The 54715-nt window shown below is 59.8% G+C and carries 62 protein-coding genes and 1 tRNA gene (2 of these 63 only partly in view); 23 read left to right on the top strand and 40 right to left on the bottom strand.

Annotated elements, in window-relative coordinates; all coding sequences use genetic code 11:
* Both J2Y90_RS12935 and J2Y90_RS12930 read left to right on the top strand, forming a co-directional pair.
* Positions 1–255, top strand: partial view of a hypothetical protein gene (locus J2Y90_RS12935; RefSeq protein ID WP_253500198.1) — the final stretch only. It extends 291 nt beyond the left edge of the window; the window shows 255 of its 546 coding nt (coding positions 292–546); the start codon falls outside the window, past its left edge; its stop codon occupies positions 253–255.
* Positions 252–452 (top strand): hypothetical protein, encoded by a 201-nt coding sequence (locus tag J2Y90_RS12930; protein ID WP_253500195.1) that lies wholly within the window; start codon positions 252–254, stop codon positions 450–452. The genes J2Y90_RS12935 and J2Y90_RS12930 overlap by 4 nt, the downstream gene beginning before the upstream one ends.
* A gap of 43 nt (positions 453–495) precedes the next feature.
* Here the strand turns inward: J2Y90_RS12930 and J2Y90_RS12925 are convergent, their stop codons facing one another.
* Both J2Y90_RS12925 and cysK read right to left on the bottom strand, forming a co-directional pair.
* Complete coding sequence (locus J2Y90_RS12925) at positions 496–1434, bottom strand: aspartyl/asparaginyl beta-hydroxylase domain-containing protein (RefSeq protein ID WP_253500192.1); 939 nt, start codon at positions 1432–1434, stop codon at positions 496–498.
* Positions 1435–1618: 184 nt separating this feature from the next.
* On the bottom strand, positions 1619–2593 hold the full coding sequence (gene cysK, locus J2Y90_RS12920) for a cysteine synthase A (RefSeq protein ID WP_064362519.1): 975 nt from the start codon (positions 2591–2593) through the stop codon (positions 1619–1621).
* Positions 2594–2730: 137 nt separating this feature from the next.
* On the opposite strand from cysK, the gene J2Y90_RS12915 reads away from it, so the two are divergent.
* Positions 2731–3807, top strand: coding sequence for a DUF748 domain-containing protein (locus J2Y90_RS12915; protein ID WP_042607443.1), 1077 nt, complete (start codon positions 2731–2733; stop codon positions 3805–3807).
* Here the strand turns inward: J2Y90_RS12915 and J2Y90_RS12910 are convergent.
* Complete coding sequence (locus J2Y90_RS12910; RefSeq protein ID WP_253500189.1) at positions 3804–4301, bottom strand: helix-turn-helix domain-containing protein; 498 nt, start codon at positions 4299–4301, stop codon at positions 3804–3806. The genes J2Y90_RS12915 and J2Y90_RS12910 overlap by 4 nt on opposite strands.
* A 226-nt stretch (positions 4302–4527) precedes the next feature.
* Between J2Y90_RS12910 and J2Y90_RS12905 the strand changes: the two genes are divergently transcribed.
* Together J2Y90_RS12905 and J2Y90_RS12900 are read left to right on the top strand one after the other, a co-directional pair.
* Entirely contained in the window at positions 4528–5373 is an 846-nt protein-coding gene (locus J2Y90_RS12905; protein ID WP_007911294.1) for an AAA family ATPase, read from the top strand.
* A gap of 12 nt (positions 5374–5385) precedes the next feature.
* Entirely contained in the window at positions 5386–6564 is a 1179-nt protein-coding gene (locus J2Y90_RS12900; protein WP_007956512.1) for a vWA domain-containing protein, read from the top strand.
* An 88-nt stretch (positions 6565–6652) separates the two neighbouring features.
* Here the strand turns inward: J2Y90_RS12900 and J2Y90_RS12895 are convergent, their stop codons facing one another.
* The 4 genes from J2Y90_RS12895 to J2Y90_RS12880 form a co-directional block, all read right to left on the bottom strand.
* Positions 6653–7576 carry a biotin-dependent carboxyltransferase family protein gene (locus tag J2Y90_RS12895; RefSeq protein WP_253500186.1) on the bottom strand — a complete coding sequence of 308 codons (924 nt, stop codon included), beginning with the start codon at positions 7574–7576 and terminating at the stop codon, positions 6653–6655.
* Positions 7573–8277 (bottom strand): 5-oxoprolinase subunit PxpB, encoded by a 705-nt coding sequence (gene pxpB, locus J2Y90_RS12890; RefSeq protein ID WP_253500182.1) that lies wholly within the window; start codon positions 8275–8277, stop codon positions 7573–7575. Before pxpB ends, J2Y90_RS12895 begins: the two co-directional genes overlap by 4 nt.
* Positions 8274–9026 carry a 5-oxoprolinase subunit PxpA gene (locus tag J2Y90_RS12885; RefSeq protein ID WP_253500179.1) on the bottom strand — a complete coding sequence of 251 codons (753 nt, stop codon included), beginning with the start codon at positions 9024–9026 and terminating at the stop codon, positions 8274–8276. The genes pxpB and J2Y90_RS12885 overlap by 4 nt, the downstream gene beginning before the upstream one ends.
* A 62-nt stretch (positions 9027–9088) precedes the next feature.
* Entirely contained in the window at positions 9089–10375 is a 1287-nt protein-coding gene (locus J2Y90_RS12880) for an MFS transporter (RefSeq protein WP_253500176.1), read from the bottom strand.
* A 159-nt stretch (positions 10376–10534) separates the two neighbouring features.
* Between J2Y90_RS12880 and J2Y90_RS12875 the strand changes: the two genes are divergently transcribed.
* Entirely contained in the window at positions 10535–11449 is a 915-nt protein-coding gene (locus J2Y90_RS12875; protein ID WP_253500173.1) for a LysR family transcriptional regulator, read from the top strand.
* Positions 11450–11569: 120 nt separating this feature from the next.
* Here the strand turns inward: J2Y90_RS12875 and J2Y90_RS12870 are convergent, their stop codons facing one another.
* From J2Y90_RS12870 to J2Y90_RS12860, 3 genes are read right to left on the bottom strand one after another with little or no spacing between them, the layout of a single operon-like run.
* Complete coding sequence (locus J2Y90_RS12870; RefSeq protein WP_016771223.1) at positions 11570–12112, bottom strand: DUF2937 family protein; 543 nt, start codon at positions 12110–12112, stop codon at positions 11570–11572.
* 12 nt (positions 12113–12124) lie between these two features.
* The gene (locus tag J2Y90_RS12865) at positions 12125–12901 is read right to left on the bottom strand and encodes a class II glutamine amidotransferase (protein ID WP_024012022.1); all 777 of its coding nucleotides are present in this window, start codon (positions 12899–12901) and stop codon (positions 12125–12127) included.
* A 15-nt stretch (positions 12902–12916) separates the two neighbouring features.
* Positions 12917–13414, bottom strand: a complete 498-nt coding sequence (locus tag J2Y90_RS12860; RefSeq protein WP_253500170.1) for an MFS transporter — start codon at positions 13412–13414, stop codon at positions 12917–12919.
* A gap of 236 nt (positions 13415–13650) precedes the next feature.
* Between J2Y90_RS12860 and J2Y90_RS12855 the strand changes: the two genes are divergently transcribed.
* Entirely contained in the window at positions 13651–15705 is a 2055-nt protein-coding gene (locus J2Y90_RS12855) for a S9 family peptidase (RefSeq protein ID WP_253500167.1), read from the top strand.
* A 203-nt stretch (positions 15706–15908) separates the two neighbouring features.
* Positions 15909–16382: a cyclic nucleotide-binding domain-containing protein gene (locus J2Y90_RS12850; protein WP_253500164.1), complete on the top strand. Its 474-nt coding sequence runs from the start codon at positions 15909–15911 to the stop codon at positions 16380–16382.
* On the opposite strand, the gene J2Y90_RS12845 is transcribed toward J2Y90_RS12850, so the two are convergent.
* Entirely contained in the window at positions 16379–16663 is a 285-nt protein-coding gene (locus J2Y90_RS12845) for a hypothetical protein (protein ID WP_253500161.1), read from the bottom strand. The two genes, J2Y90_RS12850 and J2Y90_RS12845, sit on opposite strands and share 4 nt — an antisense overlap.
* An 80-nt stretch (positions 16664–16743) precedes the next feature.
* Here J2Y90_RS12845 and J2Y90_RS12840 point away from each other — a divergent pair, with 80 nt between their 5' ends.
* The 4 genes from J2Y90_RS12840 to J2Y90_RS12825 all read left to right on the top strand — a co-directional run bounded on the left by J2Y90_RS12840 (position 16744) and on the right by J2Y90_RS12825 (position 18911).
* Entirely contained in the window at positions 16744–17430 is a 687-nt protein-coding gene (locus J2Y90_RS12840) for a spermidine synthase (RefSeq protein ID WP_042607430.1), read from the top strand.
* A gap of 48 nt (positions 17431–17478) precedes the next feature.
* Complete coding sequence (locus tag J2Y90_RS12835) at positions 17479–17850, top strand: YajD family HNH nuclease (RefSeq protein WP_003222612.1); 372 nt, start codon at positions 17479–17481, stop codon at positions 17848–17850.
* A 131-nt stretch (positions 17851–17981) separates the two neighbouring features.
* Positions 17982–18452, top strand: coding sequence for an RNA methyltransferase (locus J2Y90_RS12830; RefSeq protein ID WP_007911337.1), 471 nt, complete (start codon positions 17982–17984; stop codon positions 18450–18452).
* Positions 18453–18533: 81 nt separating this feature from the next.
* Positions 18534–18911: a YgaP family membrane protein gene (locus tag J2Y90_RS12825; protein WP_133335271.1), complete on the top strand. Its 378-nt coding sequence runs from the start codon at positions 18534–18536 to the stop codon at positions 18909–18911.
* Between the two features lie 118 nt (positions 18912–19029).
* Here J2Y90_RS12825 and J2Y90_RS12820 read toward each other — a convergent pair whose 3' ends face one another.
* On the bottom strand, positions 19030–19479 hold the full coding sequence (locus J2Y90_RS12820) for a YcgN family cysteine cluster protein (RefSeq protein WP_253500158.1): 450 nt from the start codon (positions 19477–19479) through the stop codon (positions 19030–19032).
* Between the two features lie 165 nt (positions 19480–19644).
* Between J2Y90_RS12820 and J2Y90_RS12815 the strand changes: the two genes are divergently transcribed.
* Positions 19645–20238 (top strand): nitroreductase family protein, encoded by a 594-nt coding sequence (locus J2Y90_RS12815; RefSeq protein WP_253500155.1) that lies wholly within the window; start codon positions 19645–19647, stop codon positions 20236–20238.
* 92 nt (positions 20239–20330) lie between these two features.
* Here the strand turns inward: J2Y90_RS12815 and J2Y90_RS12810 are convergent, their stop codons facing one another.
* The 4 genes from J2Y90_RS12810 to J2Y90_RS12795 all read right to left on the bottom strand — a co-directional run bounded on the left by J2Y90_RS12810 (position 20331) and on the right by J2Y90_RS12795 (position 24605).
* On the bottom strand, positions 20331–21263 hold the full coding sequence (locus J2Y90_RS12810; protein WP_253500152.1) for a D-2-hydroxyacid dehydrogenase: 933 nt from the start codon (positions 21261–21263) through the stop codon (positions 20331–20333).
* Positions 21264–21368: 105 nt separating this feature from the next.
* Positions 21369–21662, bottom strand: a complete 294-nt coding sequence (locus J2Y90_RS12805) for a YcgL domain-containing protein (RefSeq protein ID WP_253500149.1) — start codon at positions 21660–21662, stop codon at positions 21369–21371.
* On the bottom strand, positions 21659–22792 hold the full coding sequence (gene rnd, locus J2Y90_RS12800) for a ribonuclease D (protein WP_253500146.1): 1134 nt from the start codon (positions 22790–22792) through the stop codon (positions 21659–21661). The genes J2Y90_RS12805 and rnd overlap by 4 nt, the downstream gene beginning before the upstream one ends.
* A 163-nt stretch (positions 22793–22955) precedes the next feature.
* Positions 22956–24605 carry a phosphoethanolamine transferase gene (locus J2Y90_RS12795; RefSeq protein WP_253500143.1) on the bottom strand — a complete coding sequence of 550 codons (1650 nt, stop codon included), beginning with the start codon at positions 24603–24605 and terminating at the stop codon, positions 22956–22958.
* Positions 24606–25008: 403 nt separating this feature from the next.
* Between J2Y90_RS12795 and J2Y90_RS12790 the strand changes: the two genes are divergently transcribed.
* Entirely contained in the window at positions 25009–26181 is a 1173-nt protein-coding gene (locus J2Y90_RS12790) for a cyanate transporter (protein WP_253500139.1), read from the top strand.
* 176 nt (positions 26182–26357) lie between these two features.
* Positions 26358–27293, top strand: coding sequence for a LysR family transcriptional regulator (locus J2Y90_RS12785; RefSeq protein ID WP_253500137.1), 936 nt, complete (start codon positions 26358–26360; stop codon positions 27291–27293).
* Between the two features lie 3 nt (positions 27294–27296).
* On the opposite strand, the gene J2Y90_RS12780 is transcribed toward J2Y90_RS12785, so the two are convergent.
* The 6 genes from J2Y90_RS12780 to J2Y90_RS12755 all read right to left on the bottom strand — a co-directional run bounded on the left by J2Y90_RS12780 (position 27297) and on the right by J2Y90_RS12755 (position 32979).
* Positions 27297–27662, bottom strand: coding sequence for a 5-carboxymethyl-2-hydroxymuconate Delta-isomerase (locus J2Y90_RS12780; protein WP_253500135.1), 366 nt, complete (start codon positions 27660–27662; stop codon positions 27297–27299).
* Between the two features lie 153 nt (positions 27663–27815).
* Positions 27816–28745, bottom strand: coding sequence for a LysR substrate-binding domain-containing protein (locus J2Y90_RS12775; protein ID WP_064362559.1), 930 nt, complete (start codon positions 28743–28745; stop codon positions 27816–27818).
* A gap of 78 nt (positions 28746–28823) precedes the next feature.
* The gene (locus J2Y90_RS12770; protein WP_253500133.1) at positions 28824–30920 is read right to left on the bottom strand and encodes a DUF6311 domain-containing protein; all 2097 of its coding nucleotides are present in this window, start codon (positions 30918–30920) and stop codon (positions 28824–28826) included.
* Complete coding sequence (locus J2Y90_RS12765; RefSeq protein WP_253500131.1) at positions 30917–31303, bottom strand: GtrA family protein; 387 nt, start codon at positions 31301–31303, stop codon at positions 30917–30919. The genes J2Y90_RS12770 and J2Y90_RS12765 overlap by 4 nt, the downstream gene beginning before the upstream one ends.
* The gene (locus J2Y90_RS12760) at positions 31300–32010 is read right to left on the bottom strand and encodes a class I SAM-dependent methyltransferase (protein ID WP_253500129.1); all 711 of its coding nucleotides are present in this window, start codon (positions 32008–32010) and stop codon (positions 31300–31302) included. The genes J2Y90_RS12765 and J2Y90_RS12760 overlap by 4 nt, the downstream gene beginning before the upstream one ends.
* A gap of 3 nt (positions 32011–32013) precedes the next feature.
* The gene (locus tag J2Y90_RS12755; protein WP_253500127.1) at positions 32014–32979 is read right to left on the bottom strand and encodes a glycosyltransferase family 2 protein; all 966 of its coding nucleotides are present in this window, start codon (positions 32977–32979) and stop codon (positions 32014–32016) included.
* A 273-nt stretch (positions 32980–33252) separates the two neighbouring features.
* Between J2Y90_RS12755 and J2Y90_RS12750 the strand changes: the two genes are divergently transcribed.
* Positions 33253–33444, top strand: a complete 192-nt coding sequence (locus J2Y90_RS12750; RefSeq protein WP_253500124.1) for a YegP family protein — start codon at positions 33253–33255, stop codon at positions 33442–33444.
* A gap of 98 nt (positions 33445–33542) precedes the next feature.
* The gene (locus J2Y90_RS12745; protein WP_253500121.1) at positions 33543–34127 is read left to right on the top strand and encodes a DUF4142 domain-containing protein; all 585 of its coding nucleotides are present in this window, start codon (positions 33543–33545) and stop codon (positions 34125–34127) included.
* Positions 34128–34143: 16 nt separating this feature from the next.
* Here the strand turns inward: J2Y90_RS12745 and J2Y90_RS12740 are convergent, their stop codons facing one another.
* Together J2Y90_RS12740 and J2Y90_RS12735 are read right to left on the bottom strand one after the other, a co-directional pair.
* Positions 34144–35121, bottom strand: coding sequence for an SDR family oxidoreductase (locus J2Y90_RS12740; RefSeq protein ID WP_253500118.1), 978 nt, complete (start codon positions 35119–35121; stop codon positions 34144–34146).
* 19 nt (positions 35122–35140) lie between these two features.
* Positions 35141–35371, bottom strand: a complete 231-nt coding sequence (locus J2Y90_RS12735) for a hypothetical protein (protein ID WP_253500115.1) — start codon at positions 35369–35371, stop codon at positions 35141–35143.
* A gap of 118 nt (positions 35372–35489) precedes the next feature.
* On the opposite strand from J2Y90_RS12735, the gene J2Y90_RS12730 reads away from it, so the two are divergent.
* Positions 35490–36479, top strand: coding sequence for a ribonuclease Z (locus tag J2Y90_RS12730; protein ID WP_253500112.1), 990 nt, complete (start codon positions 35490–35492; stop codon positions 36477–36479).
* Between the two features lie 50 nt (positions 36480–36529).
* Here J2Y90_RS12730 and J2Y90_RS12725 read toward each other — a convergent pair whose 3' ends face one another.
* The 8 genes from J2Y90_RS12725 to dapA form a co-directional block, all read right to left on the bottom strand.
* Positions 36530–37039: a ferritin-like domain-containing protein gene (locus J2Y90_RS12725; RefSeq protein WP_253500109.1), complete on the bottom strand. Its 510-nt coding sequence runs from the start codon at positions 37037–37039 to the stop codon at positions 36530–36532.
* 77 nt (positions 37040–37116) lie between these two features.
* On the bottom strand, positions 37117–38001 hold the full coding sequence (locus J2Y90_RS12720) for a manganese catalase family protein (protein WP_253500106.1): 885 nt from the start codon (positions 37999–38001) through the stop codon (positions 37117–37119).
* Between the two features lie 242 nt (positions 38002–38243).
* Positions 38244–39599, bottom strand: a complete 1356-nt coding sequence (gene chrA / locus J2Y90_RS12715; RefSeq protein WP_253500097.1) for a chromate efflux transporter — start codon at positions 39597–39599, stop codon at positions 38244–38246.
* Positions 39600–39718: 119 nt separating this feature from the next.
* A tRNA-Ser gene (locus J2Y90_RS12710) sits at positions 39719–39808 on the bottom strand.
* A gap of 84 nt (positions 39809–39892) precedes the next feature.
* Positions 39893–40606, bottom strand: a complete 714-nt coding sequence (gene purC / locus J2Y90_RS12705; protein ID WP_016771262.1) for a phosphoribosylaminoimidazolesuccinocarboxamide synthase — start codon at positions 40604–40606, stop codon at positions 39893–39895.
* A gap of 28 nt (positions 40607–40634) precedes the next feature.
* On the bottom strand, positions 40635–41396 hold the full coding sequence (locus J2Y90_RS12700) for an MBL fold metallo-hydrolase (RefSeq protein ID WP_024012002.1): 762 nt from the start codon (positions 41394–41396) through the stop codon (positions 40635–40637).
* Positions 41397–41402: 6 nt separating this feature from the next.
* A complete protein-coding gene (gene bamC, locus J2Y90_RS12695; protein WP_253500095.1) occupies positions 41403–42518 on the bottom strand; it encodes an outer membrane protein assembly factor BamC in 1116 nt (371 codons plus the stop codon).
* Between the two features lie 17 nt (positions 42519–42535).
* Complete coding sequence (dapA, locus tag J2Y90_RS12690) at positions 42536–43414, bottom strand: 4-hydroxy-tetrahydrodipicolinate synthase (protein ID WP_253500093.1); 879 nt, start codon at positions 43412–43414, stop codon at positions 42536–42538.
* Between the two features lie 327 nt (positions 43415–43741).
* On the opposite strand from dapA, the gene J2Y90_RS12685 reads away from it, so the two are divergent.
* Entirely contained in the window at positions 43742–44302 is a 561-nt protein-coding gene (locus tag J2Y90_RS12685) for a glycine cleavage system protein R (RefSeq protein ID WP_042607411.1), read from the top strand.
* A 10-nt stretch (positions 44303–44312) separates the two neighbouring features.
* Positions 44313–44786 carry a peroxiredoxin gene (locus J2Y90_RS12680; RefSeq protein WP_041478861.1) on the top strand — a complete coding sequence of 158 codons (474 nt, stop codon included), beginning with the start codon at positions 44313–44315 and terminating at the stop codon, positions 44784–44786.
* Between the two features lie 121 nt (positions 44787–44907).
* Here the strand turns inward: J2Y90_RS12680 and J2Y90_RS12675 are convergent, their stop codons facing one another.
* Positions 44908–45978 (bottom strand): AI-2E family transporter, encoded by a 1071-nt coding sequence (locus tag J2Y90_RS12675; protein WP_041478862.1) that lies wholly within the window; start codon positions 45976–45978, stop codon positions 44908–44910.
* 31 nt (positions 45979–46009) lie between these two features.
* Positions 46010–46249 (bottom strand): sulfurtransferase TusA family protein, encoded by a 240-nt coding sequence (locus J2Y90_RS12670; RefSeq protein ID WP_253500091.1) that lies wholly within the window; start codon positions 46247–46249, stop codon positions 46010–46012.
* Between the two features lie 97 nt (positions 46250–46346).
* On the opposite strand from J2Y90_RS12670, the gene J2Y90_RS12665 reads away from it, so the two are divergent.
* The gene (locus tag J2Y90_RS12665) at positions 46347–47780 is read left to right on the top strand and encodes a M48 family metalloprotease (protein WP_253500089.1); all 1434 of its coding nucleotides are present in this window, start codon (positions 46347–46349) and stop codon (positions 47778–47780) included.
* A gap of 79 nt (positions 47781–47859) precedes the next feature.
* Here the strand turns inward: J2Y90_RS12665 and J2Y90_RS12660 are convergent, their stop codons facing one another.
* The 4 genes from J2Y90_RS12660 to rpoE form a co-directional block, all read right to left on the bottom strand.
* Positions 47860–49293 (bottom strand): DegQ family serine endoprotease, encoded by a 1434-nt coding sequence (locus J2Y90_RS12660; protein ID WP_301291653.1) that lies wholly within the window; start codon positions 49291–49293, stop codon positions 47860–47862.
* 208 nt (positions 49294–49501) lie between these two features.
* On the bottom strand, positions 49502–50467 hold the full coding sequence (locus tag J2Y90_RS12655) for a MucB/RseB C-terminal domain-containing protein (RefSeq protein ID WP_253500087.1): 966 nt from the start codon (positions 50465–50467) through the stop codon (positions 49502–49504).
* An 8-nt stretch (positions 50468–50475) separates the two neighbouring features.
* Entirely contained in the window at positions 50476–51063 is a 588-nt protein-coding gene (locus J2Y90_RS12650) for a sigma-E factor negative regulatory protein (RefSeq protein ID WP_253500085.1), read from the bottom strand.
* 30 nt (positions 51064–51093) lie between these two features.
* Positions 51094–51675, bottom strand: coding sequence for an RNA polymerase sigma factor RpoE (rpoE, locus tag J2Y90_RS12645; RefSeq protein ID WP_003172477.1), 582 nt, complete (start codon positions 51673–51675; stop codon positions 51094–51096).
* A 556-nt stretch (positions 51676–52231) separates the two neighbouring features.
* Here rpoE and nadB point away from each other — a divergent pair.
* On the top strand, positions 52232–53848 hold the full coding sequence (nadB, locus tag J2Y90_RS12640; RefSeq protein WP_253500082.1) for an L-aspartate oxidase: 1617 nt from the start codon (positions 52232–52234) through the stop codon (positions 53846–53848).
* On the opposite strand, the gene J2Y90_RS12635 is transcribed toward nadB, so the two are convergent.
* Positions 53817–54269: a protein YgfX gene (locus J2Y90_RS12635; protein WP_253500079.1), complete on the bottom strand. Its 453-nt coding sequence runs from the start codon at positions 54267–54269 to the stop codon at positions 53817–53819. The genes nadB and J2Y90_RS12635 overlap by 32 nt on opposite strands.
* Positions 54253–54507, bottom strand: a complete 255-nt coding sequence (locus J2Y90_RS12630; RefSeq protein WP_042608140.1) for a succinate dehydrogenase assembly factor 2 — start codon at positions 54505–54507, stop codon at positions 54253–54255. Before J2Y90_RS12630 ends, J2Y90_RS12635 begins: the two co-directional genes overlap by 17 nt.
* Positions 54508–54657: 150 nt before the next feature.
* Between J2Y90_RS12630 and ygfZ the strand changes: the two genes are divergently transcribed.
* A protein-coding gene (ygfZ, locus tag J2Y90_RS12625) for a CAF17-like 4Fe-4S cluster assembly/insertion protein YgfZ (RefSeq protein WP_253500076.1) crosses the window boundary here: on the top strand, positions 54658–54715 show its beginning. The gene runs 884 nt beyond the window's last position; the window shows 58 of its 942 coding nt (coding positions 1–58); the start codon lies at positions 54658–54660; its stop codon lies off the right edge, out of view.

Here is a 54715-nt window from a genome sequence, read left to right as displayed (position 1 = left end):
GCGAACCCGAACAATAGTCGACGAAGATTACGAGTTGTGAGATTGGAAGGGCGCCCTGGCGGAACACATCCTTTGAAAAATCGGATAGGACTACTAGCGATGATGGTAATTGAGCAATACGCGCATTTCGTTGGCTGCGAAGTTATCGAAATACAAGAGCCGCTGGACGGTGCGATACCCGTTTATCAGAAGCTGGGTTTCAGCTACGACATCGAAGGCCGCCTTGTCAAAACCTTGGAGAATCCAGTACTGTGAAAGCCAATCAATTACTGATCAAACCGGGAGGCGACATGAAAAAAGCGAAACAGAGACCTCCCGAAGCACTGGTCAGATCGCTGAAAACCAAAAGACTGGCTGATCAAGAATTGACCGCTAATCAACGGCGTCTGTTGCAACTGCTGATCACCGGTATCGAAGATGAGCCCTCGGTGCTGGCCGCTGGCCGATTGTGAAAAAACCGCTCCTGAGGAGCGGTTTTTTATTTCTGAGCCAGCCTCAACCAAACAACCAATACCCCAGCAACGTCAGCACCAGCACCGCCAGCACCGGGCGCATGACGCGGTAGGCCTTGGGATGCCGGCGCTTCCACTGTTTGACCACGCCGCTGAAACGGTCGCTGAAGTTCTTGCTCCAGGCATAAGCCTGGTTGATGCCGCCGACGCGTTCATCATCAAGGTTCTGCGGCGCAGTGGCGCGCCCGAGCCAGCCGCTGATGAAGCGGTTGAGGCGGGTCATCAGGCGGTTGCTCAGCGGGCGTTCAATGTCACAGAACAGAATGACGCGAGTCTGATCGGTTTCATTCTTGACCCAGTGCACGTAGGTCTCGTCGAACATCACGTCATCGCCATCGCGCCAGGCATACACCTGCCCATCGACGAAGATCCGGCAGTCGTCGGAATTGGGTGTCGACAGGCCGAGGTGATAACGCAGGGAGCCGGCAAACGGGTCACGATGCGGATTGAGGTGACTGCCGCCCGGCAGCAGCGCGAACATCGCGCCCTTGACGTTGGGAATGGCACTGACCAGCGCCACGGTTTTCGGGCACAGGGCTTCGGCCGATGGCAGCGGTTTGTCGTACCACTTCAGATAGAAGCGCTTCCAGCCCTTCTTGAAGAACGAGCCAAAACCGGCGTCGTTGTTCTTTTCGGCGGCGCGAATATAGCCCTCGTCAAACAGATGCATCGCTTCGTCGCGGATGGTTTCCCAGTTGTCGCGCAGAACATCCAGTTCCGGAAACTTGCTGCGATCCAGATACGGTCTGGACGGCACTGCGGAGAAAAGGTACATCAAGGCGTTGTACGGGGCGAACAGCGCCGAGTGGTTGACGAACTGGCGCAATACCGGCAAACGCGCCTTGCCGCGCAAATGCACATAGAGCGTGCTGCCCAGAAACAGCAACAGCACAAACGCCTTGGCGGCAAACGAAACGGTCATCAACGACTCCTTGAATAAAGACAACGCTGCGCAATGCCCTTTTCCCGGCATGGCAGCCGGCCATGATAAACACTACCGGCTCCGGGAAAAACCCGCCTGATACAAGATTCAGTGTTATGCATCGCGCAACAAAGCCTTTATTAACATGCAGCGCCTGAACCTCGGCTGACCTGAATCAACAGGATTACTGCTGGTTCTCCTGCTCGGTGAACAGGTCACTGAACAACATGCTCGACAGATAACGCTCACCCGAATCCGGCAGCACCACGACGATGGTTTTGCCCTGCATCTCCGGAGTTTCCGCCAGGCGCACAGCCACCGCCATCGCAGCGCCGCAGGATATGCCGCACAAAATTCCCTCTTCCTGCATCAGACGCAAGGCCATGGCCTTCGATTCTTCGTCGGTTACTTGCTCGACACGATCGACCATCGACAGATCAAGGTTCTTCGGCACAAAACCGGCGCCAATACCCTGAATCTTGTGTGGACTAGGCTTGATCTCGTCACCGGCCAGGGCCTGGGTGATGACCGGCGAAGATGCAGGCTCCACAGCCACCGACAGAATCGGTTTGCCGGCGGTGTTCTTGATATACCGCGAGACACCGGTAATGGTTCCACCGGTACCGACGCCCGCCACCAGTACATCCACGGCGCCGTCGGTGTCGTTCCAGATTTCCGGGCCGGTGGTCTTTTCGTGAATCGCCGGGTTGGCCGGGTTATCGAATTGCGCCGGCATGAAATATTTGTCGGCATCACTGGCGACGATTTCCGCGGCTTTCTCGATGGCGCCCTTCATGCCCTTGGCCGGCTCGGTCAACACCAGTTCCGCCCCCAGGGCTTTCAGGACCTTACGGCGCTCGATGCTCATCGACGCCGGCATGGTCAGCATCAGTTTATAGCCACGCGCAGCAGCGACGAACGCCAGGCCGATGCCGGTGTTACCGGAGGTGGGCTCGACAATGGTCATGCCGGGCTTGAGTTTACCGCTGCTTTCGGCGTCCCAGATCATGTTGGCGCCAATCCGGCACTTGACCGAGTAACCGGGGTTGCGCCCCTCGATCTTGGCCAGGATCGTGACGCCGCGCGGCGCGATGCGGTTGATCTGGACCAGCGGCGTATTGCCGATGGAATGGGCGTTGTCAGCGTAAATACGGCTCATGGCTGGGTCCTTATGCAGCGTTGAATTCGCCTTTCAAGGTAAGCCTGTTGCCGATCACAGTCCAGTCGGGTCGAACGTCTGCAACCGCGCGCAGTCAATCGCATTGAACCAAGGAACACTCTTCAAGGAACAATGTCATGAAACGTCGTTACAGCTGGCCGCTCTGGACCCTGGCGGGTGTCGTGGTGCTGCTGGTCGCCCTGCATTTCGCCCTGCCCTATCTGGTTCGCGACTACCTCAATGACAAGCTCGCGGACATGGGCGATTACCGTGGCCAGATCACCGATGTCGACCTCGCGCTGTGGCGCGGCGCCTACAAAATCAATGGTCTGAAAATCGTCAAGGTCGACGGCAAGGTACCGGTGCCGTTCGTCGATGCGCCGTTGATCGACCTGTCGGTGAGCTGGCACTCGCTGTGGTACGACCATGCCGTGGTCGCCCAGGTGCAATTCCTCAATCCGGAAATCAATTTCGTCGACGGTGGCCCCAACAAACAGAACTCGCAGACCGGTCAGGGCACCGACTGGCGAGAACAACTCGGCAAGCTGCTGCCGATCACCCTCGATGAGGTGCAGATCAACGACGGCCGTATCACGTTCCGCAACTTCAATTCCAAGCCGCCGGTAAACATGAATGCCAGCAACGTCAACGCCAGCATCTATAACCTGACCAACGTGGTCGACAAGGAAGGCAAACGCGACGCCCGCTTCGAAGGCAAGGCGCTCCTGCTGGGCCACGCGCCACTGGAAACCACCGCCACCTTCGATCCGCTGAGCAACTTCGAAGACTTCGAATTCCGCCTGCGTGCCCGCGACATCGAGCTCAAACGCATGAACGACTTCGCCTCGGCCTACGGCAAATTCGACTTCAACGCTGGTCACGGCGATGTGGTCATCGAAGCCAAGGCAGAAAAAGCCCGGCTCACCGGCTACATCAAACCTCTGCTGCGCGATGTCGATGTTTTCAATTGGCAGCAGGACGTCGAAAACAAAAACAAAGGCCTGTTCCGCTCGGTCTGGGAAGCACTGGTCGGCGGCACCGAGACCGTTCTGAAAAACCAGAACAAAAACCAGTTCGCCACCCGGGTCCAACTCAGTGGCAATGTGCACCAGCAGAACGTCAACGCGTTCGAGGCGTTTTTGCAGATTTTGCGCAACGGGTTTATCCAGGCCTTCAATGCGCGGTATGAAAGGCCGAAGCCGGATGAGGGTTAAGTTTTGCGGTTGACGACATATCTACCAGTGTCTTCGGCCGCGATCGATGAGCGCTGTTGCAGCGAATCCCAGCCCAGACAGGCCAACGCCAAAGAACGTGGCACTGCCTCACGCCCATTGCTGTAACGGCTGATGCTCCGAACGCTCACACCCAGCGCCTCGGCCGCCTCACTGAGAGAAAGTCCCGTACGGGCGCGCCAGTCGATAAAAATGCGTGTGTTCTCGTCCTGGGCATTTTGCGCCAGCGCATCCATGTACAAGGTGTCTGCGCCAATCTGTATGTCGGGCTCTAGCCATTCGACTATCCAGCCATCGTCGCCAACTACGGCAGTCGCAAAGACTTCGCGATCAAGCAGTGGCCGCAGACCTGGATAAGTATGAATATCCACCCCCAAATCAACTGTCAGTTCCTGACCATTGATAAATGTCAGCGCCAACCTGAAATCCGACAGGACCTGCGCAGATCGCAGACGCGGCCGTTTCATGGGTAACATCGATTTTCTGCCTTTTTATCAACCAAGTAAGAAAGGCTATCGCCAAATCGGCGATACAAGAATACTGGCCATCCGCCGAGACTGAGTCAACATGTGACGCTCCATTCAGAGACTGAATAAGCCGTCTGCGTTCACAGTCGACCGGCGTGCGCGTTATAGTCGGGGCATCCGATTATTCGCCCCCGCCCTGCCCGTAAGGTCGGCGTTACCGTTCGAGGATTTGCAGATGAAGTTCGAAGGCACCCAGGCCTACGTCGCCACCGATGACCTGAAGCTGGCGGTCAACGCCGCCATCACCCTGGAGCGGCCGCTGCTGGTCAAGGGTGAACCGGGCACCGGCAAGACCATGCTCGCCGAGCAACTGGCCGAGTCGTTCGGTGCCAAGCTGATCACCTGGCACATCAAATCCACCACCAAGGCCCATCAGGGGCTGTACGAGTACGACGCAGTCAGCCGTCTGCGCGACTCGCAGCTGGGCAATGAAAAAGTTCACGACGTGCGCAATTACCTGAAGAAAGGCAAGCTCTGGGAAGCGTTCGAGTCCGAGGAGCGGGTGATTCTGCTGATCGACGAAATCGACAAGGCTGACATCGAGTTCCCTAACGACTTGCTGCAAGAACTCGACAAGATGGAGTTCTACGTTTACGAGATCGACGAGACCATCAAGGCCAAGAAGCGCCCGATCATCATCATTACCTCCAACAACGAGAAAGAGCTGCCGGACGCCTTTCTGCGCCGTTGCTTCTTCCACTACATCGCCTTTCCTGATCGCACCACCCTGCAGAAAATCGTCGACGTGCATTACCCGGACATCAAGAAGGATCTGGTCAGCGAAGCGCTCGACGTGTTCTTTGACGTGCGCAAGGTACCGGGTCTGAAGAAGAAGCCATCGACGTCGGAACTGGTCGACTGGCTGAAACTGCTGATGGCCGACAACATCGGCGAAGCGGTGCTGCGCGAGCGCGATCCGACCAAAGCCATTCCGCCGCTGGCAGGCGCACTGGTGAAAAACGAACAGGACGTGCAACTGCTTGAGCGCCTGGCGTTCATGAGCCGTCGCGGCACCCGCTAAGAGGCTGCTGCCATGCTGCTCAACCTGTTCAATGAAATGCGTGCAGCCAAGGTGCCGGTGTCGGTGCGTGAGCTGCTCGACCTGATCAACGCGCTGAAACAGCGCGTGACCTTCGCCGACATGGACGAGTTCTATTACTTGTCACGGGCGATTCTGGTGAAGGACGAACGCCATTTCGACAAGTTCGACCGGGCGTTCGGCGCTTACTTCAATGGCCTGGAGAAACTCGACGACCACTTGCAGGCGCTGATTCCCGAAGACTGGCTGCGCAAGGAGTTCGAGCGCTCGCTGACTGACGAAGAACGCGCGCAGATCCAGTCCCTTGGCGGGCTGGACAAGCTCATCGAAGAATTCAAGAAGCGTCTGGAAGAACAGAAGGAACGTCACGCCGGCGGCAACAAATGGATCGGCACCGGCGGCACCAGCCCGTTCGGCTCCGGCGGTTTCAACCCGGAAGGCATCCGCGTTGGCGATGCCGGCAAGCGTCAGGGCAAGGCAGTCAAGGTCTGGGATCAGCGCGAGTACAAGAACCTCGACGATTCGGTGGAACTGGGCACGCGCAACATCAAGGTCGCCCTGCGTCGTCTGCGCAAGTTTGCGCGACAAGGTGCGGCGGAAGAGCTCGACATCGACGGTACCATCGACCACACCGCCAAGGACGCCGGCCTGCTGAATATCCAGATGCGCCCGGAACGGCGCAACACGGTGAAGCTGCTGCTGTTGTTCGACATCGGCGGTTCGATGGACGCGCACGTAAAGATCTGTGAGGAGTTGTTCTCGGCCTGCAAGACCGAGTTCAAGCATCTGGAATATTTCTACTTCCACAACTTCATTTATGAATCGGTGTGGAAGAACAACATGCGCCGCACTTCCGAGCGCACCTCGACCCAGGATCTGTTGCACAAATACGGCGCCGACTACAAGGTGATCTTCATCGGTGACGCCGCCATGGCGCCGTACGAAATCACCCAGGCCGGCGGCAGTGTCGAGCACTGGAACGAAGAACCGGGCTACGTGTGGATGCAGCGTTTCATGGAGAAGTACAAAAAGCTCATCTGGATCAACCCGTACCCGAAGGACACCTGGGGCTATACCTCGTCGACCAATATCGTGCGCGATCTGATCGAGGATCAAATGTATCCGCTGACGTTGCGCGGGCTTGAGGAAGGGATGCGGTTTCTTTCCAAATAATCGTTAACCCGACGAACGCCTTCGCGAGCAGGCTCGCTCCCACATTGGAATGCTTTTACCTGTGGGAGCGAGCCTGCTCGCGAAGCTTTTAGCGATCTTTAAAGCGCTGCAAATACTCGATGTGCTCGCGGTGTGCGATGTCCTGCACCACCGGCCTTAACCTCACCTTCGCCCCCGGCAGGCACTGCGCCAGCCGCGCCAGTGCCAGCGGCGTCAACGCGCCCAGGCGCGGATACCCGCCAATCGTCTGGCGATCATTGAGCAACACAATCGGCTGTCCGTCCGGTGGCACTTGCACCGCACCGAGCGGAATCCCTTCGGAAATCATCGGCGCGCCCTGATATTGCAACGCTGTGCCCAGCAGGCAGATGCCCATGCGGTCGGCGCGGCTGTCGATTGTCCAGGGGCTGTTGAAGACATCAAACAGACTTTGCCCGCTGAACAGGCCGATCTGTGCGCCGAGTACCAGATCCAGAGGTGTGTCCATTCTGAGATCCGGACGCAGCGCCAAAGGCACTTCACGTACCGTCAGCGCTTCCCCGGAAGAACAGAGCACCGTGCCTTTGGCGAGCGCAAGGCCCATCCCGTCGAGACCGCCCAATTGTTCGCGTACCACCGTGGCACTGCTGCCCAGCACCTTCGGCGCAGTAAACCCACCGGGAGTCGCCAGATAGGCCCGGGCGCCGAGCAAAGGCTGGGTGAAGCGCAGTGTTCGCCCTTTCGCCAATCTGAAACTGCACCACGGCGCCTGCGGTTGCCCATCGATTTGCGCGCCGAGATCTGCCCCGGCCAGCGCCAGCAGGCAATCCTCTTCAGCCACCACGGCAAACCCGCCGAGCGTAATTTCAACCACCACTGCATCCAGCTCATTGCCAAGCAGCCAATTGGCCCAGCTCATGGAACACCAATCCGCCGCGCCGCCCTGGGTAACGCCCAGGTGTCGCACACCGAAGCGCCCGGCATCCTGCAACAGGCACAGCGGTGTGCTGGCTTCGATCGTCAGTCGACTCATGCCTGCGCCTCCAGTGGCGTGTCGTCGCCGCCCAGACGAATGAATTCGCCGTGGTCGACCGCTTCGAAGCGCACCGTGTCGCCAGGCTGCATCAGGCTGTAGCCGTCGCGATGACGATCGAACAGTTTCGCCGGGGTGCGGCCGATCAGGTTCCAGCCTCCGGGTGAAACTACCGGATAAGCCGCCGTCTGCCGCTCGGCGATACCGACGCTGCCGGCGGCGACTTTTTTGCGCGGTGTGCTCAAGCGCGGCGTGGCGAGCATTTCTTCGACCAGGCCCATGAAGGCAAAGCCCGGCGCAAAGCCAAGGGCGAACACTTGATATTCCCGCGCACTGTGCCGACGAATCACCTCGTCCACCGCGAGGCCGCTACGTTCGGCCAACAGGCTCAGTTCCGGGCCGACACTCAAGTCGTACCAGACCGGCAAGACGTGACACTGCCCACCGCTTCGCGCATTTGGCGACAGATCGACCAGCGCTTCGGCGATCAATTCGCGCGCCTGAGCCGGAGTCAGCAGCGTCAGATCGTAATGCACCATCAGCGTGGTATAGGACGGCACCAGGTCGATCAGTTGTGCGCCGAACGCCGCGCGCAAGTGCTCAGTGGCGGCGAGCAGCCACGGCATGTTGGCTTCGGCGATTTCATCGAACAGACGCAGCATCAGGCAATCGAGCGCCACCACTTCTATCCGTGGATTCATGACGCACTCGACTGCTGCAAGGCGTGGCGAATGCGCTGCACGGCGGCCACGGAACTGGCGTTGTCGCCGTGTACGCACAACGTGTTGGCGCGCAGGACCAAGGCGCTGCCATCGCTGGCGGTGAGCTCGCCGCCGGCGGCGATGGTCAGTGCTTGCTCGATGATCTTTTCGGCATCGTGATGCACCGCGCCCGGCAGCTGCCGTGAGACCAGCCGGCCAGCGCTGTCGTAGGCGCGATCGGCGAAAGCTTCGAACCACAGGGTCACGCCGTATTCATCACCGATCTGCTGCGCTGCGACGTTGTCACGGGTTGCCATCAACATCAGCGGCAGGCTGCGGTCATACGCGGCCACGGCCTGCACCACCGCGCGTAACTGCGCCGAGTTGGCCATCATGTCGTTGTACATCGCGCCGTGGGGTTTGACGTAGCTCACGCGTCCGCCCTGCGCCTTGCAGATGCCGTCGAGGGCACCGATCTGGTAATGCAGGATGTCTTGCAGCTCTTGCGCGGAATAGGCCATGGAACGTCGGCCGAATCCGACCAGATCCTGATAAGCCGGGTGCGCACCGATCTGCACGCCGTGCTCAAGGGCCAACGCCACGGTCTGGCGCATGATGCTCGGGTCGCCAGCATGGAAACCGCAGGCCACGTTGGCGCAATCGATGAAGGGCATGACCTCGGCGTCCAGACCCATGGTCCAGTTGCCGAAGCTTTCGCCAATGTCGCAATTCAATAGCAGGCGGCTCACGGTGAACACTCCTGTAGCTGCTGGTCTTCTTATCTGTAGGACATTGCTGCGCAGGTTATCAGTTACTGCGCGTCGAGTTGCTTGCCACGGGTTTCCGGCAGACTCAGCGCCGCCAGGATCACTACCCCGTAAGACACCGCCGCGAAGGCACCAATACCCATGCTCAATGGCACTTTCTGGCTGAGCAGGCCGATCAACAGCGGGAACAACGCCGCCAGCGCGCGGCCGATGTTGTAGCAGAAACCCTGGCCCGAGCCGCGGATCCGCGTGGGGAACAATTCAGTGAGAAACGCACCCATGCCGCTGAAAATCCCCGAGGCGAAGAAGCCCAGCGGAAACCCCAGCCACAGCATCACGCCGTTGCTGACCGGCATCTGCGTGTAGAGCAGAACGATGGTGAACGAGCCGACCGCAAACAAAATGAAATTCTTTTTCCGCCCGAGCAGATCGGTCAGATAAGCGCTGATCACGTAACCGACGTAGGAACCGACGATCACCATGGCCAGATAACCACCGGTGCCGAGCACGCTCAAACCGCGTTCGTTCTTGAGGAAGGTCGGCAGCCAGGAGGTGATTGCGTAATAACCGCCCAGCGCACCGGTGGTCAGCAACGACGCGCGAAATGTGGTGAACAGCATGCCCGGAGCAAAAATCTCGTAGAACTTCGCCGGGTTGTCCGGGGTTTGCGCGGCTTTGGCTTCGCGATAGATTTCCGGATCTCTCACCAGGCGGCGGACGAAAATCACGAATATCGCCGGCACGATGCCGAGGATGAACAGCGCGCGCCAGGCATCTTCCGGCGGCAACACCGAGAACAACAGCGCGTACAGAATCGCTGTCAGGCCCCAGCCCAGCGCCCAGCCGGATTGCACCATGCCCACCGCTTTGCCGCGATCCCTGGCGCGGATCACTTCACCGATCAACACCGCGCCAGCGGTCCATTCACCGCCGAAACCGAAGCCCATCAAGGTCCGGGCGATCAGCAGTTGTTCGTAGTTTTGCGCGAAGCCGCAGAGGAAAGTGAAGAAGGCGAACCACAGCACCGTCAGTTGCAGCGTGCGCACGCGGCCGATGCGGTCGGAAAGAATCCCGGCGACCCAACCGCCGATCGCCGACGCGATCAGGGTGCTGGTGTGAATCAGCCCCGCTTCGCCCGTAGTGATGCCCCACATTGCAATCAGCGTCGGCACGACGAAGCTGAGCATTTGCGTGTCCATGCCGTCCAGACCGTAGCCGATCTTGCAGCTCCAGAACGTGCGGCGCTCCTGCTGGTTGATGTTGCGGTACCAGTCGAACGGCCCGGGACGCGCCGCAGGCTTGGATAACGGGAGGGTGTCGGGAGCACTCATGGCAAATCTCCGCAGGGCTTTTATTGGTCTTGTTCGAAGCTCCGACGACGCCTATCGTGGGAACCGGATGCGCCGATTTTTCGTCGCCCTGCCCCGCGCCGTCCAACGAATAAAAACCCGCCTTAGGCATAAGAAAAATTTGTCAGCCGAGCCTTGCCCATGAACCTGAAGTTTCTCGAGACCTTTGTCTGGGTCGCGCGCCTGAAGAGTTTTCGCCTGACCGCCGATAAGCTGTTCACCACTCAGGCGTCGATTTCCAGCCGCATCGCCGTGCTCGAAGGCGAGCTGGGCGTGAAGCTGTTTCTGCGCGACTCACGCGGCGTGAGTCTGACCCCGGAAGGCCTGAAGGTGCTCGATTATGCCGAACAGATGCTCGACACCATGGCGGCGCTGAAACAATCGATCGAGACCCGTTCGAGCAAGGTCGGCCGGGTGCGGATCGGCGTGATGGACACGGTGATTCATACCTGGCTGAGCCCGCTGGTGGCGCAGATGACCGATCTCTACCCACGGGTGGAAATCGAACTGGTCGCGGATACCGCACTGAATCTCTGTGATCAGCTGCAAAAAGGCTTCCTCGATCTGGTGCTGCAAACCGATCTGGTCCGGCATGAAAGCGTGCGCAGTCTGGAGCTGGCCAGCCATCCGCTGGGCTGGATCGTCGCCAGCAGCTCGATTTACAACCGCGACTACGCCGATCTCGCCGAACTGGCGCAGGAGCGGATCATCACCTACTCGAAAAACTCACGACCGCATCAGGACATTGTGGCGCTGATGCAGGCGAACGGCGTGTTGGCGCCACGCTTGAATTGCGTGAACTCGGTGTCAGCGATCACCCGGTTGTTGCGTGACGGTTTCGGAATCGGCGCCCTGCCGCCGGTGCTGGTGGCCGAGGAACTGGCGCGTGGAGAGTTGACCTTGCTCGACATCGAGCAGCGTCCGGGGGATCTGCCGGTGGTGGTGTCGTGGCGGGTCGGAGTGGAGTGGGTCGAGGAGATGGTGACGTTGTGTCAGCAGGTGCTTGAAGAGTACGCGCAGAAAGTCGGCAAAAATTACATTTCCCTTACGGCATGATCGTTCCCACGCTCTGCGTGGGAATGCATCCCGGGACGCTCCGCGTCCCTCCAAAGCCGAACGCGGAGCGTCCGTTGAGGCATTCCCACGCGGAGCGTGGGAACGATCATTGTGCGAGTCTTACAAACCGCGCACGTCGCGATCTTCGATCGGCCGGCTCTGGCGCAGACGCCGACCACCGAGAACAACCCAGTCGATCAGGCGGAACAGGCATTCGATGCCGAACGACAGCAGCAACGCCCCGCTCATGCCCCAAATCATCGCTTCCGGCGTCAGCAGAATCTGATAGCTGTAGCCATTCCAGGTTTCCTTGCGAATGTCCGGATCGGCGGCCAGCACCACTTGCAGGAAGCGCACGTACCAAGGGCCTTGCATCGCCTGAAACTGTTTATCCAGCGCAACCTGACGGGTGAGCAAGGTGTTCAGGCTGTCGGCATCACTGCGGAAAATCGGGTCTTCGCTGGCCCGGTAATGGGCGACCAACGCCTGCATATCGCCTTTGAAAAACTGATCGGCCGTGCCCTGGAAACCACGCAGACCAGTCTGCGCTTCGATCAGATGCGCTTCGACACGTTGGGCGTAATCGTTGATGAACCCCGGCACCTGGACGCCGATCAACAGGCCCGCCGCAAACAACACCAGCCGTAGATAACTGAGCAACATGGGTGCAAATCCTTATTCGGTCTTGCCTTGGCTGACGCATTCGCCGCGTCGCCATAGGCTCCATTGGCCCGGTTCGTAGCGGGTCCAGGTTTCGTTTTCGGTCAAAGGCTCGGTGGCGATCACCGTGACCACGTCGTTGGGCGTGGTTTCAGCCTGGAAGTCGACAATCACGTCGACATCCTTGAGCCGCGCCGGGCCGAACGGTGCGCGGCGGGTGATCTGGGCCAGTTTGGTCGAGCAGTAACAGAACAGCCAGTCGCCGTCGCTGAGCAGGCAATTGAACACGCCCTTGCTGCGATATTCAGCGCAGGCAGCAACCAGATCCGGCAGCAGCACTTCGATATCGACCGGTTCCGGAAAGGCCGCGCGTACACGATTGAGCAAATCGCAGAACGCCGCTTCGCTGTCGGTATCGCCGACCGGGCGGTAGAAACTCTTGATCGGGGTGAAGTCGGCGAGCTGGCCGTTGTGCGCGAAACACCAGTTGCGCCCCCACAGTTCGCGGACGAAGGGGTGGGTGTTGGACAGGCAGACCTTGCCGACGTTGGCCTGGCGAATATGGCCGATGACCACTTCGCTCTTGATCGGATAACGCTGCACCAGATTGGCAACTTCCGACTCGCTGCTCGCCGCCGGGTCCTGGAACAACCGCAAGCCCCGCCCCTCGTAGAAGGCGATGCCCCAGCCGTCGCGGTGCGGACCGGTGCGACCGCCGCGCTGCATCAGGCCGGTGAAGCTGAACACGATGTCGGTCGGCACGTTGGCACTCATGCCCAGTAATTCACACATGTGCGGACTCTCGGGTTACAGACGCGGCTCGACCCGCATGCGCTGCGGATTGTTCGGCACTGGCGGACGACCGTAGCGGTCGTCGCCGGCGCCGCCGAATGGCTGATCGTCGTCGCGATCTTCGGCGCGGGCCGCGGCTTTGGCGGCCTCGGCGCGTTCACGCCGCGCTGTCGAGGCACGCTCGATCGGCATACGGATCAAGACGAAAACCAGATACACCCCGAAAGCGATCATGCCGTACATGAACAGATCGGAAACCGCGCGCCAGGCGTTGTTGCCGACCTTGAACAGCATGTCCAGCGCGGTGATGGCGATGGCCGGTGCAACTTTGGCTTTCACCGGATCGACGATGGTCGGGCTGAACAGCAACACCGCCATCAGCACACGCAGCGGCTCGCGCAGCCAGCGCCACATCCAGGTGGTCAGGCGCATCCATACCAGCAGGCAGCCCACGGCGGCAAAGGCGTAAAGGCCCCAGGCGATCAGATAGTCGTTCTCGGTCATGGTGTCCATGGCAAGGCAGGCAAAGAGGCGCTTATAGTAACGACTTTTCGCCCATGCGGCTTGTCCCAATACCAGACGGCCAGCAGCCGACCCTGTGGGAGCGAGCCTGCTCGCGAATGCAGACTGGCAGTTGCAACAGCGTTGCCTGACACACCGCTTTCGCGAGCAGGCTCGCTCCCACAAGGGCTGCGGCGCTTTCAAGACCTGCGAAAAACCCAATTCCGAATAATGTCCGAGAGCCTTCCATGCCCCAATCCGCCAATGTCATCCCAGCCCCGATTGCTCACCGGGCGCCCGGCGCCGACCCGTATGCCTGGCTGCAGGAGCGCGACACCGACGCGGTGCTCGATTACCTCAAGGCTGAAAACGCTTATCAAGAGGCGCAAACCGCCGATCAGGCCGAGCTGCGTGAAAGCCTGTTCAACGAGATCAAAGGCCGGATTCTGGAAACCGACCTGTCCCTGCCCTCGCCCTGGGGTCCGTATCTGTATTACACGCGCACCACCGCCGGTGACGAATACGCCCGGCACTACCGCTGCCCGCGTCCGGCGGATGACAGCCTGACCCTTGATGAAAGCCGCGAGCAACTGCTGCTCGATCCGAACGCACTGGCCAATGGCGGCTTCTTCTCGCTCGGTGCTTTCAGCATCAGTCCCGATCACCAGCGTCTGGCCTACAGCGTCGACACCTCGGGCGACGAGATCTACACGCTGTTCGTCAAGGAACTGTCCAACGACAAGGTCAGCGAACTCGAATTCAAAGACTGCGACGGCAGCATGACCTGGGCCAACGACAGTCTGACCCTGTTCTTCGGCGTGCTCGACGACACTCATCGCCCGCATAAACTGTTCCGCTATCGACTCGATGGCACCGCCGCCGAAGAGGTTTTTCAAGAGCCGGACGGGCGTTTCTTCCTGCATTGCTACCGCGCCAGCTCCGAGCAGCAATTGCTACTGTCGCTGGGCAGCAAGACCACCAGCGAAGTCTGGGCGCTGGACGCCAATCAGCCGCACCTGCCGTTCACCTGTCTGGCACCACGGGTCGAAGATCACGAATACGACGTCGACCACGGCCTGCTCGATGGCGTCTGGACCTGGTTTATCCGCACCAACCGCGACGGCATCAACTTCGCCCTGTACCAGGCTGCGGACACCGGCGTGCCGCCGAGTGAAGCCGACTGGCAGAACCTGATCCCGCATAGCGATGAGGTGATGCTCGACGGCGTCAGCCTCAATGCCGAGGCGATGACCTTGAGCCTGCGCGAGGGTGGTTTGCCGATCATCGAAGTTCACCCGCAAGGCCTGGCGTCGTATCGCGTGCAATTGCCCGATGCGGCCTACAGCCTTCATGTGCAAAACAGCCTGGAATTCGAGAGCGATCGCATTCGTTTGCGCTACGAAGCGTTGAATCGCCCGGCTCAGGTGCGCCAGTTGATTCTCGCCAGCGCCGAGCAAACAGTGCTCAAGGAAACCCCGGTGCTCGGCCCGTTCGACGCCGACGCCTATGTCAGTCAGCGTCTGTGGGCGACTGCCCCGGACGGCACGCAGGTGCCGATCAGTCTGGTGATGAAGCGTGAGATGGTCGGCAAACCCGTGCCGCTCTATCTGTACGGTTACGGTGCCTACGGTTCGAGCCTCGATCCGTGGTTTTCCCACGCACGCCTGAGCCTGCTCGATCGCGGCATGGCCTTCGCCATCGCCCACGTACGCGGCGGCGGCGAGCTGGGCGAAGCCTGGTATCGCGCCGGCAAGCAGGAACACAAACACAACACCTTCAGCGATTTCATCGCCTGTGCCGAATTTCTGATCCTCAACGGCATCACCACCGCAGAAAAACTGGCGATCAGCGGCGGCAGCGCCGGTGGCCTGCTGATCGGCGCAGTGCTCAACCAGCGCCCGGACCTGTTCGGCGTGGCGATTGCCGAAGTGCCATTCGTCGACGTGCTCAACACCATGCTCGACCCCGAGCTGCCGCTGACCGTCACCGAATACGACGAATGGGGCAACCCGGAAGAACCGGACGTCTATGATCGGATCAAGGCTTACGCGCCGTACGAAAACGTCACGGCGCAGGCTTATCCGCCGCTGCTGGTGATTGCCGGCTACAACGACAGCCGCGTGCAGTATTGGGAAGCGGCCAAGTGGGTGGCGAAATTGCGCGCGACCAGGACCGATGACAACCTGCTGCTGCTCAAGACCGAACTGGGCGCCGGGCATGGCGGCATGAGCGGGCGCTATCAGGGATTACGTGACGTAGCGCTCGAATATGCATTTGTGTTCAAGGTTTTGCAGATTGCCTGAGGAACTCTGTGGGTGGCTTGGGTCTTAACAGCAGACCGCGCAGGCCGATACACCGGAAACCTCCCTGTGGGAGCGAGCCTGCTCGCGAATGCGATCTGTCATTCACATCATCGGTGTCAGACCAACCGCTTTCGCGAGCAGGCTCGCTCCCACAGGGGATGGGTGTAAACCTTGAAATGTGAAAACAAAAAGACCGCATCGACATGTCCGAACCGACCTTACTGAACAACGAAATCCGCGACTGGCTGATGGACTGTGGCCTGTTCGATCAATTGCAGCTGGCCGACTTCGCGGCCGCTTCCGGCTACTTCAGCATCAGCACCGTGGCTGAAGGCGAAGCGATTTTTCGCGAGGGCGATGCCGGCAGTTTCATGTGCATCATCCACACCGGCCAGGTCGCCGTGCAGAAAACCGGCGTCGACGGTCAGGTCATCACCATGGCCACCCTGCGCAGCGGCCGGGCCTTCGGTGAAATGGCCGTGCTCGATGGCGAGCGCCGTTCCGCCACGTGCATCGCGGCGAGCCATTGTCAGTTGCTCAATCTGGGCAAGGACTCGCTGGAAAAAATGCTCAACGACGCACCGAAAATCGCCGCAAAGATCATCCGCGCCCTCGCCGTTTCATTGTCCAAACGCCTGCGCATGGCCGACGGCCAACTCGCCGCACAACAGGTTTAACCGCCCGGGGATTTGACCTTGTTGCCATTCGGCTCGATGCCCGGCACCGGTTGATCCTTGCTCGGCGGGCTGGGCACTTCGATCGGTACCAGCGGCGGGCTGCCGCTGCCGGCGCCCGATTTGGGCAGAGTGATCGGGGTGATCTGCGGATAGGGTGTCGGCGTCGCGGTGCCGGGCGAACCGGGTTGCGGCGTCGGGCTGACAGGAATGCTCTGTTGCGCCTGCACCGCAGTAATCGCGAGCGCGGCCAGGGTAATGACCGTTAGAATGGTGCGCTTCATCAAGGGCTCCGTTTGGCCTTTAGTCTGTGCTCAGGCTACTCCCAACGCGCCTGCTTGCCTTCCCCCTTTTAGAGATTTCCATGAAACGTTTCGTTCTGCTCGACACCACCCCGATCCCCGAAAACGGCGGTGCCCTGTGCCTGTTCGAGTATGGCGAGGACTTCGTCATCAAGATCCAGGGCGGCGATGGCGGGCAGTTGATGAATACTCGTATGCACGGTTCCGAAGATGCACTGGCCGAAATCCCCTGCCGCAAGGTCGCCGGGCGCCCGAATTCGCGAGTGCTGATCGGTGGCCTGGGCATGGGTTTCACCCTCGCCTCCGCGCTCAAGCATCTGGGCAAGGCCGCCGAAGTGGTGGTCGCTGAGCTCGTGCCCGGCGTGGTCGAGTGGAATCGCGGCCCGCTCGGAGAAAAGTCCGGCCGGCCATTGCTCGATCCGCGCACGGTGATCCGCATGGAAGACGTGGCCAAGGTGCTGCAAAGCGAGCCGAACGGGTTCGACGCGATCATGCTCGACGTCGACAACGGCCCTGAAGGCCTGACCCAGAAAGCCAACAGTTGGTTGTACTCGGCCGCTGGTCTGAATGCCTGCGCCAAGGCCCTGCGCCCCAAAGGCGTGCTCGCCGTGTGGTCGGCCAGCGCTGATCGGCAGTTTTCCGACAAATTGAAGAAGGCCGGTTTCAAGGCCGAAGAAGTTCAGGTGTTCGCCCACGGCAACAAGGGCACCCGCCATACGATCTGGATTGCCGAGAAGCTCAAGGGCTGAGCTAAACTCTGCGCATAACCGTCATCAGTCTTTTACAAAGGTGAACCCATGAGTTCGTCCACCCCCACCAACACGTCGAAGCTGGACCGCATCCTCGCCGACAACCAGCGCGACAAGGAAATGGGCTACCGCGACAAGGCTCTGAAGATGTATCCGCATGTCTGCGGCCGCTGCGCCCGTGAGTTTTCCGGCAAGCGCCTGAGCGAACTGACCGTGCACCACCGTGACCACAACCACGACAACAACCCGCAGGACGGCTCGAACTGGGAGCTGTTGTGCCTGTATTGCCACGACAATGAGCATTCGCGCTACACCGACCAGCAGTATTTCGGTGACGGCTCGCTGAGCACACCGAAGATCGCCAAGGCCACGCATAACCCGTTTGCAGCCCTGGCTGGCCTGATGAAAAAAGAAGATTAAAAGCAAAAGATCGCAGCCTTCGGCAGCTCCTACACGGTGTACGCCATTCAACTGTAGGAGCCGCCGAAGGCTGCGATCTTTTGATCTTATCCCCGTATAATCGCCCTCTTTTTCCCGAAGGCACCCCGCTCGTGGCAGACAAACGGTACAGCTGCATTGGTTTGTATAACCCCAAATCACCGGAGAACGTCGGTTCGGTGATGCGCGCCGCAGGCTGTTATGGCGTGGCGTCGGTGTTCTACACCGGCAAGCGTTATGAACGCGCCGCCGATTTCGTCACCGACACCAAACGCGTGCACTACGACATCCCGCTGATCGGCATCGACGACCTGAAAAAAATCCTCCCGCTCAACTGCGTGCCCGTCGCGGTAGAACTGGTCGAAGGCGCCCGGCCGCTGCCGGAATACACCCACCCCGACCGCGCCCTGTACATCTTCGGCCCGGAAGACGGCTCGCTGGATAAAGAGATTCGCGACTGGTGCGAAGACGTCGTGTACATCCCGACCACCGGCTGCATGAACCTCGCCGCCACGGTCAACGTTGTGCTCTACGACCGCATGGCCAAAGGCTTGAACACCCGCTCCGGGCCGAAATTCCGCTGAAGCGTCGCACATTCGATGGAACAAGCTGACCGCCCCGGCAGTCAGCTTATCTATCAATCGCACCCTGCCTGGAGATAGATCATGAGCGAGCTCAAACGCGTAGAACGCATCGAATCCACCCCGTTCCAGTCGCCTTCGCACAAGAACGTGCATGGCTGGGAGCGCGTCGGCTCGTTGACCGGCGGCGTGCTGATGGTCGGCAAGGGCCTGCGCCGTGGCGGCGTGTTCGGCCTGATTCAAGTGGCGCTCGGCGGCATGGCCGTGGCCCGTGGTATCACCGGCCACTGCTCGGCGAAAAGCCTGTTGGAAAAAGGCCGTCAGGACATGAGCAACGTACGGGCGAAGATCGAACGCGCCGGGGAAGAACTGAACAAGCTGAAAACCAATGCCGAAGTGGCCACGGAAACGGCGACTGTTACCGGCAATGATTCGCTGACCTCGCCGAAAGCCGGCGTTTGAATCAAAGATTGCGTTGAGGCGAATGACGCCATCGCGAGCAGGCTCACTCCTACAATTGAAATGCGTTCACCTGTAGGAGTGAGCCTGCTCGCGATAGCGGTTTCGAATCCTGTAACTATTAACCCGCGCGAAAAATCAGATGATCTTCCCAGTCATCCTCCGCCACGCTACCTTCGGCGAGCATTCGCCCGGATTGGGAAATCCGCTCATGGTGCACCGCGTCGCGGTCGCCACACACCAAGTGATGCCATAACGGTAGATCCTTGCCCTCGCTGACCAGACGATAACCGCAGGTCGGCGGCAGCCATTTGAACTCTTCCGCCTGCCCCGGGGTGAGCTGGATGCAGTCCGGGACAAACTTGATCCGGTTCGGATAATCGCTGCACTGACAGGTCTTCAGATCCAGCAGTTTGCAGGCGATGCGCGTGTAATAGACGCTGTTGTCTTCCTCATCCTCAAGCTTTTGCAGACAGCACAAACCGCAGCCGTCGCACAGCGATTCCCATTCCTCGTGATCGAGTTGATCGAGGGTTTTGCGTTTCCAGAACGGTTCGACTATCGCGGCCATGGTTCAAGCATCAACATCAAGTTGGTGAAAAGGCCGCCAGTCTAGTGCCAGGGAGCGCGAGGGCCAAGCGCTGGCGACTGTCGGTAAATCCGCTTGTCAGCCCCAGCGCCGCCCAGTAGGGTTTTGCAGCGAACTTCTTACCCATCCGTTGCAAGGAATCCGTGCATGAGTGCCAACCCTCGCGTTGCCGATTACGCCATTCACCCGCAGTTCACCGAGCGCTGGTCGCCGCGCGCCTTCACCGGCGAAGCGATTGCTGAAGAGACCCTGCTGAGTTTCTTCGAAGCCGCGCGCTGGGCGCCGTCGGCGTACAACTCGCAACCGTGGCGCTTCCTCTATGCACGTCGCGATACGCCGAACTGGCAGCGTTATCTGGGCCTGCTCAACGAATTCAACCGCAGCTGGGCGCAGCATGCTTCGGCGCTGGTGATCGTTATTTCCAAGACCACGTTCACTGCGCCGGGTGCAGCGGAAGAATCCCCAGCGCTGTGGCACACCTTCGATACCGGTTCGGCCTGGGGCCATCTGGCCCTGCAAGCGAGCCTCAGCGGCTGGCACACCCATGGCATGGCCGGCTTCGATCAGGAATTGACCCGCAAGGAACTCAATATTCCCGAGGAGTACGCCCTGCACGCGGCGGTGGCGGTGGGCAAACTCGGTGACAAGGCAACCCTGGCTGAATACCTGCAAGCCCGCGAAACACCAAGCCCGCGTCGTCCGCTGAGTGAACTGGTGACTGAGGGCGATTTCACCCTTTAAAAAGCAAAAGATCGCAGCCTTCGGCAGCTCCTACATCTGGAATGCATTCCCCCTGTAGGAGCTGCCGAAGGCTGCGATCTTTTGATGACACCTCAGTAACCGCGGGTGAAATCCACTTCCCCGCGCAACGCCTCTCCCGCCTCGTACGCCTTCAGGTTCTGCACAAACAAATCCACCATCAGCACCGGCGATGTCGGTGCCGAGCTGTGCCCGGTCAGCAGCAAGCCCCACGCGGTCCAGAACGGGTGACGTTGCGGCAATGGCTCCTGACGGCAAACGTCGATCACCGCGCCGGCCAGGTGCCCTTCTTTCAAGGCCTCGACCAGATCGGCATCGACCACCGCAACCCCGCGTCCGGCGTTGATGAACAAGCCGGTCGGTTTGAATTGCTTGAACAGCGCCGCGTCGTAAATATCGTGGGTGTGTTCGGTGTTCGGCAGCAGATTGACCACATAATCCACCTCACCGACTAGCCGTGGCAGATCGGCCAGCGCACCCACTTCGACAAACGGCGCCTGTTCGCGGGCACTGCTGGCGATGCCGTATAGTTCGACGCCGAACGGCAGCAGAAACTGCGCGACACTCTGGCCGATGTCACCGGTGCCGACGATCAGCACCTTGCGCCCGACCAGACTCTGGCCGCTGCGGTTGTCCCACTTACGCTCGACCTGGCTGACCAGCCGCGCCAGCACTTCGCGCTCGTGGCCGAGGATGTAGGTCAGCACGTATTCGGCCATGACCTGACCGAAAATGCCCACCGCGCGGGTCAGGCGATAATCGCGGCGCAAGCCATCGGCGAGCAGTGGCGTGATGCCGGCCCAGGTCGATTGCAGCCATTGCGGTTGATGCCCCTGACGCAACAGGGTCGCCAGCAGATCCGGCTGGCCCAGCCACACCGGGCAATCAGCGGCCTGACGGGCCAGTTCGGCGGAGTCGCCGCTGGTCAGGACTTCCAGTTCGGGCAGCGCCTGACGCAGCAGTCGGGCGTATATCGCGTGGTCGTGTTCGGCAATCAGAACGCGCATCTTCAAACCTTTCGCAAACCGTGCAGACGGCCGCCGGGTTCGGTCCGGCCATCGCGGTAAAAACAGTTCCAGGGTTAACCGAGGCCCAGGACAGGGCCTCGCGGGTCAGACCGGGTCGTTGCGTCGCAGCAACTCTTCGGGCAAGTGCTCGATGTACTCGTCCTCGGCCGGTGGCATCTGCAGGTGATAGCCCTGCTTGTCGAGGTTTTCCAGGACCACGGTGATGTCTTCGCTGGCCAGTTTGCGCTCAGGCGACAGCACCAGATCGAAGGAATGTTTCGGCTTGCCGAACGCCAGCATCAGCGCTTCCGGCACGCGCTCCAGCGCATCGCTCTTGAGCACATAGAGATACATGCCGCTGCGCTTGGAGCTTTGGTAGATGGAACAAATACGTTTCAAGGCTGTTCTCCGGCGGTGGTCAGGCTGTCGAGCAGCTTCTGGCCGAGCAATTCGCGGCGCCAGCCACGCAACGAATCGGGCAATTGGTAAGGCCCCTCGGGGTAGCCGCTTTTGACCAGGGCTTCGAGGGTTTTCTTGCGCAGCATCAGTTCCGGGGCAATCCCGAGGCGTTCGGCCTCGGCCTGACCCAAAGCGCGCAGTTGTTTGATCAACGCAGCGGCTTCGATCGGCAACGGCTCCGGCACGGCCGGCGGCCATTGATCAGGCCCCACACTGCCAGAGCGCTTGATCAGATCAAGCAGAAACTGACCGTCCTGACGCACGGTACGCGGATGCATGTCTTCGATCTTGCCCAGCGCCGCGAGGTTATCCGGCTGCGTGCGGGCCAAGGGCCACAGCGAGTGTTCCCGGACGATACGGTTGCGCGGCAAGTCGCGGGCGCGGGCTTCTTTTTCGCGCCAGGCACACAGCTCACGCAGCACGGCGAGTTGCGCACGGGACAACTTCCACGCCAGTTTCGCTTCGCGATAGACCTCGTACGGATCGGTTTCGCGGCGCAGGTTGGCGACCAGTTCGGCGCCATCCTCGAGGACCCAGGCGAACTTGTCGTCGGACAGCCTGGGCCGCAACTCGACGAACACCTCGGCCAGATGCACGGCGTCTTCGGCGGCATAGCTGATCTGGGTTTCGGACAGCGGACGCTGCAACCAGTCGGAACGGGTTTCACCCTTGGGCAGGTCGATGCCGAGCACCTCCTGCACCAATCGCGAATAGCCCATCGAGAAGCCGAGGTTCAGGTAGGCGGCGGCCAGTTGCGTGTCGAACAGCGGCGCCGGCAGGCTGCCGGTCAGGCGCAGCAGCACTTCGAGATCTTCGCTGCAGGCGTGCAGGACTTTCAGTACCGCCGGGTTTTCCAGCAATGCGGCCAGCGGTTGCCAGGCGTTGATGGTCAGCGGATCGATCAGGTAGGCGCGTTTGCCGTCGCCAATCTGCAACAGGCCGGCAATCGGGTAGAAGGTGTCGACCCGCATGAATTCGGTGTCGAGGGCAACGAACGGCAGTTGCTGCCACTCGGCGCAAAACTGCGCGAGGCTTTCGTTGTCGCGAATCCAGTGAATATCGATAGCCACACGGCTCTCCCTTGAAGAATGGCGCGCAGTATATATCGCCACCGGCGATTTACGCGCCTGTGAAGGGCAAGAGCTGTAAGGAAATGTCTTGCCTGTCAGCAAGAATAGTCTGACAGCAGAAACAGAAAGGCCCGTCGCATCGACGCGATGGGCCGCAAACGCCTCACTGCTTGGCCAACACGCCATCGATCACCGCGCCGCGACAGCCGGCAAACATGTCCAGCGCCGGCTGATAGACGCTGCTGCGCACTTCGAGCAGGCCGAGCATCGAGTGGAACAGGTTGTCCTGACTCAGCGGCTTGTCACGGCTCATTTGCAGGCAGTGCGTGTCGACCGAATAGGCTTTCTGGTAGCTGTCGGAGAACCACGCCAGCATCGCTACATGCTTCTGCTGCTCGGGCGCCAGCATGTAAGGCGTGCCGTGCAGAAACAGGTTGTACTCGCCCAGCGATTCACCGTGGTCCGACAGATAGAGCATGGCGGTGTCGACTTTGTCCTGATTGCTGCGCAGCACATCGATCAGGCTCGCCAACACATGGTCGGTGTACACCAGCGTGTTGTCGTAGCCATTGACGATACTTTCCCGGCTGCAATTGTTCAGCGCGTTACTTTCACAGACCGGAGTGAAGTGTTCGTACTCCTTGGGATAACGCTTGAAGTAGTCCGGGCCGTGACTGCCCATCTGGTGCAGAACCAGCACGGTGTCTTTATTCAGATGATCGATGAAACCTTGCAGACCTTGCAGGAGGATTTCATCACGGCATTCGCTGTTGGCGCACAATGCCGGGTCCTGCAACTTGCTGACATCCTGCACCGTGACGCGGTCGCAAGTGCCTTTGCAGCCGGACTGGTTATCGCGCCAGATCACGTCGATGCCGGCGCGCTTGAGTACGTCGAGCAAGCCCTCTTCATTTCTGGCCTTGCTGGCGTTGTAATCCTTGCGGCCCATGTTGGAGAACATGCACGGCACCGAGACCGCCGTTTCCGTGCCGCAGGAATGCACATCGGTAAAGGCGATCAAGCCTGCTTCCTTCTCGAGTTGCGGCGTGGTGTCGCGGTCGTATCCGAGAATGCCGAAGTTCTGCGCCCGCGCACTTTCCCCGACCACCAGCACGGTCAGCGACTTACGTGGCTGCAACTGCAAGTCGGGATTGCGCCGGGCATCCTCGCCGATCTTGATGAACGGCTGCTGCGCCGAGACGACTTGTTCCTGCAGGTAACCGATGGATGCACCGATGTAATTGCTCGGCACCAGCATCAGGCGAATTTCGTGGTGATTGCGAAACAGAGAAGACAAGCCTTGATAGTTGGCCAGTGCCACAACACCAATCACCGCCGCAGAGGCGACACTGACAATAACTTTGCTGAACAACTCACGGTGCCAGCGCCGATAACTTACCGGCACTTTCCACAACAACAAACACGGCACAATACCCAGCAAGACAATATAGGCAAACAACTTCAGCGAGAGCAGATCACGCACTTCCGTCACGTTGGTTTCAGCGAAGTTGCGAAACATGCCTGCATCCATCATGACGCCATATTGACTCATGAAATAAGCCACGCCAGCGCTGATCACAAACAACAAGGTCAATAGCGGTTTAAGCAGCGGCCGGAACGCGAACAACGTCAGCACGATATTGAACGCGGCAAAGATCATCACGCCGAACGCCAAGCGCATGGCGATCCCCCTGCCATCGGCGGCAGTGATCTCGAACAAGTGTTGCCACAGCACCAGATTGAAACCAATCAACAAAAAGGCGCTGGCAAACAACGTCACCCATTCCGGGCGCACGGCTTTTAGCTTCAACATGATGAATGACTGTTCCTGAAAGAAGAACCTCGTCAATTGTGAAAATTTCATTCACCGAGGCATGACAAACTTTAGGCAGCCATGGATCAATTTTTCGTGAAAAAGATGCTAATGAATAGTTGCTTCGAAGTACCCAGGTGAAACTTTGCGAGTATTTGAGAACGGTTCAGGTTTTATTCAGTTTCTCGGCCGTTCACCATTCCCCTTGTAGGAGTGAGCCTGCTCGCGATAGCGGTATGTCAGATAAACAAATATCGACTGACACACCGCTATCGCGAGCAGGCTCACTCCTACAGGGGAGCTGCGTGGTATCGAGTTTTTAAGTCTGGACCGGGATTTTCTGATTTGCCGATGCGCGCGACGCCACGCCTAATCACCAGCCCCTGCAATTGAAGGCCTGCTGATGAATCACACCCGCCCCGCTGTCTGGCTGATGCTCGCAATCGTCCTCGTCGCGCTCAATCTTCGTCCTTCAATGGCAGCGATCGGGCCGTTGCTTTCGGCGATACGTGGCGACATCCCGCTGAGTTTCAGCCTCGCCTCTTTGCTGACCATGCTGCCGGTGATGGCCATGGGTCTGGCGATGTTTTTCGGTCTTGCCATCAGCCAGCGTCTGGGCGAACAGCGCGCGGTGTTGCTGTCGTTGCTGATCATCGGCCTGGCCACGCTCTCGCGACTGTTTATCGAATCGGCGGTTGGGCTGATCGTCAGCGCGATACTGGCCGGTATCGGTATCGCCTTGATCCAGGCGTTGATGCCGGCGCTGATCAAATCCCGCTTTGCTGACAACGTGGCGGTGTGCATGGGCGTCTACGTGACGTCGATCATGGCCGGCGCCGCGATTGCCGCATCGTTCGCGCCGCTGGTGATGATCCAGACGGGGAGTTGGCGCGCGGCGCTGGCCATTTGGGCCGGGCTGGCGTTGCTTGCATTGCTGGTCTGGTGTTTACAGCCCGCGCATGCCACATCAAGGGCGAGCAGGAGGGAGTCTTTCATCACGCGCCGTCGCGCCTGGTTGCTGGCGATTTTCTTTGGCCTCGGGACCGCGTCCTACACCTGTGTCCTCGCTTGGCTCGCCCCGTACTACGTGGAAAAAGGCTGGAGTGAACAAAACGCCGGGCTGCTGTTGGGTTTTCTTACAGCGATGGAGGTCATTTCCGGGCTGGCAGTGCCGGCTATCGCCAATCGCAGCCGTGATCGACGCCAGATATTGGCGGCTCTGCTGTTACTGGTCATCGGCGGTTTCTGCGGGCTGATTCTCGCCCCGGCGCATCTGGCCCTGCTGTGGCCGTGTCTGTTGGGGCTGGGCATCGGCGGCCTGTTTCCGATGAGCCTGATTGTCGCACTGGATCATTGCGATGACCCCCAGCGCGCCGGTGGCCTCACCGCGTTTGTACAGGGGATCGGTTATCTGATCGCAGGCCTCTCGCCGCTATTGGCAGGGATGATTCGCGATCGACTGGGCAGTTTCGAAGGGGCGTGGTGGGCACTCACCGCGGTAATGGCGGTCATGCTGCTGATGGTCAAGCGCTTCGATCCGCGCCAATACGCACGTTACTTGCCTCGCCCGGTCTAGAGGCCTCTGGCCAGCTTTTCGCCGCCACGCAGCCAACGTCGTGTTGCTAAAAGTTTCTGTCCCACATGTGTCTGTGAAATGTCCTACGAGGGTTTCTCCTGGCACCATCGTTCCGTTAGGATCGTACGCACACGTTTGCGCGAATTTCGGCGCAAGGGCACAGCGAGACGGAACTCATGCTGAACAGTAATTTGCTTCGCAAGCTCGACATGCAGGATTTGATGGTATTTGTCGCCGTGTACGAGCAGAGCAGCGTCACCGATGTTTCGGAAACCCTGTTCGTCAGCCAGTCCACCGTCAGTTATTGCCTGAAGAAACTGCGCACCAGTTTCGAGGACGAGTTGTTCATCAACACCCGCACCGGAATGCGACCGACGTACAAGGCCTGCAGCATGTACGGCCATGTGCAGAAGATCCTCGAAAGCATCAACCTCTGCCACGCTGGCGCCCCGGCCTTCGACCCGAGCCGGCAGGCGGTGACCTTCAACATCTGCGCCCCGGAGTATTTCGAGCAGTTGATCCTGCCGCGTCTGTTGAAGCGCTTTGACTTCGACGACCTGCCGGTGATGGTCAACATGCACAAGTTCGAAACCGACGTGCCCGCTGAAGAGTTGCGCGACGGCAGCCTCGATCTGGTCATCAGTTTCGGCCCGCATTTTCACCGCCAGCATGCCGATCTGAAGTCGCGAATGTTGCTGGAGGACGATCTGGTCTGTGTCTTCGACAAACGTGCCACGCCACTGGAGCCGCGCCTGAGTCTGCAAGCATTTACCGAGCGTCGGCACGTGTTTCCGACGCCATGGACTTCAAGCACCAACATGGTCGATGGCTGGCTGGCGCGGCAGGCGCAGAAACGTCAGATCGTTGCGCGTTCGAATAGCTACAGCGCCGCGTTGAAGATGATCACCGGCACTGACTTCATCCTTACCCTGCCCCGGCGTATCCAGCGTCTGCTGACCAATGATGCAGTGTTCAATCATTGCGAGGCGCCGAACGGATTGCCGGGCTTCACCCTCGACATGCAGTGGAGCCAGGGCGCCGATCAGGACAGCGCCAACGTCTGGCTGCGCGAGCAGGTGATTCAGGTGTGCAGCGAGTTGGAAAGTGTCTGAAACTCAGACGCCAATCGCCGCTTTGCTATAGGACTCGCGATCGATGTCGAGCAGTTCGACGCACAGTTGCACTTCGAGCCCGGCCGGCCATTCGCAGAGTTCCTGCAACACCGCCAGCAAGCTTTGCGACAGCTGCTTTTTGATCTCCGCCGAGCGCCCGCTGAGCAGTGCCAGCTTCACATGAACGAACGCGCGCTCGCCGAGAGCCGTGCCGACCTTGAAGTTCTCAACCTTGATCGCGCGGCTCTTGATATCGAACTCCGCGCCGAACTGGCCGGAACCGACCAGGGTGTTGTTGAGCCGGATCAGCGCGAGATCGGCGTTCAACTGCGTCAGGTTGGCGGTGTATTCCATGTGCAGGTGTGGCATGGCGGATCTCCAGTCGGTGGGTGCGGGGGCGTACGTATAACACATGCGGCTAAGCGGACTTTGTGTAGGAGCTGTCGAGTGAAACGAGGCTGCGAGCTTTTGATTTTGTCTTTTTCAAAATCAAGATCAAAAGATCGCAGCCTTCGGCAGCTCCTACAGGGGATCGTGGTGCTCAGTTGGCCGTTCGCTCATGAACGCTTCCAGCCGCGAGCGCAGCCAGCGTTCGGCCGGGTCGCTGTCGACGTGGCTGAGCCAGACCATCGAAAGGTCCAGGGTCGGCGTCTTGAATGGAAACGGTTCCTGGAACAGCGCCCCGGATGCCGCCATCGCCGCTGCGGTGTAATCCGGCAGACTCGCGATCAGATCGGTACCGGCCAGCAGCGCCGGCAGTGCGCTGTACTGCGGCACCGACAACACAACCTGCCGCGTGCGACCGAGTTCCGCCAGCCATTCATCGGCGTAGCCACTGACATTGGCCGTGTGCGACACCAGCACATGCGGACGAGCGCAGTATTCGTCGAGGGTCAGCGGCGTATCGGAAGCATCGGCGCGCAGGATGCTCGGCTGAATATGCCGCAACAGTTTGCGTTTGGCGTTGGCGGGCAAGCCCCGGGTCTGGCTGATACCGACAGTGATATCGCCGGCCGCCAACAGGTCGGGAATACGCCAGTAATCGACATGCTGAACGACGAACACCACGTTCGGTGCCTCTTGGCGCAGCGCGCGCAACAGCGGCGGCAGCAGGCCGAATTCAACATCATCGGACAGGCCTATGCGAAAGGTCATGGTGCTGGTGGCGGGGTCGAAGTCGCGGGTCAGGCTCAGCGCCGCCGACAATGAATCCAGCGCCGGTTTGAGATGGCGGTAAATATCTTCGGCACGGGCCGTCGGCTCCATGCGATGGCCGACGCGGATGAACAGCGGATCGTTGAGCATCGTGCGCAAACGGTTGAGCGCCGAGCTGATGGTCGGCTGGCCAAGGAACAATTTTTCCGCCGCGCGGGTCACGTTGCGTTCGAGCATCAGGGTCTCGAACACCACCATCAGGTTGATGTCGGCCTTGCGTAGTTCATTGCGGTTCATCCATTGCCCCCCCTGCTCCCCGGAATAGCGGCAGTGTAGAAAGGCCTTGGGCTTTGCGTCCATCAACCTTTGCGCGGTTTACCGCACGGTCAGGGATTTGATGCCCAGGCCCATGACGCGTGGATCATCACTCACGCCCAGGCTGCGCGGGCTGGTGGCGTCCGGCAAATGCAGTTGAAGTCGTACCGTGTCATCCTTCGACAAGGTTTGCCTGAGCGCTTCGTTCAACGGGATTTCCAGCGAGTTGCCCTGAAAGGCTGTCAGCCGAGCAGACAAAACCTCAACACCGTTGAGCCTGACGATGACCCGCTGAGCGTGCGTTGGCGGCATGACGAAAGCCAACGCGTCGATCACAACCGATTTCGCTTGCGGTGGCAGGCGTAGCACAAGTTCGGCGTCCTGGCCCTCACTCCATGTGCCCCACGCTTCAGGCGCGCCCCAACCCTTGACCAGTTGGCGACTCTTGCGATCGAACGTGTGGATCTCTCCCGGCCGACTCAGCGCAATCGATGCCAGCGAGCGCCCCTCGTCGACCATCGGCAGACATTGCGCACAGCGCTTCCAGCCCGGTGCGAGGACGACAAAATCATCGACCCGGGTCAGCAGATCACTATCGCTATGGACGCTTTTGACCGCCAGAGCCAGCGCGTCATCGTCGAGGATGTACAGCGAATCAGCTTCGTACTCACCGGTTTGCAGCCGATGCCGGGCCTCGCGCTGCACCTTGTCGAGCGCTGAAATGCTCATGCGGCCCATGTACACCGCATCGGTTTGCAACCCATGCGTGCTGGCGAAATCCGCAATGGCTTGCCAGCGCTCAGACTGGTTTTGCGGCGGCCATCCGCGAACTTTTTTGTAATGAGCAGCCGCGCTGTCCCAGAACGGATCGTGCATGGGACTGGCCCATACCGAAGCGGGCGTTACCATCCTCGCCGCGCGCAGTCCCGCCCAGCCGTTACGCGTATCGACCACCTGCACGACCAGCGCCAGGGTCAATAATCCCAAGGCAATCGACGCGCGATAGCCACGCACAACCAGATACACGAGGAGCAACTCGAGCGCATAAAAAACCGGCCAGAACATACGCCCTGAAGCGCGAAAAATACTCGCCAGTCGCTCGACGAATGACGGCAGCGGATAACTGAAAGTCTGCGTGCAGACACCAATGTGATGGGACAAGGCGAACAGGGTCAGACCGATCAGCGCCAACACCAGCCATGCATGCTTGCCCAGCGCCGCCCTTATCGAACGCCTGCTGCGCAACCCCGCCACTGCCGCCATCGGCAACAGCAACAGAACACCGAGGCCGAAATAATTGAAGCCCTCGTAATCGCCGCCGGCCATGCGGATATCCGGCAACACCTGCGACCAGCCATCCGAATCGAAGGGCGCCAGCAGATTCATGCGGTAAAACCCGAAACCTCCGCTGCCGGTACCGTCAGCAATGCTGAAGTAGCCGGCCTGCCAGCAACACGCGCTGACCAGTGCGAACATGCCGACAAACTCGATCAGCCCCTGACGGCGGGTCAACCGGGCGACCATGACTTTGCCGAACAAATCGGCCACCCAGATCAACGCCACCATCACCAGCAGATACGCATGCACCAGCGCTGTCGCCGCCAGCAGGCTGCCCCAGGCGATTCGCCGTCGCTGCAACGCTGGATGCAGCGCCAGATAAAGTGCGGCCAAAACCAGAAAATGCCCGGCCAGGGACAGATGTCCTCCGGCGCGAACGAACATCGGCGGGGAAAATATCAGCAACCCCGTAGCCAGTAGTCGAATGACAACGTTATTCGTCACCAGGCCGAGCAGTTTCCAGCCAAACCAGGCTTGCAGAACGAAACACGTCAGCAGCCACAAGCCAAAATACTGGAACGTCTCCGGTAGCCAGGCGTTGAACGGTTTGAACAGCAATGCCAGCAGCGGATTGGAGTCGGAAAAAATGATCGCGCTGCCCAGTTCCATGCCATAGGAAGGGTTGAGCCCAAGGGGAAAAGTCCACGGCGACTGGCGGAAGAATACCCAGCCCAGATAATGCGTCGCCGGATCGCCATCGCTGAGCCAGGCGATGTTCCGTGGGTCGAGCGCACGCGGGCCGATGACCATGAAAAACGCCAGCGCACCGAACAGCAAGGGCAGGACTGCCAGCGCCGAAGATCTGTTCCAGGCCTTCATCGATACGTCCAGAAATTGTGCAAAACGAAGGTAAACGCTGGAATCGTCAGGGCCACTGCGCCTATCCCGAACAGATAATTCAACCCGGCCATCTGCGCAGCCCAGGCAACCAGCATCGCCAGCAGAAAACCGCCCGCCGACACCGTGAGAAAGCGCAGCAATGTGCGCCCATGCAAACGGGCGGAAAAGCTCCACGTGGTATTGATCACATAAGACACCACGGTCGCCACGGCGAAGGCAAAACCATTGGCCAGCGGCGGCTCGGGCGCGATGAAGTGGATGAACATTACCGCCACCAGCGCGTGCAATGCAGTGACGAGCAGCCCGGTCAGGGCGAAGCGCAGACCACGGCGGATCAGCGCTGATCTGTCGCTGACGATCAAGGTTTGCGCGCCAGCACGAAAACACTCAAACCTGCCAGCCGGTTCATGCCCATCAGCGGCAACTCCAGTCGGCACAGGGTCTTGAGCAGGGTGTTGACCAGCGGATGATGGCGCTTGAGCTGCGACTGTGGCAATACATCCCTGGAAGCCTGTGGCAACAAGCGCAACGCGGCTGCGATCGGGAACACCGCGCCGAAATAATAGGCGCCGCGTTGTACGGTCAATCCGGCATCGCGAGTGAGGGTTTCAAATTGCGCCAGGGTGTAGCGGCGCTTGTGTTCGAGAAAGTCGTCGTGGCCGCTCCAGAGAAATTGAAACGCCGGAACCGTCATCAGAAAGCGACTGCCCGAGGGCACTTTATCGACATAGCTCTTGAGCAGACCGAGGTCGTCATCGACATGCTCCAGCACGTCCATCAGCAACACCAGATCGGCCTCGATGTTGTCGATACCGCGCCGGTAATGCACCGGTTTGCCAGCGGTGGTGGCGCTTGAATCGGCAGGGTAACTGATGTCGACGCACCACGCCTCGCAGGCGCCGGTGTGAGTCAGCAAATGGTGCGAGAAGAAACCCGAGCCGGCGCCGACATCGAGTATTCGCCGGATCGGAATGTCACCCAGCAGACGACGGGTAGCGGCGGCTTTGGAGCAGTAGTACCAATGCTCGTCGATGCTGTCGCCGAGGATGTCGGTTTCCTTGAGATCCATCTGTCAGTCCTTGGGGTCGTAGACGCGACGCACCAGAAAAACCGGCCGGCGTTTCGATTCGATATAAGTGCGGCCGAGGTATTCGCCGAGCACGCCGATGCCAATCAGCTGCAGCCCGCCAAGAAATGTCACGGCGACCATCAGCGATGCATAACCGGGCAAGTCGACGCCGTGGATCAGCGTGCGCAACACGATGAATATCGCGAACGCAAACGACACCAGCGAGACCGACGCCCCCAGGTACGTCCAGATTCGCAGTGGCTCGGTGCTGAAACTGGTGATGCCCTCCAGAGCGAAATTCCACAGCCGCCAGCCATTGAATTTGCTCTGCCCCGCCACCCGCTCGGGGCGCTCGTAATCGACGTGGGTGGTACGAAAACCGACCCAGGCAAACAGGCCTTTCATGAAGCGGCGCGACTCGGGCAGGGTCAACAAGGCATCGACCACGCAGCGATCCATCAGGCGGAAGTCGCCGACGTTTTCCGGTAAAGGCTGTTCGGCGATGCGGTTGTGCAGGCGATAGAACCAGTGGGCCGAGGTCGATTTGGCCCAAGTGTCGCTGCGGCGGCTGACACGATGGCCGAGCACCACTTCGTAGCCTTCGCGCCAGCGCTCGATCATTTGCAGAATGACTTCAGGCGGATCCTGCAAATCGACGTCAATCGGCACCACGACCTGCCCGGATGCCATTTGCAGGCCGGCCGACAACGCCGCCTCCTTGCCGAAATTGCGACTCAGATCGACGATACGCAGACGCGCGTCTTGCCGCTGCCGTTCAAGCAAGCGCTCCAGCGTTGCATCGGTACTGCCGTCGTTGATGAACACCAGTTCAAGATGAATCAGCGCTTGCGCTTGAAAGACCTCGTCGATGCGCGAAAGAAAGCTGTCGAGGCTGTCGACCTCGTTGAAAACGGGGATCACCAGCGACAACGTCACCTGCCCGGCCTGTTGCGTTCCGTGCTCAGTCAAAGGAGTGCTCTTCTTATAGTTGGTCGGTCATCGAAAGTTCTTCGAGGCCATGAGCCGTCCCGTATTAAGCAGTAGCAGGCACGCGCGTGCAAGCAGGACACGGCGTCATTTCGGCCAATTCGCCAGTCAGTTGCGGCGCTCTGGCCAGCGTCTTTCAGAAACATCCGCGAACGATTGGAAACAAATCCCCGATAGCCAAAAAAACCGTCTGCGCTAGGCTTGCGTCGATGCGCCACACAGGCTGGCGTACATTGATCGCAGGGAGCGAACCGTATGTATTTCGAAATCTACCGACAAACCCGAGGCACCCCGAGCACTGGCAAAGGCCAATGGCGCTGGCGCCTGCGCGCGCGCAACCACGAGACCGTCGCCAGTGGCGAATCGTACGTGAACAAGGCCGATTGTCTGCACGTGATCAACCTCATCAAAGCGGTACAAGGCGAGACACCGGTCAAGGAAATCTGAGCCAGACCACGGCCCCTCTTCTTCCGGGAGAGGCGCGCCGTCGGTCGCCATCAAGCGCATTGGCTTGAATACTCGTCCGCGATGCTCATCAAAGGTGCATGTACCGCAATAATTGCTGCCATGCACCCGACCGCCCATTGATTCTGCGGAGGTTACGCACCATGAAATCACTTGCCGCAATCTGTCTTGCACTATTGCTCCTGAGCGTTCAGTCCGGCCACGCGGACACGCTTGATGCTTTTGTCGAGGAAGCGGCCCAGCAGAGCCTGTTCCAGAACAACAGCGCACACATCGCATTGGAAAAGGGCACCCTGCCCGAGGTCAAAGCCTTCGCCAGACAAATGATCGCCGACCATGAGCGTTTCGATAAGCAGCTCAGGCAACTGGGGCAAAGCCAGCGCATGGCGGTCCCCACAGAACCTTCGGTGGCATCGAAAGCCAAGCAACTGCGCCTTGAGTCTCGGGACGATGCCTTCGACCGCATCTACATCGATAGCCAGGCCGAAACCCTTGAGCAAAAGCTGATGCTATTCAAGAAAGAAGCCATGTCATCGCAAAATCCGCAGCTCAAGGCCTTTGCCCAATCCGCGCTCCCGGGCATCGAGAAACAGGCAAAAACCGCCCGGGATCTGCAGGAAAAACTCAAGCCTTCGGCTGGCGCTTTGAAATCCGTCAACCCTTGAGCGAAGCGGGGAACAATCAGAACTGTAAAAGAACCACGCCCACCAGTACGGCAATTACCGCCGATATTGCCGTCACCTGAGTGGAGGTCAGCGCCAATGCCGCGTCCTTCGAACGGCCGACGAAGCGACCACGCGTCTGATGCAACCCCGGCTGCGGCTCGAACAGGTTGTCCGGATGCTCGTTATCTTCAGGCTCATTGGTCTGCTGACCGGGCCAGGCACTGCGCGCCAGCAAGCGGTCGAGCAATCCCGGCATGACGGACTGGCCAATAATCGCCTTGATCGTCGACCACCCCAGCCACAACTCTCGCGGCGGATGCTTGACCACGCTGAAAATCGCCCGCGCTGCCACGTCGGGGTCATGAATCGGCGGCACCGGTTGCGGGCATCTGGGCAGTTTGTTGCGCGCCCAGTCGAACTGCGGCGTATTGATCGCCGGCAGTTGCACCATGCATACCCGGATGCGGCTGCGTTCATGCAGCAACTCGCAACGCAATGAATCGGTAAAACCGCGCACGGCGAATTTCGCCCCACAGTAAGCGGCCTGCAGCGGGATAGCGCGATAAGCCAATGCCGAGCCAACTTGAATAATCAGCCCCTTGTTGCGCGGGCGCATCAACGACAAGGCTGCCATCGTACCGTGGACGGTGCCGAGATAGGTCACCTGAGTGACGCGCTCGATCTCCGCAGCGGACAGTTGCTCTATAGGCGAAAGCACGGTGACCATAGCCGCATTGATCCAGACCGCCAGCGGCCCGAGCGTGGCTTCCAGTTGTTGGGCAGCCTCCTGCACGGCGAGCGCATCGGCGACGTCGACGCTGACGGTTTCAACCTGAACGCCATACGCTCGCAGTTCCTCTTGCGTAGCGGCAAGTCCCGCCGGATCCCGCGCCAGCAAGCCGATGCGGTAGCCGCCAGCAGCAAACCGATGGGCCACCGCGCGGCCAACGCCAGCACTGGCGCCGCTTATCACCACCAAAGGTTGCTCCTGCATGGATCGTCCTCTCTGACGCTCAATCAATCGGCCCGATGTTGATCATCAGGTCATCACCCAGACCTTGCACCTTGGCCTGCACATCCACCGGCGTCTCGCTGGAAAAGTGCACAACGTAGCCCATGCCACTGCCGTCCTCTTCGATTGCGCTGACCCACAATTCAACCTCGTAGGCATCAAGCCCCAAAGCCTGGCCGAACTGCCGGTTGCGGTGATCGGAATCGGTTTCGTCCATCGGATATTCGCTCATTGCTCAAACCTCCTCGGGATTTGCAGATTTATCATGTTCGGAGCGGTCATAAGATGGACGCCCATAGCGCAGCATCAGTTCGATTTCTTGTTGATCACAGCCGCAACGGAGAACCATCGTGGATTTGTTGTTTCTTGGCACCTCTGCCGGCGTGCCGACCCGCCAGCGCAATGTCAGCGCCACGGCATTGATCGCCTCTGCCGGCAAAGGCTGGTATCTGATCGACTGCGGTGAAGGCACCCAGCATCAGGTGCTGCGTACACCGCTGTCGCTGAGCGAGTTGCGGGCGATTTTCATCACCCATGTCCACGCTGATCACTGCCTGGGCTTGCCGGGTCTGCTGGCGAGCACCGGTATGTCCGGACGCACCCGGCCGCTGGACATTATTCTGCCGACAGCGCTGCATCCCTGGCTGAGAATGAGCCTTGAGGTGACACAATCGCATCTGCCATTCGAGATCAACCTGCACGCGGTGGAAACGCTCACTGAGTGGCGCAACGTCAACGTTCAGGTGCAGACCGTCGAGCTTTCCCACCGTGTGCCGTGTCATGGTTATGTGTTCACCGAGTCGGACCCGGAGCCGCGTCTGGACGTGCAGCGGCTGGATGCCGAGGGCATCGAGCGCGGCCCACTCTGGGGCCAGTTGGCCCATGGTCAGGACGTGGAGATTGACGGTCGGATGCTGAATGCTCACGACTATCTGCTGAACGCGCGCCCTGATCGGCGCATCATTATCTGCGGCGATAACGATCGGCCGGCACTGCTGGCCGAGGTGGCGCAATCGGCGGATGTGCTGGTGCATGAGGCGACATTTGTACAGGCAGCAATCGACCGCGCTCGTGCCAGTTACGGCCACAGCAGCGCCGCTGCGGTCGCCGGTTTTGCCGAGGCCGCAGGGGTGCGCAATCTGGTGCTGACGCATTTCAGCGCGCGTTATCAGGCGAACCCGGCGCAGAGTCCGTCGATCGAAGATGTGCGTAGCGAAGCGGCGGCGCTGTATAACGGCCAACTGATTCTGGCGAGGGATCTGCAGCGCTACCACCTCGACCGCTTTGGTCATTTGCAGCCCGTAGCGATCGAGCGCAAACCGCTGCAGGTCGCGCCGTAATTCGATACCGCGTCCGCCTGGCTAACAGGCGGACGCTGGTGGGCAAAGGGTTACTTCTTGGCTTCCTTGTCCGGATCCGCCGAACGTTCGAGAAACGCTTCGGTCAGTTGCGGCAAGTGCTTGAGCAGCCATTCGGACATGGCCACTTCCTGCGGCAGAATCTTTTCGCAGGCCTTCTGTGTCTGCGTGTCCCCCGCCGCTTTCGCCGCCGCAATCAGCACGGTGTAGCTGGCGATTTCCATGTTCTCGAAAACGTAACCGGCCATGGCGCCCTTGATCACTTCGTCGCTCATCAAGGAGCCGCCGACCGCCTGACCGAACGCCATCAGCTTGCCGCCCAAGTCTTTGATCGTCGACGATTCACCGCCCAGACGTTGCAGGCATTCGTCGATGAGTTTCTGCTGGCCGAGGGTTTCTTCGATGTGCTGGTCGATGCGCGCCTTGAGCTTCGGGTAATGCTCCAGACGCTTGGATTGCGCCTTGAGCATCTGCTCGGCCTGTTGCTCCATGGCATGAGCGTCACGCAGCCAGTCGAGCAGGTTTTCCTGTGGAGTAGCCATTGTCGAGTCCTCTTCTTGATGATTTCACAGTGGTCAACCGGGGCGCGCCGTCGCATGCCTGGCGCGCCCCACGTGCCTTACAACCCAGGTTTGGCTTGCACGCCAGAGCCCAGATCCGCACCGGTGACCGGCTCGCTGTTGGGGTCGGACATGGTGCGCATTTTCATGTTCTCCAGCAGCGCTTCGTCGGCGCTGTCCAGTTGCACAGTGGCCAGACCATCGCCGCCGTCGACTGCTGGCGTCGGATCCTCGACAAACTCCCAATCGTCGCCCTGGTTCCACGGACCGCGCATGCTCTCGGTGCCTTGCGACATGTTGAAGTAGACGTTGGTAAATTCAGGCATGCCGGGCAGCTTGCCTTGCGGGAAGTTCGGCTGAATCGAGTGCAGGGCTTTTTCGAAGGACAACTGGTGCGCGATCTCGCGGGTCATCAGAAAGCCCAGCGCCTCTTTCACACCGGGATCATCAGTCACGTTCATCAAACGCTCATAGACGATCTTCGCCCTTGCTTCGGCGGCGATGTTGGAGCGCATGTCGGCGGTGGGCTCGCCGATGGTGTCAACGTACGCTGCCGTCCATGGCACGCCGGCCGAGTTGGTCAACGGCGAACCGGCACCGTAGAGCAGGCTGGTGATGTGCGAGTCATTGCCGTTGCCATTGAGCGAGCGATACAGCTCGCCCTCCTGCTCGACGCCTTCGGCCATCCGGCCTTTTGCGCCTTTGTTGAGCATGACGATGATCGAGCCAATGATCTCCAGGTGACTGAGTTCTTCAGTGGCGATGTCCATCAGCAGGTCTTTACGTCCCGGATCTTCCTCGGCCAGGGCTTGAGTGAAATAGCGCGAAGCCGCCGCCAGTTCACCTTGTGCACCGCCAAACTGCTCGAGCAACAGATTGGCCAGCCCCGGATTGGGCAAGGCAACACGTACGGTGTATTGAAGTCGCTTGTTATGTAGAAACATGACAAATCTCCTCAGTCGGATAAGCGTGGCAAGTCGTGGGTTAAAGCCTGCCTACCCTTTTGTGAAGCATTGTCTTTGCGGAAATTTCAAAAAATTTGAGGTAACAGGACAAATGGTTTGAACCGTGTGAGCAAGCGAAACGGCGACATGCCGCTGGTACGACGGGCACTTGGTTAAATGGAACCAATGACAAGAGATCGGGTTGTCAGTCCACGATTTCGAACTGGCTGGGCCCACCTGGGTCAACGCAGCAAATGCACCACCAACCCGACCAGCGCACATCCCAGCAACACCTGAATCACCCCGCGTTTGAAGCGAAACAGCGCAATGGCTGCGGCAATGGCAATCAATGCCGACGGCCAATCCAGGCTGCCGCTGAAGCCCTGCGGCCAGAGCACGTGGTAGCCGAAGAAACACGCCAGGTTGAGAATCACGCCGACCACCGCAGCGGTGATCGCAGTCAGCGGGGCGGTGAATTTGATTTCGTCGTGTGTCGATTCCACCAGCGGGCCGCCGACGAGGATAAACAGAAATGAGGGCAGAAAGGTGAACCACGTCACCAGCGCAGCGGCGACCGCGCCGGCAAGAAACACTTGATCGGCGCCGAACACCTGCGACACATAAGCCCCGACAAAACCGACAAACGCCACCACCATGATCAGCGGCCCGGGCGTGGTTTCGCCCAGCGCCAAGCCGTCGATCATCTGCGTCGGCGTCAGCCAGCCGTAGTGGCCGACCGCGCCTTGGTAGACATAGGGCAGCACCGCATACGCCCCGCCAAAGGTAAGCAGCGCAGCTTTGGTGAAGAACCAGCTCATCTGCGTCAGCGTGCCCTGCCAGCCGAACAGCGCCGTCAACACACCCATCGGCAATGCCCACAGCGCAACGCCGATCACAGCGAGCATGGCCAGTTTCGTCCAGCTGAAGCGGGCATGCGCTGGTGATGGCGTGTCGTCGTCGATCAACGCCGGGCCGAAAGACTTTTTCGCCGCGCCATGCCCGCCGACCCTGAACTTCTCGGGCGCCAGACGCCCGCCGAAGTAGCCAACCACCGCCGCGCCCAACACGATTAGCGGAAACGGCACATTGAACGCAAAAATTGCGGTAAACGACGCCGCCGCAATCGCCCACAACCAATTGTTCTTCAGCGCCCGCGAGCCGATGCGATGCGCCGCCTGCACCACGATGGCCGTCACCGCAGGCTTGATCCCGTAAAACAGCCCCGCCACCACCGGCACTTCACCAAAAGCGATGTACAGCCACGACAGGAAAATCAGGATGAACAGCGAAGGCAACACAAACAACGCACCGGCCACAATCCCGCCCCAGCTTCGATGCATCAACCAGCCGATGTAGGTCGCCAACTGCTGCGCCTCCGGCCCGGGCAGCAACATGCAATAGTTCAAGGCATGCAGAAAACGCCGCTCGGAAATCCAGCGCCGCCGCTCGACCAACTCCTGGTGCATGATCGAAATCTGCCCGGCCGGCCCACCGAAACTGATAAAGCCCAGCTTCAACCAGAACCAGAACGCCTCGCGCAAACTCACGGCTTGCGGCTTCACAGCGTCATCCCCCACCAACGGCTGAACTTCACTCATCGAGCTGTCCTTTTGTGCAGTCGGCAGGTTGTACCCGAAAAGCGTTGCGAACAAAACGCCAGAAACGAAAAAGCCCCCGTAATCAGCAATGATTACGGGGGCTTCGTCTTGTTCAATAATGGCGGAGAGATAGGGATTCGAACCCTAGGTACCGGTGAAGGTACAACGGATTTCGAATCCGTCCCATTCGGCCACTCTGGCATCTCTCCAACGGCGCGCATCATAACAACACTTTCGGTGGTTGCGAACCCCCCAAACGAAATTTTTTCCGTGCTATCAGATGCTTGCGTCGGTTAAAGCGGTACGCCCAGACGAGCGGCGACTTCTTCGTAGGCTTCGATGACGTCACCGAGGCCCTGGCGGAAGCGGTCCTTGTCCATCTTCTTCTTGGTGTCCTTGTCCCACAGACGGCAGCCGTCCGGGCTGAACTCGTCGCCGAGGACGATGGAGCCGTCGCTGAACACGCCGAACTCAAGCTTGAAGTCGACCAGCAGCAGGCCGGCGTCGTCGAACAGTTTGCTCAGGACTTCGTTGACCTTGAGCGACAGTTCCTTCATGCGCGCCAGTTGCTCGGCGGTGCCCCAGCCGAACGCCACGACGTGGGATTCGTTGATGAACGGGTCGCCCTTGGCGTCGTCCTTCAAGAACAGTTCGAAGGTGTACGGGTTGAGCTTCATGCCCTCCTCAACGCCCAGACGCTTGACCAGACTGCCGGCGGCGTAGTTACGCACGACGCATTCGACCGGAATCATGTCGAGCTTCTTGACCAGGCATTCGTTGTCGCCCAGCAGTTTGTCGAACTGGGTCGGCACGCCGGCCGCTTCGAGCTTCTGCATGATGAAGGCGTTGAACTTGTTGTTCACCATGCCTTTGCGATCGAGCTGTTCGATGCGCTTGCCGTCGAACGCCGAGGTGTCGTTGCGAAACAGCAGGATCAAGCGGTCAGCGTCGTCGGTCTTGTAAACCGATTTGGCTTTGCCGCGGTAGAGTTCTTCACGTTTTTCCATGATGGGCTCCGCTTGCTAAGTAGGTGGGCTAGGCGATGTGGCGCCAGTCGAGCCCTGAATCTTGATCGGCCAGTTGCAGCCAGTCCGGGTCGCACCCGAGGGTGTCGACAAAACATTGCCGGGCCAGCTGCGGCAGGTTGTTCTTGCTGCTCAGATGGGCCAGGACCAGGTGTTGCAAGCCCTGCCAGCCCAACTCGGCCACCAGGAATGCCGCCTGGTGGTTGTTCAGATGTCCGCGTTCGCCGCCCACCCGTTGCTTGAGAAAGTACGGATAGTGCCCGCGCGCCAGCATGTCGCGGCAATGGTTGGACTCGATCATCAACGCATCGAGGTCACGATAGCCATCCAGCACCCGCTCGCAGAACGATCCCAGGTCGGTCAGCAGGCCGAAGCGCCGCTGTTCCTGATCACTGAAGACGTACTGGGTCGGCTCCTGCGCGTCATGGGCCACGGCAATGACCCCGACGTTCAGCGCGCCGATCTGCAGTTGCTCGCCGCCGGCCAGAAAGCCGGCGGGTTCAAGCGGTTTGCGCATCCCGCGCAGCGTGCCGCGACTGAGGTAGACCGGCAGATTGTAGCGCCGAGACAGCAAACCCACGCCATGCACGTGGTCGGCATGTTCGTGGGTCACGAGTATCGCGCTCAGTTGCGCCGGGTGCACACCCAGGCGCAACAGGCGTCTTTCGGTTTCCCGCAGGGAAAAACCACAATCCACCAGCACGTACGTATCAGCACTGGCGATCAGCGTGCCGTTCCCTTGGCTACCGCTGCCGAGAACGGCAAAACGCATATCGGATCAGCCCAGGTTGTCCTGAATCACGCTCAACACTTTACGCGCGACATCGGCCGGCGCGACGGTGTTGATGTTCTTTTCGACGGTAACCTGGATGTTCTCGCCCACCTTGCTCAGGCGAACCTGATAACGCTCGGCACGGGCTTCGACTTCTTCCTTGCTCGGCGCGCTGCCGAACAGACCGCTGAAGAAGCCAGGCTTGTCGTCTTTGTTCTCGGCTTTTTCGGCCAGGTTGATGTAGTACAGGCCCAGGCTGCGGTTGATGTCTTCAACGCGCCATTCGCCCTGTTCCAGCGCACGGCCGACGCTCGACCAGGCGCGGTCCAGATCGGTACCGACGTTCAACACCGGGTTGCCGCTGCCGTCTTCGCTGAGGCTGACGCGGCTTGGCGCGTCGAAATCACGCGAGGCCAGCATCGACACCGAACCGCCCTTCTCCGAGGTACGGCTCATGCTCGCGAGCATGTCGTCGACCAGCGCAGCGTCCAGGCCAGTGTTGACCGAACGGTTGGTGAAAGCCACGTCGGCAGTGCTGCCGGCAGGACGCTCGGCGCTGACTACGTAGATTTCACTGGTGTTGCGCTGCACGCCCGGCTCGATACGCACGCGCACACGGGTTTCGCTGTCGCTGGCGATACCGGCCGCACTCAGGCGCTTGGCCATCGAAGCGGACAGCTCGTCGGAGTGCTGCCAGGTGGTGGTGAACTCACCGGTCTGCGGACGCTGTTCATCCAGACGGAAACCGTTGTCCTGGAAGAACTGCAGCGCCACTGGCCAGACTTCGGCCGGTGGATGCTGAGCCACGACCCAGCGCGAATCACCGCTCTTCTGCAACGAGTAATCAGTGGCATCGGCCACCGTCGACAACGGCTGGGGACGCGGAACAATGTATTCGCCCGTCGCGGTGTCGTCGGCCACGTTGCGCGGGATCGGCAACAGCGGATCGAGACGCTTGGCAGTGCTCACATCCGGTGGCAATTGCATCGGTGCAGTCTGTTGCGCTTGCAGGTAATCACTTCCACGGTCGCGGAAATAACCTTCCGGCCCCCAGACCCATCCGCAGCCACTGGTGCTGGAGATAATCAAGGCAAGTGCGGAAAGTCCGGCCATTCGCTTCATGCGTTGTACTTCCTCAATTAAACCAGGACGCTGGACTGGCGCAGGGCCGAGCGCAGCGTTTCATGACAAGGAGTGCTCAGCCAGGTCAGTGGCAGGCGGATGCCTTCGTGCATCAGGCCCATTTCGACCAAAGCCCATTTCACCGGAATCGGGTTGGCTTCGATGAACAGGTCCTTGTGCAGCGGCATCAGTTTTTCGTTGATTGCGCGTGCGGTGTCGGCGTCGCCTTTCAGCGCGGCCTCGCACAGGTCAGCCATTTCGCGCGGCGCGACGTTGGCGGTGACGGAAATATTGCCTTTGCCGCCCAGCAGGATCAGCTCGACTGCGGTCGGATCATCGCCGGACAGCACGATGAAATCCTTGCTCACGCCATCGATGATCGCTTTGGCGCGTTTCAGGTCGCCGGTGGCTTCCTTGATGCCGATGATGTTCGGCACAGTGGACAGACGAATCACAGTCTCGGCCTGCATGTCGCAGGAGGTGCGGCCGGGAACGTTGTAGAGAATCTGCGGAATGTCGACCGCTTCAGCGATGTGCTTGAAGTGCTGGTACAGACCTTCCTGGGTCGGCTTATTGTAATAAGGAACCACCAGCAGGCAGGCATCGGCGCCGGCGGCCTTGGCGTTGCGGGTCAGTTCGACGGCTTCGCGGGTCGAGTTGGCGCCGGTGCCGGCGATGACCGGAATGCGCCCGGCTACCTGTTTGACCACGGCTTTGATGACGGCGATGTGCTCTTCTACATCAAGGGTGGCCGACTCGCCGGTAGTCCCGACGGCGACGATGGCATGGGTGCCGTTCTTGAGGTGGAAGTCCACGAGTTTGCTGAGGCTGTCCCAGTCAAGACGCCCTTGTGCATCCATGGGAGTGACCAGTGCCACCATACTGCCCGCAATCATGAAACCGCTCCTGCCGGAAAAAGAGAGCGGTAATGGTACTGGCGCCAAGATGCTTGCACAAGCGAAGTACTGCGCCGCCGCCATTCCCCTTGGCGCCGCTTTTCGCTACCCTTCAGACTTTGATCGGTACAGATCAGCTTGTACGCCGGGTTCCAGCCTCCCTTTTCGGCCTCCCAGGCCCCGTTCCTGCGTCGCATCGACGCGCTCCCACACGTGGAGCGAGCCACGAGCGCCGGCCGGGTCTCTTTATACGGACCGCCAGAACAGGCACTCCCGGCCACCAATGCCCGTCAACCTACCGACCGCTCATCGCTTTAGGAATGCTGCATGTCCACCCCCACAGTTCGCGAACAATTCCTTGTCATCAGTGCCCTCGGCGCCAACCCCATGGAGCTGACCAACGTCCTGTGCCGCGCCAGCCATGAAAACCGCTGCGCCGTCGTCACCTCCCGCCTGACCCGCCACGGCGAGTGCAGCGCCCTGGTGCTGGAAGTCTCCGGTAGCTGGGACGCCCTGGCGCGCCTCGAAGGCAGCCTGCCGCTGCTGGCCAAGCGTCACGCATTCACCGTCAACGTGGTGCGTAGCGCGGCGCTGGAAAATCGCCCGCAGGCCCTGCCCTACGTGGCTTATGTAAGTTCGGCATACCGCCCGGACATCATCAATGAGCTGTGCCAGTTCTTCATGGACCACAACGTCGAGCTGGAAAACCTGACCTGCGACACCTATCAGGCACCGCAGACCGGCGGCACGATGCTCAACGCCACGTTCACCGTGACTCTGCCGGCCGGCACCCAGATCAGCTGGCTGCGCGATCAGTTCCTCGACTTCGCCGATGCGATGAACCTGGATGCCCTGATCGAGCCCTGGCGCCCACAAAATCCAATGTAAGGAAGCTTTCATGGCCGTCGTCATCGACCAACCGGTTGCGGATTTCACCGCGCCTGCGACCAGCGGGCAGACCGTCAGCCTGTCCGAACTCAAGGGCAAGCAAGTGGTGATCTATTTCTACCCGAAGGACAGCACCCCGGGCTGCACCACTCAGGGCCAGGGCTTTCGTGATCAATATGCGGCTTTCAAGGCTGCCAACACCGAAGTCTTCGGCATTTCCCGCGACAGTTTGAAGTCGCACGAAAACTTCAAAGGCAAGCAGGAATTTCCCTTCGAGCTGATCAGCGACAAGGACGAGGCGGTTTGCCAGTTGTTCGACGTGATCAAGCTGAAGAAGCTGTACGGCAAGGAATACCTGGGTGTTGATCGCAGCACTTTCCTGATTGATAAGGACGGCGTGCTGCGTCAGGAATGGCGTGGCGTGAAAGTGCCGGGGCATGTTGATGCGGTACTGGCGGCGGCTGAGGCTCTGAATAAAGCCTGATGTTTCTGTTGCGTCTTTAAAGACGCCTTCGCGAGCAGGCTCACTCCCACAGTTGGAATGCACTCAACTGTGGGAGTGAGCCTGCTCGCGAATAGCCTCTCTGCAAAATCCGGATCAACCGCTAAAGCAACGGCGCCACCACCGGCTCCTTGCGCGGCCATGCATCCAGCACAGCCTTGAACAGCGTCGCCAGCGGGATCGCAAAGAACACACCCCAGAATCCCCACAACCCGCCAAACAACAACACCGCACAGATGATCGCCACCGGATGCAGGTTGACCGCTTCCGAGAACAACAGCGGCACCAGCACGTTGCCGTCCAGCGTCTGAATGATTCCGTAGACCGCCATCAGATAAATGAACTGATCGCTCCAGCCCCACTGGAACAGCGCAATCAGCAGCACGGGCACGGTCACCACTACGGCGCCGACATACGGCACCACCACCGACAAGCCGACCAGCAACGCCAGCAGTGCCGCATAGTTCAGACCCAGCGCGATAAAAGCGATGTAGGTCACGCCGCCACAAATGACGATCTCGATGCCTTTGCCACGGATGTAATTGGCGATCTGCCGATTCATTTCCTGGGCAACGCGGGTTATCAGCGCGCGCTCGCGGGGCAGATAGCCGCGCACCCACTCGCCGATCATCGCCCGATCCTTGAGAAAGAAAAACACCAGAATCGGCACCAGCACCAGGTAGATCATGATGTTCACCAGCAGCGGCAAACTCGACAGCGAGAACGTCAGCGCCCACTGGCCGAACTTGCCTATCTCGCCCCGCGCCGCTTCGATCGCTTGCAAGACTTGCTCGTCGGACACCAGATGCGGATAGCGCTCCGGCAATAGAAGCAGCAACGATTGCCACTTGGCGAGCATACCCGGCAGTTCGTTGAACAGCGTGATCAACTGGTGCCACAACAGCGGCAGGACCACGACGATAAACAGCATCAGCGCGCCCATGAACAGGGCGAACACCAGCCCCACCGCCACGCCGCCGGGCACGCGCAGCCGCTCGAGCGTGACCACCAGGCCTTGCATCAGATACGCCAGCACCATCCCCGCCAATACCGGCGCAAGCATGCCGCCGAGGGTGAGCACGGCGGTGAAGGCGAGAACCAGCAGCACCGCCAGCACCACGGCTTCTTCATCGGAGAAGTAGCGCTGAATCCAGTCGCGTAACACTTTGAACATCAATAATCCCTTCGATTTTTAGCGCAGCGCTTCAGGCTTTCTTCAACCAGTAACGGTAGACCCCAGCCTCGTCTTCCTCACGTAGAAGTTCATGGCCGGCAAGTTTGGCAAAGGTGCGGAAGTCGCGTTGCGAGCCGGCATCGGTGGCGATCACCTTGAGCACAGCGCCGCTGGACAGTTTATTGAGTTCCATTTTCGCCTTGAGCAACGGCAACGGACAGTTCAGGCCACTGGCGTCCAGTTCCACGTCATGGGCTACAGCGTCAGTCATTGCGTCACTCCGTTCGGGTTGTCTAGCTGCCTAGAATATCTGGTCGCGGCTTCGGTGTCCGGCTACAGTAAGGTCTTTGTCCTCCAAGGCTTTGTGCATGACTTTTCTGCGCCCTACCCTGCTGACGCTCGCTTGCCTGCTCGCCTCACCAGGCTTTGCCGACGATCTGCCGTCACTTGGCGACGCCAGTTCTGCCATCGTCTCACCGCAACAGGAATACCAGCTCGGCCGTGCCTGGCTGGCCATGCTGCGCAGCCAGGTTTCCCAGCTCAACGATCCACAGCTCAAGGATTACGTCGAATCGAGCGTGTACAAGCTGGTGGAGACCAGCCAGGTTTCCGACCGACGCCTCGAATTCATTCTGATCAATAGCCCGCAACTCAACGCCTTCGCAGCACCGGGCGGTGTGGTCGGGGTCAACGGCGGTCTGTTCCTCAACGCCCAGACCGAGGGTGAATACGCCTCGGTGCTCGCCCACGAATTGGCGCACTTGTCACAACGCCACTTTGCTCGCGGAGTGGAAGCCTCACAACGCATGCAGGTGCCAATGATGGCAGCGTTGCTGGCCGGCATTGTGATTGCCGCCGCCGGTGGCGGTGATGCCGGCATCGCGACCATCGCCGGCACCCAGGCTGCGGCATTACAGGAACAACGGCGCTTCTCGCGGCAGAACGAACAGGAAGCCGACCGCATCGGCATCCTCAATCTGGAGAAGGCAGGTTACGACCCGCGCTCGATGCCGACCATGTTCGAACGCCTGATGCGCCAGTACCGCTTCGACGCCAAGCCGCCGGAATTCCTCCTGACTCACCCGGTCACCGAATCGCGTATCGCCGACACCCGCAACCGCGCAGAACAGGCGAAACCGGGTGGCATCGAAGACAGCATGCGCTATCAGTTGATCCGCGCACGGGTGCAGTTGATCTATGAGGAAACCCCGGGCCTGGGTGCCAAGCGGTTCCGCGCGTTGCTGGAAGAGAATCCGAAAAACGATGTGGCGCGCTACGGCCTGGCCATCGCCCAAATCAAGGGCGGGCAGTTGAACGAAGCGCGGGAAAACCTCAAGCAGTTGTTGGCCAAGTCGCCGAACGAGATCATCTACAACCTCGCTCAGGTCGATCTGGACATCACCAACAATCGCCTGCCTGATGCGCAGTCGCGGGTCGACCGCATGCTCACGCAGTTCCCGGGCAACTATCCGCTGAATCAGGTGCGTGTCGATCTGCTGCTGAAGCAGAATCGTGCCGCCGATGCCGAGAAAGCGCTCGACAGTCTGCTCAAGTCACGCCCGGACGATCCGGACGTCTGGTACCAGGTCGCCGAAACCCGTGGCCTGTCGGGCAACATCATTGGCCTGCACCAGGCGCGGGCCGAGTACTTTGCGCTGGTCGGCGATTACCGCCAGGCCATTCAGCAACTGGACTTCGCCAAGCGCAAGGCCGGCAGCAACTTCCCGCTGTCCTCGCGCATCGATGCCCGCCAGCGTGAGCTGATGGAGCAGGAGCGCATGGTCAAGGACATGATGGGCTGAGTTTTCCCGACAAGACAAAAGCTGCAGACACAAAAAAACCGCCTCCTTCGAGGCGGTTTCTTTTTACCTTGTTGCTGGCTTATTCAGCCAGTTTGAAGGTGATGAAGCTGGCACGACCCTGACGCAGCACGCGCATCGACACCGACCGGTTCTTCGGCAACGCCTTGGCGATGTCGGTGAACTCCTTGGCCGAGCCAATGGCCTGGTTATTCAGGTGGGTGATCACGTCACCCGGTTGCAGACCGATCAGGGCCGCAGGACCGTCCTGCACTTCCTTGATCACCACACCACCTTTGAGGTCGTAGGTTTTCTTCTGCTCGGCGGTCAATTCACCGACCGCAACACCGAGGCGGTTGCTGCTGGATTCAGCGCCGGATTTCGCCAGTGCGTTCAGCTCCTTGTCTTCATCCGGGATTGCGCCGACGGTCAGCTCGACATTCTTGCGCTTGCCTTCGCGAATCACTTCCAGATTGGCTTTGGCACCTGCCTTCAGCGCGCCAACCAGATGCGGCAGGTCAGCGGACATGACGATCGGCTGACCGTTCATGCTCAGGATCACGTCGCCAACCTGCAGGCCGCCCTTGGCCGCAGGGCCGTCATCCTGGATCTGCGCAACGAGGGCGCCGGCCGGCTTGTCCAGACCGAACGACTCGGCCAGGTCTTTGTTCACTTCCTGAATGACCACGCCGAGCCAGCCGCGGCTGACTTTGCCACCGCTCTTGAGCTGATTGGAAACGTCCATGGCCACGTCGATCGGGATTGCGAACGACACGCCCATGAAGCCACCGGAGCGGGTGTAGATCTGCGAGTTGATGCCGACCACTTCACCGTTCAGGTTGAACAGCGGGCCACCGGAGTTGCCCGGGTTGATTGGCACGTCGGTCTGAATGAACGGCACATAGTTCTCGTTCGGCAGGCTGCGACCTACGGCACTGACGATGCCTTGGGTCACGGTGTGGTCAAAGCCGAACGGCGAACCGATCGCGACGACCCACTGGCCGGCCTTCAGGTCCTGGGATTTGCCGAGCTTGAGCACCGGCAGATCCTTGCCTTCGATTTTCAGCAAGGCCACGTCGGAACGTGGATCGGTGCCGATCAGCTTGGCTTTCATCTCACTGCGGTCAGCCAGACGGACGAGGATTTCGTCGGCGTCGGCGATCACGTGGTTGTTGGTGAGGATGTAGCCGTCCGGCGAAATGATGAAACCCGAGCCCAGCGATTGCGCTTCACGCTGGCGACCGTCGCCACGCGGCGAGCGCTGCTGAGGCGGCATGCCGCGCTCGAAGAATTCGCGCAGCATCGGTGGCAGGCCTTCCAGGTCCGGCATCTGTTGATTGACTCGGCGGTCCGGCAGCTTCTGCGTGGTACTGATGTTCACCACCGCTGGCGAAGCTTGTTCGACCAACTGGGTGAAATCAGGCAGATCGGCCGCTTGCGCAGCAGGGACCGCCTGACCGAGCAACAGCACAGTGGCGAGGATGGAAAGGTAAGACTTCAAACTAGGTATCGACATACAGCTCCCGTTACGACGAGCAGGGTTAAGCGATATGGAGCAAAGGAACACCGGAAACCACAGACCGGCATTTTTGTTCCGGGAACAACAAACAAGGCCAGAGCCGTGAGGCTCTGACCTATAAAAAATTTTCAGGGGTTTTGCAAATGAAAATGCTCAGCAAACATTTCGACGTCTCGACGACGGAGTGGAAATGACTGAAATCAGCTCACTGCTTGCTGGTCGCAGCGCCATCGTTGTTACGCATCGATAGAGCGATCCGTTCAGCGGTGCCAATCGGGATCTCGCCGACCACGGTGACCATCATTTCACCTTGCGGCGTGGTCAGGCGGCGGGATACCGCGACGGTCGGGCCGAGCTGAGTGCGGGTGTCGGTGACGGTTGCACCGTTCAACGGCTCAAGAAATACGGAGAAACGCGCCAGACCATCGTCATACATCAGGCTGCTGACCTGGGTCTTGGTTTGCGCATCCTTGTGCGAACTGCTGCTGGTCAGCTCGAAACCTGGCGGCAACCAGTCCGAACGCCAATTCTGCACGGCTTTCGCTGCTGACGCCTTGTCGCTGCCGATGTTGATCGGCTTGCAATCGGCGTTTGCCAGCAATTCCTTGTCCGACGGAATTGCATCAGTGTCGAGGCTGGTGAACTGGAACCGTTCGAGCAACTGTCCCTTGTCGTTCAACAGTAACGACTTGAGTGGTAATCCGGTTTTCTTGTCCAGATGCAGCTCGAAGCCGTAGCGGTGCTGATCACGAGGGGTCAGCGACACGATCACTGCATCACGGCCGGCCACGCGCGACTTGCCAATAATGGCAAGGTCATACCAATTCTTCAGCTTTTTGGGATCCAGCGCACGGGCGGCAGCGTTGGGTGAATCACCCAGTCCCGCAATCAGGGTGCCGCTGACGCATTGAGTACGTCCATCAATGCGCACGACTTCCTGAGCCGAGCCATCGAGCTGCAACAGCCGCTCGCGGACCTGGCCATTCTGGACACGATGCCAGATGTTATGCGTGGAAAAACTGCCGTTGCGCTCGTATACGAAAGTGCCGTGGAAGCTTTGCTGCTGCTCGGCCTGGCCCAGACGGGTCAACCAGTCCTGGGCCTCATCAGCGTGGGCTGGAACAATGAACCAGCCACTGAGCAGAAGCGAAAGTAGAGGGATGGCGCGCATGATCCTCCTTAACGGTTTTCCAGGCTTGCGGCACGTGCATATGGCAGCGCGCTTTCAGTTCCTTTGAGTGCAGCCTGCTGAGCGTGCTGCCGCAGATAGCCTGGCAGACGCTGATCATGCCAGCCTGGCTGTCCTTGCAGAACGCCGTTGGCCATCGGGCCAGCCGCTTCCGAGCTCTCGCTGTAGCCAGCCAAAACGGCCGGACCCTTGACCTGTGGAGTGGCCAAAGTAGGCTGATTCGACTGCTGGGCCAGTTCAACACCGGCGATTTCGTCCTGGTTGTACAGGCGAACACCGGCCAGAACGGCCACGGTTACCGAAGCGGCAACAGCGAGGCGACCCAGGTTACGCCATGGGCTGCGGGATACTTTGGCCGGAGCCGTTTCGTCTTCCAGCGCAGCGGACACTGCCGCAGCGATATCCAGACGCGGAAGCAGCAGATCCTTGTGCATGGCTGCCCGAGCGATCTGGTAACGAGCCCAGGTCTCACGGGTATCAACATCATCCAGTGCGCTGAGCACTCGACGCAATTCCAGTTCGTCCGCTTCGTTATCCATCACTGCGGACAGCGATTCCTGCAGGGCTTCACGACTCATGGCGTTCCTCTCTTGGCTGTCGCCGCTGTCTCAGTTTTCCTGCAACAACGGTTGCAGGGCTTTATCGATGGCCTCCCGAGCGCGGAAAATCCGGGAGCGCACGGTACCCACCGGACACTGCATGACGCTCGCAATGTCCTCGTAACTCAGACCATCGAATTCACGTAAAGTTAAAGCCGTACGCAAATCCTCTGGCAGTTGCTGAATGGTTCGATGGACAGTGCCTTCGATCTCATCCCGCAGCAATGCACGTTCCGGTGATTCGAGATCCTTGAGGCCGTGATCGCCATCGTAGAACTCTGCATCCTCTGAACTTACATCGCTATCCGGCGGCCGACGGCCGCGGGAAACCAGGTAGTTCTTTGCCGTGTTAATGGCAATACGATACAGCCACGTATAAAACGCACTGTCACCGCGGAAATTTCCAAGTGCCCGATACGCCTTGATAAAGGCTTCCTGAGCAACGTCCTGGGCTTCATGGGTGTCGTGCACAAAACGCACGATCAACCCGAGAATTTTGTGCTGATATTTCAGCACCAGCAGATCGAAAGCTCGCTTGTCGCCACGCTGAACGCGTTCGACCAGCTGCTGATCCTCTTCCTGGGTTAGCATGAACACTCCTCGATAAGCCCGGAGGAGACTTGCATTACTAAACGACCAGACTTGCAAACATAGACTCGGGCTTTTCGCAAAAGTTCTCCCCCTCCAAGCAAGTTTCCTGCGGGCTCTGATTTGGCACGCACGAAAAACGCAGCGCGGGATAAACCGGCTGCGCGAATAATCTTGTTATCGGTTTCGCCGGCAGGAATCCAACCGCAGATTCCGCACTGAAGCCGACACTGTCCCTGGTTTCTGGCACCGTCTATTGATCTTGGCGCTTTGGCAAAAGTTCCAATTATTTATAGCCGTACCCACCTGACATTGCGCAACCATGGGCGGAAAAGTCTGTTTCAGCGCCGATACAGGTGTCTTTTCCCACACACCGTGAAAAAAACTTCCGACGAAGCACAGGGCTTTTTACTGCGCAGTAGTCTCACAATGCCATCTGGGCCCGGCTATTGTGCCGTCCAACCCCTCTATATACTAGTGGGCTGTGTGGCTGTCTTGACTCGCCGATCCAGCTGTCTTGCGCCACCCCCTCCCGGGTCGCTTTGAGCGGAATCCTGAAATGAGCCAACAGTTTCAACACGATGTTCTGGTGATTGGCAGCGGTGCTGCCGGTTTGACTCTCGCGCTGACCTTGCCCGGTCATCTGCGCATTGCCGTATTGAGCAAAGGCGATCTCGCCAACGGTTCGACATTCTGGGCCCAGGGCGGCGTCGCCGCAGTGCTCGACGATACCGATACTGTCGAATCCCACGTCGACGACACCCTCAACGCTGGCGGCGGTTTGTGCCACGAAGATGCGGTGCGTTTCACCGTCGAGCACAGCCGCGAAGCCATCCAGTGGCTGATCGACCAGGGCGTGCCGTTCACCCGTGATGAACAGTCCGGTACCGAAGATGGCGGTTTCGAATTTCATCTGACCCGCGAAGGCGGCCACAGCCATCGGCGCATCATCCACGCGGCCGACGCCACCGGCGCTGCGATCTTCAAGACCTTGCTGGCCCAGGCCAAAGAGCGCGCGAACGTAGAGCTGCTGGAACAGCGCGTTGCCGTCGATCTGATCACCGAGCGTCGTCTGGGCCTGGACGGCGATCGCTGCCTCGGCGCCTACGTGCTGAACCGCGCCACCGGCGAAGTCGATACTTACGGCGCCCGCTTCGTGATCCTCGCCTCGGGCGGAGCCGCCAAAGTCTACCTTTATACCAGCAACCCGGACGGCGCCTGCGGTGACGGCATCGCCATGGCCTGGCGTTCCGGTTGCCGGGTGGCCAATCTGGAATTCAACCAGTTCCACCCGACCTGCCTGTATCACCCGCAAGCCAAAAGCTTCCTGATCACCGAAGCCCTGCGTGGCGAAGGCGCGCATCTGAAGCTGCCCAATGGCGAGCGCTTCATGTACCGCTTCGACAAACGCGCCGAGCTGGCGCCTCGCGACATTGTCGCGCGGGCGATCGACCATGAAATGAAGCGTCTGGGCATCGACTGCGTCTATCTCGACATCAGCCACAAGCCCGAATCGTTCGTCAAAAATCACTTCCCGACTGTTTATGAGCGCTGCCTGGGCTTCGGCATCGACATCACCAAACAACCGATCCCGGTCGTTCCTGCCGCGCACTACACCTGTGGCGGTGTGATGGTTGATCAGCACGGTCGCACCGACGTGCCTGGCCTCTACGCCATCGGCGAAACCAGCTTCACCGGTCTGCACGGCGCCAACCGCATGGCCAGCAACTCGCTGTTGGAATGCTTCGTTTACGCCCGTTCGGCAGCAGCTGACATTCTCGCGCAACTTGATGAGGTCGCGGCGCCAAACGCCCTGCCCGTCTGGGACGCCAGCCAGGTCACCGACTCGGACGAAGACGTGATCATCGCGCACAACTGGGACGAGCTGCGCCGATTCATGTGGGACTACGTTGGCATCGTGCGCACCAACAAGCGCCTGCAACGGGCACAGCATCGGGTGCGCCTGCTACTGGACGAGATCGATGAGTTCTACAGCAACTATAAAGTCAGCCGTGACCTGATTGAGCTGCGCAATCTGGCGCAGGTGGCCGAGTTGATGATCAGCTCAGCCATGGAACGCAAGGAAAGTCGCGGGCTGCATTACACCCTCGACTACCCGGACCTGCTGCCCGAAGCGCTCGACACTATTCTGGTGCCGCCCACCTACGCCGGCTGAACTTGAGCCGCACTCGCAGGCGTCGGTGCAGATCCGCCGCTTGCGAGTCCCGTGGCACGCAGATCGATCTGACCCGCCATTCTCCACGCAAGCGAAAACGCAGCACCACAATCAGCGGCAGCGCCAGGCTGTCCGGTCGCAGCTGCGCAGCCTGCCAACCCTTGGCCTGATTCCACATCTGCCAGCCATCGCCGTCGCGCCGTAACCCGCAAAATGCTTGCGGATGACTCAGCAGAATCTGCCGGGGTATCACCCAAAAGCCATGCAACAGACAGCCGGAAACACCAGCCAGACTGGCCCAGAGCGGAATAGACAACAGAAACAAAGAACCCGCGGCGAACGCCTGGGCCAACAGATACGCCGCCAGCAACTGCCGTGAGGCATGCCAGCGGCATTCGAACGTATTACTTGGGCTGAACACGATCCAGAATCATCCGGACCATGCGCTGCAGCTCGGGGTCTTCCGACTCGCTGCGCTCCATGAACCAGCCGAACATGTCCTGATCCTCACAGGTCAGCAAACGCACGTAGAGATCGCGATCCACTTGATTGAGGTGCGGATAAACCTCATGCACGAACGGCACCAGCAACACGTCAAGCTCAAGCATCCCGCGACGGCTGTGCCAAAAGAGGCGATTCAGTTCAACTTGTTCGACCATGGAGCCCTCCTCGAATTTGCCCGGCAGTATACAGCCCCGGCGCGGGCCGCACAGTCGGCTTTGGTCGGGCACCCTTGATCCTTTATCAACTACCCATTTCAACCCTGCCCCCTTATGATGTGCCCCAGTCTATTTACCCTGCGATGACCCATGGCCGATTCTGCTTTTTTCTGCACCCTGTCTCATGAAGGCGTACTCGCGGTTCGCG

Source organism: Pseudomonas koreensis (genome assembly GCF_024169245.1).
Classification (GTDB): Bacteria; Pseudomonadota; Gammaproteobacteria; order Pseudomonadales; family Pseudomonadaceae; genus Aquipseudomonas; species Aquipseudomonas koreensis_F.
This window is presented reverse-complemented; position numbering and strand designations above follow the sequence as displayed.

Coding starts and splice junctions, on each gene's coding strand:
- J2Y90_RS12780 (WP_253500135.1), bottom strand. CDS start 27,662: ATGCCACACCTGCACATGGAATACACCGCCAACCTGACGCAGTTGAAC.
- J2Y90_RS12835 (WP_003222612.1), top strand. CDS start 17,479: ATGAGTTCGTCCACCCCCACCAACACGTCGAAGCTGGACCGCATCCTC.
- J2Y90_RS12675 (WP_041478862.1), bottom strand. CDS start 45,978: ATGTTCAAAGTGTTACGCGACTGGATTCAGCGCTACTTCTCCGATGAA.
- dapA (WP_253500093.1), bottom strand. CDS start 43,414: ATGATTGCGGGCAGTATGGTGGCACTGGTCACTCCCATGGATGCACAA.
- J2Y90_RS12770 (WP_253500133.1), bottom strand. CDS start 30,920: ATGAAGGCCTGGAACAGATCTTCGGCGCTGGCAGTCCTGCCCTTGCTG.
- J2Y90_RS12860 (WP_253500170.1), bottom strand. CDS start 13,414: ATGGACACCATGACCGAGAACGACTATCTGATCGCCTGGGGCCTTTAC.
- J2Y90_RS12700 (WP_024012002.1), bottom strand. CDS start 41,396: ATGCGTTTTGCCGTTCTCGGCAGCGGTAGCCAAGGGAACGGCACGCTG.
- J2Y90_RS12775 (WP_064362559.1), bottom strand. CDS start 28,745: ATGAACCGCAATGAACTACGCAAGGCCGACATCAACCTGATGGTGGTG.
- J2Y90_RS12925 (WP_253500192.1), bottom strand. CDS start 1,434: ATGACCGTTTCGTTTGCCGCCAAGGCGTTTGTGCTGTTGCTGTTTCTG.
- J2Y90_RS12725 (WP_253500109.1), bottom strand. CDS start 37,039: ATGGCTACTCCACAGGAAAACCTGCTCGACTGGCTGCGTGACGCTCAT.
- J2Y90_RS12630 (WP_042608140.1), bottom strand. CDS start 54,507: ATGGTCGAACAAGTTGAACTGAATCGCCTCTTTTGGCACAGCCGTCGC.
- J2Y90_RS12815 (WP_253500155.1), top strand. CDS start 19,645: ATGAGTGCCAACCCTCGCGTTGCCGATTACGCCATTCACCCGCAGTTC.
- J2Y90_RS12650 (WP_253500085.1), bottom strand. CDS start 51,063: ATGAGTCGTGAAGCCCTGCAGGAATCGCTGTCCGCAGTGATGGATAAC.
- J2Y90_RS12745 (WP_253500121.1), top strand. CDS start 33,543: ATGTACCGCAATAATTGCTGCCATGCACCCGACCGCCCATTGATTCTG.
- J2Y90_RS12670 (WP_253500091.1), bottom strand. CDS start 46,249: ATGACTGACGCTGTAGCCCATGACGTGGAACTGGACGCCAGTGGCCTG.
- J2Y90_RS12865 (WP_024012022.1), bottom strand. CDS start 12,901: ATGTGTGAATTACTGGGCATGAGTGCCAACGTGCCGACCGACATCGTG.
- J2Y90_RS12895 (WP_253500186.1), bottom strand. CDS start 7,576: ATGAGTCGACTGACGATCGAAGCCAGCACACCGCTGTGCCTGTTGCAG.
- J2Y90_RS12685 (WP_042607411.1), top strand. CDS start 43,742: ATGTCCACCCCCACAGTTCGCGAACAATTCCTTGTCATCAGTGCCCTC.
- bamC (WP_253500095.1), bottom strand. CDS start 42,518: ATGAAGCGAATGGCCGGACTTTCCGCACTTGCCTTGATTATCTCCAGC.
- J2Y90_RS12825 (WP_133335271.1), top strand. CDS start 18,534: ATGAGCGAGCTCAAACGCGTAGAACGCATCGAATCCACCCCGTTCCAG.
- J2Y90_RS12810 (WP_253500152.1), bottom strand. CDS start 21,263: ATGCGCGTTCTGATTGCCGAACACGACCACGCGATATACGCCCGACTG.
- J2Y90_RS12790 (WP_253500139.1), top strand. CDS start 25,009: ATGAATCACACCCGCCCCGCTGTCTGGCTGATGCTCGCAATCGTCCTC.
- J2Y90_RS12740 (WP_253500118.1), bottom strand. CDS start 35,121: ATGCAGGAGCAACCTTTGGTGGTGATAAGCGGCGCCAGTGCTGGCGTT.
- J2Y90_RS12720 (WP_253500106.1), bottom strand. CDS start 38,001: ATGTTTCTACATAACAAGCGACTTCAATACACCGTACGTGTTGCCTTG.
- J2Y90_RS12850 (WP_253500164.1), top strand. CDS start 15,909: ATGTCCGAACCGACCTTACTGAACAACGAAATCCGCGACTGGCTGATG.
- cysK (WP_064362519.1), bottom strand. CDS start 2,593: ATGAGCCGTATTTACGCTGACAACGCCCATTCCATCGGCAATACGCCG.
- J2Y90_RS12900 (WP_007956512.1), top strand. CDS start 5,386: ATGCTGCTCAACCTGTTCAATGAAATGCGTGCAGCCAAGGTGCCGGTG.
- J2Y90_RS12655 (WP_253500087.1), bottom strand. CDS start 50,467: ATGCGCGCCATCCCTCTACTTTCGCTTCTGCTCAGTGGCTGGTTCATT.
- J2Y90_RS12795 (WP_253500143.1), bottom strand. CDS start 24,605: ATGTTGAAGCTAAAAGCCGTGCGCCCGGAATGGGTGACGTTGTTTGCC.
- J2Y90_RS12735 (WP_253500115.1), bottom strand. CDS start 35,371: ATGAGCGAATATCCGATGGACGAAACCGATTCCGATCACCGCAACCGG.
- J2Y90_RS12880 (WP_253500176.1), bottom strand. CDS start 10,375: ATGAGTGCTCCCGACACCCTCCCGTTATCCAAGCCTGCGGCGCGTCCC.
- J2Y90_RS12665 (WP_253500089.1), top strand. CDS start 46,347: ATGACTTTTCTGCGCCCTACCCTGCTGACGCTCGCTTGCCTGCTCGCC.
- J2Y90_RS12820 (WP_253500158.1), bottom strand. CDS start 19,479: ATGGCCGCGATAGTCGAACCGTTCTGGAAACGCAAAACCCTCGATCAA.
- purC (WP_016771262.1), bottom strand. CDS start 40,606: ATGGAAAAACGTGAAGAACTCTACCGCGGCAAAGCCAAATCGGTTTAC.
- J2Y90_RS12855 (WP_253500167.1), top strand. CDS start 13,651: ATGCCCCAATCCGCCAATGTCATCCCAGCCCCGATTGCTCACCGGGCG.
- J2Y90_RS12680 (WP_041478861.1), top strand. CDS start 44,313: ATGGCCGTCGTCATCGACCAACCGGTTGCGGATTTCACCGCGCCTGCG.
- J2Y90_RS12910 (WP_253500189.1), bottom strand. CDS start 4,301: ATGTTACCCATGAAACGGCCGCGTCTGCGATCTGCGCAGGTCCTGTCG.
- J2Y90_RS12915 (WP_042607443.1), top strand. CDS start 2,731: ATGAAACGTCGTTACAGCTGGCCGCTCTGGACCCTGGCGGGTGTCGTG.
- rpoE (WP_003172477.1), bottom strand. CDS start 51,675: ATGCTAACCCAGGAAGAGGATCAGCAGCTGGTCGAACGCGTTCAGCGT.
- J2Y90_RS12840 (WP_042607430.1), top strand. CDS start 16,744: ATGAAACGTTTCGTTCTGCTCGACACCACCCCGATCCCCGAAAACGGC.
- J2Y90_RS12760 (WP_253500129.1), bottom strand. CDS start 32,010: ATGGATCTCAAGGAAACCGACATCCTCGGCGACAGCATCGACGAGCAT.
- J2Y90_RS12870 (WP_016771223.1), bottom strand. CDS start 12,112: ATGTTGCTCAGTTATCTACGGCTGGTGTTGTTTGCGGCGGGCCTGTTG.
- J2Y90_RS12845 (WP_253500161.1), bottom strand. CDS start 16,663: ATGAAGCGCACCATTCTAACGGTCATTACCCTGGCCGCGCTCGCGATT.
- J2Y90_RS12875 (WP_253500173.1), top strand. CDS start 10,535: ATGAACCTGAAGTTTCTCGAGACCTTTGTCTGGGTCGCGCGCCTGAAG.
- pxpB (WP_253500182.1), bottom strand. CDS start 8,277: ATGAATCCACGGATAGAAGTGGTGGCGCTCGATTGCCTGATGCTGCGT.
- J2Y90_RS12905 (WP_007911294.1), top strand. CDS start 4,528: ATGAAGTTCGAAGGCACCCAGGCCTACGTCGCCACCGATGACCTGAAG.
- J2Y90_RS12785 (WP_253500137.1), top strand. CDS start 26,358: ATGCTGAACAGTAATTTGCTTCGCAAGCTCGACATGCAGGATTTGATG.
- J2Y90_RS12660 (WP_301291653.1), bottom strand. CDS start 49,293: ATGTCGATACCTAGTTTGAAGTCTTACCTTTCCATCCTCGCCACTGTG.
- J2Y90_RS12750 (WP_253500124.1), top strand. CDS start 33,253: ATGTATTTCGAAATCTACCGACAAACCCGAGGCACCCCGAGCACTGGC.
- nadB (WP_253500082.1), top strand. CDS start 52,232: ATGAGCCAACAGTTTCAACACGATGTTCTGGTGATTGGCAGCGGTGCT.
- chrA (WP_253500097.1), bottom strand. CDS start 39,599: ATGAGTGAAGTTCAGCCGTTGGTGGGGGATGACGCTGTGAAGCCGCAA.